This window comes from Pseudomonas sp. S31 (genome assembly GCF_016648105.1).
Lineage (GTDB): Bacteria > Pseudomonadota > Gammaproteobacteria > Pseudomonadales > Pseudomonadaceae > Aquipseudomonas.
The window spans coordinates 1-57671 of record NZ_JACVVE010000035.1 but is presented as its reverse complement, the minus strand read 5'-3'; the positions used below and the strand labels follow the sequence as shown (position 1 = coordinate 57671).

45 protein-coding genes (1 of these 45 running past the window's edge) are annotated in these 57671 nt (G+C 63.4%); 30 read left to right on the top strand and 15 right to left on the bottom strand.

The genetic code is table 11. The features are described 5' to 3' along the window. Positions 1-617, top strand: partial view of a DNA-binding transcriptional regulator CsiR gene (gene csiR, locus IAE37_RS22220; protein WP_201177030.1) — the 3' portion only. 76 nt of this gene lie to the left of the window's left edge; the window shows 617 of its 693 coding nt (coding positions 77-693); the start codon falls outside the window, past its left edge; it ends in the stop codon at positions 615-617. An 18-nt stretch (positions 618-635) separates the two neighbouring features. Here csiR and accC read toward each other — a convergent pair whose 3' ends face one another. From accC to IAE37_RS22185, 7 genes are all read right to left on the bottom strand, one after another. Further along, positions 636-1985, bottom strand: a complete 1350-nt coding sequence (accC, locus tag IAE37_RS22215; RefSeq protein WP_201177036.1) for an acetyl-CoA carboxylase biotin carboxylase subunit — start codon at positions 1983-1985, stop codon at positions 636-638. A 21-nt stretch (positions 1986-2006) separates the two neighbouring features. After that, positions 2007-2444, bottom strand: coding sequence for an acetyl-CoA carboxylase biotin carboxyl carrier protein (gene accB / locus IAE37_RS22210; protein WP_201177028.1), 438 nt, complete (start codon positions 2442-2444; stop codon positions 2007-2009). A 33-nt stretch (positions 2445-2477) separates the two neighbouring features. After that, a complete protein-coding gene (locus IAE37_RS22205) occupies positions 2478-3242 on the bottom strand; it encodes a LamB/YcsF family protein (RefSeq protein ID WP_201177026.1) in 765 nt (254 codons plus the stop codon). Then, on the bottom strand, positions 3235-4179 hold the full coding sequence (locus IAE37_RS22200; protein WP_201177024.1) for a biotin-dependent carboxyltransferase family protein: 945 nt from the start codon (positions 4177-4179) through the stop codon (positions 3235-3237). Before IAE37_RS22200 ends, IAE37_RS22205 begins: the two co-directional genes overlap by 8 nt. After that, positions 4179-4940, bottom strand: a complete 762-nt coding sequence (gene pxpB / locus IAE37_RS22195) for a 5-oxoprolinase subunit PxpB (RefSeq protein WP_236410095.1) — start codon at positions 4938-4940, stop codon at positions 4179-4181. The genes IAE37_RS22200 and pxpB overlap by 1 nt, the downstream gene beginning before the upstream one ends. A gap of 28 nt (positions 4941-4968) precedes the next feature. After that, complete coding sequence (locus IAE37_RS22190) at positions 4969-6279, bottom strand: MFS transporter (protein ID WP_328822767.1); 1311 nt, start codon at positions 6277-6279, stop codon at positions 4969-4971. Positions 6280-6501: 222 nt separating this feature from the next. Further along, positions 6502-6927, bottom strand: a complete 426-nt coding sequence (locus tag IAE37_RS22185; RefSeq protein ID WP_201177018.1) for a VOC family protein — start codon at positions 6925-6927, stop codon at positions 6502-6504. Positions 6928-7074: 147 nt separating this feature from the next. On the opposite strand from IAE37_RS22185, the gene IAE37_RS22180 reads away from it, so the two are divergent. Next, on the top strand, positions 7075-7962 hold the full coding sequence (locus IAE37_RS22180) for a LysR family transcriptional regulator (RefSeq protein WP_201177016.1): 888 nt from the start codon (positions 7075-7077) through the stop codon (positions 7960-7962). 7 nt (positions 7963-7969) lie between these two features. On the opposite strand, the gene IAE37_RS22175 is transcribed toward IAE37_RS22180, so the two are convergent. Then, positions 7970-9049 carry an endonuclease/exonuclease/phosphatase family protein gene (locus IAE37_RS22175; protein WP_201177014.1) on the bottom strand — a complete coding sequence of 360 codons (1080 nt, stop codon included), beginning with the start codon at positions 9047-9049 and terminating at the stop codon, positions 7970-7972. A 62-nt stretch (positions 9050-9111) separates the two neighbouring features. Then, the gene (locus IAE37_RS22170; RefSeq protein ID WP_201177012.1) at positions 9112-9768 is read right to left on the bottom strand and encodes a YciC family protein; all 657 of its coding nucleotides are present in this window, start codon (positions 9766-9768) and stop codon (positions 9112-9114) included. 154 nt (positions 9769-9922) lie between these two features. On the opposite strand from IAE37_RS22170, the gene IAE37_RS22165 reads away from it, so the two are divergent. From IAE37_RS22165 to IAE37_RS22150, 4 genes are all read left to right on the top strand, one after another. After that, a complete protein-coding gene (locus IAE37_RS22165; RefSeq protein WP_201177010.1) occupies positions 9923-10699 on the top strand; it encodes a DUF2076 domain-containing protein in 777 nt (258 codons plus the stop codon). A gap of 63 nt (positions 10700-10762) precedes the next feature. Then, positions 10763-11242 carry a LabA-like NYN domain-containing protein gene (locus IAE37_RS22160; RefSeq protein WP_133330296.1) on the top strand — a complete coding sequence of 160 codons (480 nt, stop codon included), beginning with the start codon at positions 10763-10765 and terminating at the stop codon, positions 11240-11242. Positions 11243-11433: 191 nt separating this feature from the next. After that, positions 11434-12345, top strand: coding sequence for a drug/metabolite exporter YedA (yedA, locus tag IAE37_RS22155; protein ID WP_201177008.1), 912 nt, complete (start codon positions 11434-11436; stop codon positions 12343-12345). Positions 12346-12400: 55 nt separating this feature from the next. Beyond that, entirely contained in the window at positions 12401-13732 is a 1332-nt protein-coding gene (locus tag IAE37_RS22150) for a DEAD/DEAH box helicase (RefSeq protein ID WP_201177006.1), read from the top strand. 119 nt (positions 13733-13851) lie between these two features. On the opposite strand, the gene IAE37_RS22145 is transcribed toward IAE37_RS22150, so the two are convergent. Further along, positions 13852-15093, bottom strand: a complete 1242-nt coding sequence (locus tag IAE37_RS22145) for a TIGR03862 family flavoprotein (RefSeq protein ID WP_201177004.1) — start codon at positions 15091-15093, stop codon at positions 13852-13854. Between the two features lie 149 nt (positions 15094-15242). Beyond that, on the bottom strand, positions 15243-16157 hold the full coding sequence (locus IAE37_RS22140; RefSeq protein WP_201177002.1) for a histone deacetylase family protein: 915 nt from the start codon (positions 16155-16157) through the stop codon (positions 15243-15245). Between the two features lie 191 nt (positions 16158-16348). Here IAE37_RS22140 and IAE37_RS22135 point away from each other — a divergent pair, with 191 nt between their 5' ends. The 7 genes from IAE37_RS22135 to IAE37_RS22105 all read left to right on the top strand — a co-directional run bounded on the left by IAE37_RS22135 (position 16349) and on the right by IAE37_RS22105 (position 22633). Next, positions 16349-16921: a GNAT family N-acetyltransferase gene (locus IAE37_RS22135; protein WP_201177000.1), complete on the top strand. Its 573-nt coding sequence runs from the start codon at positions 16349-16351 to the stop codon at positions 16919-16921. A gap of 89 nt (positions 16922-17010) precedes the next feature. Further along, on the top strand, positions 17011-17880 hold the full coding sequence (gene tesB / locus IAE37_RS22130) for an acyl-CoA thioesterase II (RefSeq protein ID WP_201176998.1): 870 nt from the start codon (positions 17011-17013) through the stop codon (positions 17878-17880). Beyond that, positions 17877-18467, top strand: a complete 591-nt coding sequence (locus IAE37_RS22125; RefSeq protein WP_201176995.1) for an HAD family hydrolase — start codon at positions 17877-17879, stop codon at positions 18465-18467. Before tesB ends, IAE37_RS22125 begins: the two co-directional genes overlap by 4 nt. Before the next feature lie 106 nt (positions 18468-18573). Then, positions 18574-19584: a zinc-dependent alcohol dehydrogenase family protein gene (locus tag IAE37_RS22120; RefSeq protein ID WP_201176993.1), complete on the top strand. Its 1011-nt coding sequence runs from the start codon at positions 18574-18576 to the stop codon at positions 19582-19584. A 117-nt stretch (positions 19585-19701) separates the two neighbouring features. After that, positions 19702-20817, top strand: a complete 1116-nt coding sequence (locus IAE37_RS22115; protein WP_201176990.1) for an ABC transporter substrate-binding protein — start codon at positions 19702-19704, stop codon at positions 20815-20817. Then, positions 20814-21875: a FecCD family ABC transporter permease gene (locus IAE37_RS22110; protein ID WP_201176987.1), complete on the top strand. Its 1062-nt coding sequence runs from the start codon at positions 20814-20816 to the stop codon at positions 21873-21875. Before IAE37_RS22115 ends, IAE37_RS22110 begins: the two co-directional genes overlap by 4 nt. After that, complete coding sequence (locus tag IAE37_RS22105; RefSeq protein WP_201176984.1) at positions 21872-22633, top strand: ABC transporter ATP-binding protein; 762 nt, start codon at positions 21872-21874, stop codon at positions 22631-22633. The genes IAE37_RS22110 and IAE37_RS22105 overlap by 4 nt, the downstream gene beginning before the upstream one ends. Positions 22634-22755: 122 nt before the next feature. Here IAE37_RS22105 and IAE37_RS22100 read toward each other — a convergent pair whose 3' ends face one another. Beyond that, positions 22756-23454 carry a FadR/GntR family transcriptional regulator gene (locus IAE37_RS22100; protein ID WP_201176983.1) on the bottom strand — a complete coding sequence of 233 codons (699 nt, stop codon included), beginning with the start codon at positions 23452-23454 and terminating at the stop codon, positions 22756-22758. 261 nt (positions 23455-23715) lie between these two features. On the opposite strand from IAE37_RS22100, the gene IAE37_RS22095 reads away from it, so the two are divergent. Further along, positions 23716-25068 carry an MFS transporter gene (locus IAE37_RS22095; protein WP_201176982.1) on the top strand — a complete coding sequence of 451 codons (1353 nt, stop codon included), beginning with the start codon at positions 23716-23718 and terminating at the stop codon, positions 25066-25068. A gap of 19 nt (positions 25069-25087) precedes the next feature. Then, the gene (gene gudD / locus IAE37_RS22090) at positions 25088-26443 is read left to right on the top strand and encodes a glucarate dehydratase (protein WP_201176981.1); all 1356 of its coding nucleotides are present in this window, start codon (positions 25088-25090) and stop codon (positions 26441-26443) included. A 109-nt stretch (positions 26444-26552) separates the two neighbouring features. Here the strand turns inward: gudD and IAE37_RS22085 are convergent, their stop codons facing one another. Continuing rightward, positions 26553-27440, bottom strand: coding sequence for a LysR family transcriptional regulator (locus IAE37_RS22085; RefSeq protein WP_201176978.1), 888 nt, complete (start codon positions 27438-27440; stop codon positions 26553-26555). Positions 27441-27539: 99 nt separating this feature from the next. Between IAE37_RS22085 and IAE37_RS22080 the strand changes: the two genes are divergently transcribed. The 10 genes from IAE37_RS22080 (at position 27540) to IAE37_RS22035 (ending at position 38524) form a co-directional block, all read left to right on the top strand. After that, positions 27540-28490, top strand: coding sequence for a 2-hydroxyacid dehydrogenase (locus IAE37_RS22080; protein WP_201176977.1), 951 nt, complete (start codon positions 27540-27542; stop codon positions 28488-28490). A gap of 86 nt (positions 28491-28576) precedes the next feature. Beyond that, the gene (locus IAE37_RS22075; protein ID WP_328822768.1) at positions 28577-29992 is read left to right on the top strand and encodes an MFS transporter; all 1416 of its coding nucleotides are present in this window, start codon (positions 28577-28579) and stop codon (positions 29990-29992) included. 382 nt (positions 29993-30374) lie between these two features. Next, complete coding sequence (gene gabP, locus IAE37_RS22070; RefSeq protein ID WP_201176974.1) at positions 30375-31766, top strand: GABA permease; 1392 nt, start codon at positions 30375-30377, stop codon at positions 31764-31766. Positions 31767-31915: 149 nt separating this feature from the next. Next, a complete protein-coding gene (locus IAE37_RS22065) occupies positions 31916-32941 on the top strand; it encodes a PDDEXK nuclease domain-containing protein (protein WP_328822766.1) in 1026 nt (341 codons plus the stop codon). Between the two features lie 167 nt (positions 32942-33108). Beyond that, positions 33109-33960 carry an STAS domain-containing protein gene (locus IAE37_RS22060; protein WP_201176972.1) on the top strand — a complete coding sequence of 284 codons (852 nt, stop codon included), beginning with the start codon at positions 33109-33111 and terminating at the stop codon, positions 33958-33960. Positions 33961-33964: 4 nt separating this feature from the next. Next, positions 33965-34327, top strand: coding sequence for an STAS domain-containing protein (locus tag IAE37_RS22055; protein ID WP_201176971.1), 363 nt, complete (start codon positions 33965-33967; stop codon positions 34325-34327). Continuing rightward, positions 34324-34728 (top strand): anti-sigma regulatory factor, encoded by a 405-nt coding sequence (locus IAE37_RS22050; RefSeq protein ID WP_201176970.1) that lies wholly within the window; start codon positions 34324-34326, stop codon positions 34726-34728. Before IAE37_RS22055 ends, IAE37_RS22050 begins: the two co-directional genes overlap by 4 nt. Next, positions 34725-35732 (top strand): ATP-binding protein, encoded by a 1008-nt coding sequence (locus IAE37_RS22045; RefSeq protein WP_201177035.1) that lies wholly within the window; start codon positions 34725-34727, stop codon positions 35730-35732. The genes IAE37_RS22050 and IAE37_RS22045 overlap by 4 nt, the downstream gene beginning before the upstream one ends. Next, on the top strand, positions 35725-36588 hold the full coding sequence (locus tag IAE37_RS22040) for a sensor histidine kinase (protein WP_201176969.1): 864 nt from the start codon (positions 35725-35727) through the stop codon (positions 36586-36588). The genes IAE37_RS22045 and IAE37_RS22040 overlap by 8 nt, the downstream gene beginning before the upstream one ends. Next, a complete protein-coding gene (locus IAE37_RS22035; protein ID WP_201176968.1) occupies positions 36578-38524 on the top strand; it encodes a response regulator in 1947 nt (648 codons plus the stop codon). The genes IAE37_RS22040 and IAE37_RS22035 overlap by 11 nt, the downstream gene beginning before the upstream one ends. A 50-nt stretch (positions 38525-38574) precedes the next feature. On the opposite strand, the gene IAE37_RS22030 is transcribed toward IAE37_RS22035, so the two are convergent. Then, a complete protein-coding gene (locus IAE37_RS22030; protein WP_201176967.1) occupies positions 38575-40737 on the bottom strand; it encodes a methyl-accepting chemotaxis protein in 2163 nt (720 codons plus the stop codon). A 1047-nt stretch (positions 40738-41784) separates the two neighbouring features. On the opposite strand from IAE37_RS22030, the gene IAE37_RS22025 reads away from it, so the two are divergent. From IAE37_RS22025 to IAE37_RS22005, 5 genes are read left to right on the top strand one after another with little or no spacing between them, the layout of a single operon-like run. Then, complete coding sequence (locus IAE37_RS22025; RefSeq protein ID WP_201176965.1) at positions 41785-47058, top strand: DEAD/DEAH box helicase; 5274 nt, start codon at positions 41785-41787, stop codon at positions 47056-47058. Between the two features lie 6 nt (positions 47059-47064). Continuing rightward, positions 47065-49857 (top strand): helicase-related protein, encoded by a 2793-nt coding sequence (locus IAE37_RS22020; RefSeq protein ID WP_201176963.1) that lies wholly within the window; start codon positions 47065-47067, stop codon positions 49855-49857. A 24-nt stretch (positions 49858-49881) separates the two neighbouring features. Further along, positions 49882-54405 (top strand): Eco57I restriction-modification methylase domain-containing protein, encoded by a 4524-nt coding sequence (locus IAE37_RS22015; protein WP_201176961.1) that lies wholly within the window; start codon positions 49882-49884, stop codon positions 54403-54405. A gap of 6 nt (positions 54406-54411) precedes the next feature. Next, positions 54412-56355 carry a chromosome partitioning protein ParA gene (locus tag IAE37_RS22010; protein WP_201176959.1) on the top strand — a complete coding sequence of 648 codons (1944 nt, stop codon included), beginning with the start codon at positions 54412-54414 and terminating at the stop codon, positions 56353-56355. Beyond that, positions 56352-57131, top strand: a complete 780-nt coding sequence (locus tag IAE37_RS22005; protein ID WP_201176957.1) for an HNH endonuclease — start codon at positions 56352-56354, stop codon at positions 57129-57131. Before IAE37_RS22010 ends, IAE37_RS22005 begins: the two co-directional genes overlap by 4 nt. 92 nt (positions 57132-57223) lie before the next feature. Here the strand turns inward: IAE37_RS22005 and IAE37_RS28875 are convergent, their stop codons facing one another. Beyond that, complete coding sequence (locus tag IAE37_RS28875) at positions 57224-57508, bottom strand: hypothetical protein (protein WP_236410094.1); 285 nt, start codon at positions 57506-57508, stop codon at positions 57224-57226. Positions 57509-57671 lie beyond the last annotated feature (163 nt).

Genomic DNA, 57671 nt, shown 5'->3' with positions numbered 1-57671 from the left:
CCTACCGGCCGGGTGAAAAGCTGCTGATGAGCAACCTCAAGGAGCGCTACGCGCTGGGCGTGGGCCCGATGCGCGAGGTACTGGCTCGGCTGGTGGCCGAACGCCTGGTGAGCTCGGTCAACCAGAAGGGTTATCGCGTGGCGAGCATGTCGCTGGAAGAAATGCGCGATGTGTATGAAGCCCGCGCGCATCTCGAGGCGATGATAGTCGGCCTGGCGGTCGAGCGCGGCGACGAGGCCTGGGAGGCTTCGATCATCGCGCGCTCGCATACCTTGTCGAAGGTGGTGGAGCTGCACAGCCCACAGGAAATGGTCGAGATCTGGGATGCCCGGCACAAGGCGTTCCACAGCGCCATCGCCAGCGGCTGCGGCTCCAAGAGCCTGTTGCAGGCCCGTGCCTTCCTCCAGGACCAGGCCGAGCGTTACCGGCAGATCTGGCTCAAGCGCACGGTGCTGTCGGAAGATGCGCTGCGCCTCAAGCGTGCCGAGCACGCCGAACTGGTCGAGGCGATCATCGGCCGCGACGCGGACAAAGCCAGCCGGATGATGCTCGACCACCTGCTGACCCCGGTGCCGATTCTCACGCAGATCATCGAAAACGAAGAAGGCCTCTGGTAGAGGCCTTCTTCGTCAGCTTCAAGCCTGGCCTTCGGCCAGCAGGTGCTCGAGGTAGTGGATGTTCACCCCGCCCTCGGCGAACCCCAGGTCGCGGGTCAGCCTGCGGTGCAGCGGGACGTTGGTCTTGATGCCATCGACCACGATTTCTTCCAGCGCATTGCGCATGCGCGCCATCGCCGCATCGCGGTTCGGCCCGTGGCTGATCACCTTGCCGATCAACGAGTCGTAGTTGGCCGGCACCCGATAGCCGCTGTACAGATGCGAGTCGACGCGGATGCCGTTGCCTCCCGGCGCATGAAACTGCTTCACCTGGCCTGGGCAGGGCATGAAGGTGTCGGGGTCCTCGGCGTTGATCCGGCACTCGAAGGCATGGCCCTGGACCTTGACCTGATCCTGGCGGATCGACAACGGGTTGCCGGCGGCGATGCTCAGCATCTCGGCGACGATGTCCACGCCGGTGATCATCTCGGTCACCGGGTGCTCGACCTGCACCCGGGTGTTCATCTCGATGAAGTAGAAGCGCCCGTCCTCGTACAGGAACTCGAAGGTGCCGGCGCCGCGGTAGCCGATTTCGATGCAGGCCCGCACGCAGCGCTGCAGCACTTCGGCGCGGGCCTGCTCGTCGATGCCCGGGGCAGGGGCTTCCTCCAGGACCTTCTGGTGGCGACGTTGCAGCGAGCAGTCGCGGTCGTACAGGTGAATGGCGTTGCCCTGGCCGTCCGACAGCACCTGCACCTCGACGTGGCGCGGGTTGCCGAGGAATTTCTCCAGGTAGACCATCGGGTTGCCGAACGCCGCACCGGCTTCGGTGCGGGTCAGCCGGGCCGACTTGATCAGGTCTTCCTCGCGCTGCACCACGCGCATGCCACGGCCACCGCCGCCGCCTGCGGCCTTGATGATCACCGGGTAGCCGACCTCGCGGGCGATGGCCAGCGCCGCCTGTTCGTCCTCGGGCAGCGGGCCGTCGGAGCCGGGCACGGTGGGTACGCCGGCGCGTTTCATGGCGGCCTTGGCCGAGACCTTGTCGCCCATCAGGCGGATGGTCTCGGCGGTCGGCCCGATGAAGGCGAAGCCGGAGCGCTCCACCTGCTCGGCGAAGTCGGCGTTCTCGGCCAGGAAGCCATAGCCGGGGTGGATCGCCGTGGCCCCGGTGACCTCCGCCGCGGCGATGATCGCCGGCACGCTCAGGTACGACTGCGCCGACGGGGCCGGGCCGATGCACACGGTCTCGTCGGCCAGGCTCAGGTGCATCAGTTCGCTGTCGGCGGTGGAGTACACGGCCACGGTGCGGATGCCCAGTTCCTTGCAGGCCCGCAGCACGCGCAGGGCGATTTCGCCACGGTTGGCGATCAGCACCTTGTGCAGGATTTCATGTGCCATGGTCGGGCCTCAGACGATGGAGAACAGGGGCTGGTTGAACTCGACCGGCTGGCCGTCCTCGACCAGGATCGACTCGATGGTGCCGCTGGCGTGGGCCTCGACATGGTTCATCATCTTCATCGCCTCGATGATGCACAGGGTGTCGCCCTTCTGGACCACCTGGCCGACTTCGGCGAACACCGGCGCCTCGGGCGAACCCTTGCGGTAGAAGGTGCCGACCATCGGCGCGAGCAGGGTGTCGCCCTTGAGCCGAGGATGCTCGGGCGCGGCCTGTTCGGCTGGCGTGGCCAGCGGCGCGCTGCCGGCGGCGCCGCTGTGGAAGTGCTGGATCGGGGTCTTGTTGTGGCGGCTGACGCGGATGCTGTTGTCGCCTTCCTTGATTTCGAGTTCGTCCACGTCGGACTTTTCAAGGATGGCGATCAGGGTGTTGAGCTTCTGGATATCCATGGGAATTCGGTCTGCGTAATGAGGGGAGGGCGTTCAGGCGGCACGCGGGGCGCGCACGAGCACGCCCTCGCGGCTCAGGGCCTGGCGGATGGCGTGGGCGAAGGCGGCGGCACCGGGCTGGTCACCGTGGATGCACAGGGTGTCGGCGCGCACCGGCACGCGGCTGCCGTCCACGGCCACCACGTGGCCTTCGCGCAGCATGCACAGCACCTGGGCGACCGCCTGCTCGGCGTCGGTGATCATCGCGTCGGCCTGGCCACGTGGGGTGAGCGAGCCGTCGGCCTGGTAGGTGCGGTCGGCGAACACTTCATGGCGCACTGCCAGGCCAAGGGCCTCGCCGGCGTCGGTCAAGGTGCTGTTGGCCAGGCCGTACAGGTACAGGCCCGGGTCGAAGTCGCGTACCGCTTCGCAGATGGCGCGGGCCAGGGCCGGGTCGGCTGCGGCCTGGTTGTACAGCGCGCCATGCGGCTTCACGTGCTGCAGCGTCGTGCCTTGGGCCTGGGCGAAGCCACTCAGCGCGCCGACCTGGTACAGCATGCATTCGTAGGCTTCATCCGGGCTGAGGCTCATCTTGCGCCGGCCGAAACCTTGCAGGTCGGGGAAGCTGGGATGGGCACCGATCGCGACCCCGGCGGCAATCGCCGCCGCCACGGTCTGGCGCATGATGCGCGGGTCGCCGGCATGGAAACCGCAGGCGATGTTGGCCGAGGTGATCTGCGCCAGCACCGCCTGGTCGTCGCCCAGGCGGTAGAGGCCGAAGCCCTCGCCCAGGTCGCTGTTGAAGTCGATCTCAGGCATGGGCACGCTCCAGTTGGGCCAGAAGCCGCGCCCGGCTTACTGCCAGTTGCTGGGCATGGGCCAGGGTGGTGAGTTCGAAGCGCACGGTTTCGCCTGGCAAGCGCTGCGCCAGCAGCGGCAGGTCGGCGCTGATGACGTGGGCGATGCGCGGGTAGCCGCCGGTGGTCTGGCGGTCGGCCATGAGCACGATGGGCTGGCCGTTGGGCGGCACCTGCACGGTGCCGAAGGCCACCGCTTCGGAAAGCAGCTCCAGCGGCTGGCGCAGCGCCAGGGCAGGGCCTTGCAGGCGGTAGCCCATGCGCTCGGAGTCGTTGCCGATGGTGTATTCAGCGCTCAGCAGGTGCTGCTGCGCCTCATCGTCGAAGTGTTGCCACTCGCTGCCCGGAACGATGCGGATGGGTGCGAGGGCTTCGCGTTCGAGGGCGCGTGTCAGGCTCGCCGGCAGCACGATGCGCGGGGCGTTGCGAAAGCTCGAGGCAAAGCCCAGGCGGTCGCCGGCGGCCAGGGCGCGACCGAGCATGCCGTCATAGGCGCCGCGGCGGTAGGTGCTGACGCTGCCCAGCACCGGTTCGACGCTGAAACCGCCGGCCACCGCCAGGTAGGCACGGGCGCCGGCCTTGCGCTGGGCGAACGTCAGCACTGCCCCAGGTGTGACCCGCACGGCCCGGTTGGGCGGCAGGGGCTGGCCGTCGAGGCTGGCGCCCAGATCGGCCCCGGCCAGGACGATGAGCGCACGGGCATCGAAGCGCAGGGTCGGCCCTTGCAGGGTCAGTTCCAGCGTGCCAAGGCCCAGCGGGTTGCCGACCAGCAGGTTGGCCAGTTGCTGGGCGAGGGCATCCATCGGCCCGTTCACCGGTACGCCGATGTGCTGGTAGCCGGTGCGGCCGGCGTCCTGGAAGGTGGTGCACAGGCCGGGTTTGAGTACGACGAGGCTCATCACGGGTGCTCCTGTTGCGACAATGCGGCGAATTGCCCAGGCTCGATCGGCACGAAGCGCACCTTGTCGCCGCTGTGCAGCAGGCAAGGTTCGCCGCGGTAGGCGTCGAACATCTTCAGCGGGGTGCGGCCGATCAGGTTCCAGCCACCCGGCAGCTCCAGCGGGTAGATCACCGACTGGCGGTTGGCCAGGCCGATGCTGCCCGGCGCCACCTGGGTGCGTGGGCTCGCCCGCCGCTGCGGGTCGAGCCGTGGGTCGAGCACGCCAATGTAGGGGTGCCCGGGGGCGAAGCCGACCATCAGCACGTCCAGCCACTGGCCGCTGTGCAGATCGATCAGCGCTTGCGGCGTGAGGCCCAGGCCCTGTGCGACCGCGTCGAGGTCGGGGCCATGCTCGCCGCCGTAGCACACCGGGATCTCGATCAACCTGGGCGCGCTGGCCTGGCTGTCCTCGTCCTGGCGCAGCACCGCCTCGACCTGGGCCGCGAGGGCGTCGAACGGGCATTCGTCGCCCTGGCAGGCGACCTGCTCGGGGCGGTAGTGCACGCCCAGCGAGACCATGGCCGGGACGATATCGGTGATGCCCGGCAGCAGGCCTTGCCTGGCTGCTGCATCGAGTTGCCGGGCGCAACGGGCCACCTGGCGGTTGGTCTCGGCGCTGAGCACAGCGCCGAATGTGACGACCAGGCAGCTGTCCCCGGCCGGGGACAGCGTCCAGGCCTGAACCGGGTCGCTGCCCAGGGGGTGCAAGGATTTCAACATGTTCATCTCGTTTACCTCGGTGCGCGCGTCAGCGCTCGAGCTGGTGCCCTGCGGTTTCCTTGAGGAACAGCAGCGACAGCAGGCTCAGTGCCGCGGCACCGGCCAGGAAGTAGCCAGGCATCAGCAGGTTGCCGGTGGCCCCGATCAGCGCCGAGGACAGGTACGGCGCCAGGCCGCCACCCATGATCGCGCCCAGGTTGATGGCGATCGCCATGCCGGTGTAGCGCACTCGAGTGGGGAACTGCTCGGCGTAGGTGGGGTAGCCCACCGACTGGATGATCGGCATCGGCAAGGTCGCCACCAGCAGCGCCAGGGCGGCCATCCAGATCGACGCACCGTTCATCAGCATCATCATCGGCACCACCAACAGGATGTAGCCGGTAAAACCGATGGCCAGGGTACGCCGGCGTCCGAGGCGGTCCGACACGCCGCCCCAGAACGGCATCATCGCGGCTACCAGGAAGCTGATGCAGGCGATGGTCCAGTAGACGTGGGTCTTGTCGAACTTCAGGTACGTGGTCAGGTAGATGTTCATGAACACAATGCCGATGAAGTAGCCGACGTTCTGGCCGAAGGCCAGGATCACCACGCGTACCACGCTGCCCAGATGCTTGCGCATCACCTCGCGTACCGGTGCCGCAGGCGGTTTGTCCTTTTTCAGGAAGGCCTGGTACTCGGGGGTTTCCTCGACATTGTGGCGCATCTTGCAGGACAGGATCACCAGCGGCACGCAGAGAAAGAACGGGATGCGCCAGCCCCATTCCTGCAGGGCCTCGGGGCTGAGCAGCAGGGTCACCACGCCACACACGCAGGCCGCGGTGCCGCCGCCGAGGGCCACGCCGACCGGGGTGAAGGCACCGAAGAAACCACGCCGGTGTGCAGGAGAGGATTCGGCGACGAACGCTGCGGCGCCCACCACCTCGGCCCCGGCGAAGAAGCCCTGGGCAAGGCGGATCAGCACCAGCAGGATCGGCGCCAGGATGCCGGCCTGCGCCGCCGTCGGCAGGAAGCCGATCAAGGCGGTGGACAAGCCCATGCCGATCACCGTGGTGAGTAGCACGCCCCGGCGGCCGATGCGGTCACCCAGGCGGCCGAGCACGATGCCGCCCAGTGGGCGGGTGAGGAACGCACTGCCGAACACGGCCAGCGAAGCGAGCAGGGCGGCGGCGGGGTTGTCGCTGGGGAAGAACAACGGCGCGATGACCGCGGCCATGTAGCCATAGACGCCAAATTCGTAGTACTCGACGGCGGTACCGGTGGAGGCGGCGATAGCGGCCTTGCGGCTGACCGAACGGCTATCGCTGTGGACGGGGGCTGCAACGGTGGAAGGCGCAGGCACGGAGCCCGGACCCTCTGGGGCTAGTACGCAAGACATAGATCACCATTCACGGAACCAACGGATTGTTAGTAAGGCGGTCAGGGCCGCCTGTTTTTATGTGTCTGCACGGGGCAAACCGGTTGTGATGGGCAGTAAGCAAGGCAGCGCAGTGCACGGGCTGCGCGGTGTCATTTCTTTATTAGAGGTGCAGCGCCGACTACTGATTCGGCGCCGCGTGGTCCGTCACTTGGCGAACAGCTGGCTCATGTCCTTGAAGGCCTTGAACTCCAGGGCATTGCCGCACGGGTCGAAGAGGAACATGGTGGCCTGCTCGCCGACTTGGCCCTTGAAGCGCACATAGGGCTCGATGACGAACTTGGTTTCACGCGCCTGCAGGCGGTCGGCCAGGGCTTCCCACTCTTCCCAGCCGAGGATGATGCCGAAGTGCGGCACCGGCACGTCGTGGCCATCCACGGCGTTGGTGTGCGCCGATTCCTGGCTGGCGGTCTTGGGGTGTTCGTGGATGACCAGCTGGTGGCCATAGAAGTCGAAGTCGACCCAATGGTCGCTGGAGCGGCCTTCGGCCAGGCCGAACAGGTCACCGTAGAAAGCGCGGGCGGCCGGGAGGTCGTATACAGGGATTGCCAGGTGGAAAGGGGAGAGACTCATCAGGGGGCTCCAGTCTTGTCGTTTTGATGAGGCGCTCGGGGCCGGTCGAGTTCGGCCAGGTGCCCTACGCCTTGGAGCCATCTTAGGGGTAGCCGACAGACAAAAAAAACAATATATTTTTTTGAAATTCACAAAGAAAATTTATCAATGATCCGTGAACTGAAAACCCTGGTGGCCGTGGCCAGGGAGGGAACTTTCGCCGCTGCCGCGCAGAAGATTGGCCTAACCCAGGCAGCGGTGAGCGCGCAGATCGCCCGCCTGGAAGCCGAACTGGGCCTGGAGCTGTTCGACCGTACCGGGCGCAGCGCGCACCTCAATTCGGTCGGCTACCAGACCCTGCACCAGGCCCAGGAGCTGATCCGCCTGTACAACACCCTGGGCTCCCCGGTGCCTGAGACCCAGGCCCCGCAACTGCTGACCCTGGGCGCCATCGCGTCGGTCCAGCGCATGCTCCTGCCCGGTGCCCTGGCGCGCTTCCACCAGCAGTGGCCGAACCTGCGTTCGCGGGTGCTGCCAGGGTTGTCGATGGAACTGCTGGACCAGGTCGATGCCGGTGAGATCGACCTGGCGGTGATCATCCACCCGGCGTTCGCCTTGCAGAGCGACCTGAAGTGGCGGCCGCTGGCCAACGAGCCCTACCGCTTGCTGGTGCCGAAGAAGGCGCCCCAGGAGGACTGGCGCGAATTGCTCGCCAGCCAGCCGTTCATCCGCTACGACCGAGCCTCGTTCGGTGGGCGCCAGGTCGATCGCTTCTTGCGCAGGATGCACTTCACCCCGCGCGAGGTGTGTGAGCTGGATGAACTCGAGGCGATCGGCAAGCTGGTGGCCAATGGCGTCGGCGTAGCCATCGTCCCCGAGACCGTCGGGCACAAAGCCTGGCCGGCCGGAGTGCGGGCCCTGGACCTGGGCGAGCACACGTTCTATCGCGACATCGGCCTGGTGCACCACTCCAGCCGCAGTCCGAACGAGCCGGTGATGGTTCTCGCCGGGCTGCTCGAGGCCCAGGCTGGAAAGGTGGCGCCGACCGCCGGCTGATACCCGCTCAGGAGCGTGGGGGTAACTGCAGGCGGGCGAATACGGGCAGATGGTCGGATATCTGCAGGGTGTCCTGCTGCAGCACCTGGGCATCCTGGCGCAGCAGCCGCGGGCTGTGCAGCAGGTAGTCGAGGGTGCGGTCGGGCCCGCTGGCTGCCGGGTCGTTGGGGTAGTGGGTCAGCCAGGCGTCGCGCTCGGCGCCACTGGCTTCGGCATTGCTGGGGATCATCGGGTACTTGTCCCACAGCAGGTGCAGATCGCTGTCGGCGGGGTAGGCGCTGCGCAGCGCGGGTGGCAGGCGTCGGTACTGGCCCAGCGGCAACAGGTTGAAGTCGCCGCCGATCAGCCACGGCGTGCCCTGGCCTTCCAGGCGGTCGAGGACCTTGGCCACATGGCTCACCTGGCGCCGTTGCAGGTCGCTGCCGGGTTGGTAGGGAGACAACCGGGTATTGAGCACCGCCAGGCGAGCGCCACCTTCGATGGGCAGATAGCTGACCAGCAGTGCCGGCTGCGGCTGCAACAGGCGCTGCAGAGGATTGCTGGCGGCGTTGGGCAGGCTCAGGCGCTCGGCCTTGCTGATGGGGTAGCGGCTGAGGGTGGCCAGGGTCCGACCGACGCTGCCGAGGATGTGCCGGTCGGGCACCAGGCCGGCCTGCCAGTCGTAGGCCTGGGCGGCGCAGGGGTAGAGGTCGGCCAGGCGTTCGCGCAGCAGCGCCAGCTGGTCCTGGTAGTCGGTGGCCTTGGCGTTCTTGTCCAGCTCCTGCAGCAGCACCAGGTCGGGTTGCTGGGTGCGGATGACCCGGGCCACTTCATCGAGGTTGAACGCCAGGTCCTCGGCGCTGGGCCGGGTATCGTCGCCGTGGCCCTGGTCGTACCAGAACACGTAGCGCTTGCCGGCCAGGTACTGCACGTTCCAGGTCATCACCTTGAGCGCCTGGCCCGGTTGCAGTGGCGCGGGGTTGCCCTGGCAGGCCACCGGCACCGACTCGCGCGGCGCGGGCTGCCAGCCCAGGTGGTTGGCGAGCAACCACAGCAGGGCCAGCAGCAGGATGAGCAGGAGCAGGACGTTGCGCAGTAGTCGGGTCATCGGCTCGGCTTGTCGGTGCGAATGGCAGCCAGCATAACCGAGCCGTTCGTCGGCCGGCCAGCCTAGGCGCCTGCTTCGGACTCCAGCAACATGAACAGGCGATACAGCACCACGGTGATGAACAGGCTGAGGAAGCCGTTCAGGCTGTTGAGCAGTAGCTCGACGCCCGCTGCAGGTTCGGGGAACGCGGTCATCAAAAGCGCATCGATCAACCACAGCGGTGCCAGCACTGCCAGCAGGCACACCAAGATGCGCAGGAAGTTGCCGGTGGTCATGGCCGCGCTGGCCCGCATCGCCTGCATCACCGGCATGCCGCGCAGCACCAGCAGGTACTCGGCGAACACCAGGTTGATCATGATCCAGATCCCTGGAATCACCAGCAGCGCCAGGCCGGCGATGATCAACAGGAAGCTGATCACCAGCAGCAACACCAGCGGCGCCCAGAGTTGCGCGGCGCGCGCGAGCAAGTCGCGGTTGGCGATTTCCTGGCCATTGCTGCGGGTGTCGAGGTAGAGGATCAGCGCGGCGTTGTACAGCGGATACAGCACCAGGCCCACCACGGTGGCGGCGGCCATCGCCGCGCGCTCGCTGAGCTGGCTTTGCAGCAGTTGGGCAAGCAGCGACTCGAGCACGATCAATGGCAGGCACAGGGTGACGATGTTGCCCAGGTGGCGGCGGAAGAAGTAGAGGGAGTCGCGCAAAACGCTAAGCGGATTCATGGGTCGACATCACAGGACAGTCAAAACAGGGGCCTAACTTTAGCCCAGCGCAGTCATTTGCTGAAAAAACTTTCACCGTTCGGATGATTGAATCCATTGCCCGCGCGCCCCATCTTGACGGTGTCCGATGTCCCGCTTGCCCATGAGGTAGCCCATGAACACTGAAGAACAAACCCTGATCGATGGCCTGTTCGGCCGCATCAAGCAAGCCGAAGACCCGAGCCAGCCGCGTGATGCCCAGGCCCAGGCACGCATCGAGGAACACCTGCGCCAGCAGCCAGCGGCGCCGTACTACATGGCCCAGGCGATTCTCGTACAGGAAGCGGCGCTCAAGCGCCTGGACGAGCAGAACAAACAGCTCGAGGCCGAACTGCAGCAGGCCCGCGCCCAGGCCGAGGCCAGCCGTGGGCAGGCCAGCAGCGGCGGCGGTGGCTTCCTGTCCGGGCTGTTCGGCTCCGGCTCGCGTAGCCCGGCGCCGCAGCCACAGGCGCAAGCGCAGTCTCAAATTCAACCCCAGGCGCCGCGCCCAATGGCGCCCGGCGGTGGCTGGCGTGAGCCGTCCGCCCCTGGCTACGCCGCTCCCCAGGCCCAGCAGCCCGGTTTCGGCGCCGCGCCGGCCCGTGGCGGTGCCAGCAGCTTCCTCGGTGGCGCCATGCAGACGGCGGCTGGCGTGGCCGGCGGCGTGCTGCTGGCCCAAGGCATCAGCAGCCTGTTCAACCACCATTCGCAGCCCGAGGAAGTGGTCGAGGTGATCAAGGAAGAGCCGGTGCCGGCCAGCGACAGTGGCGGTTGGCAGGACCAGGGAGGTCAGCAGCAGGTCGCCGACAATGGCGGCTGGGGCGACCAGGGTGGCTATGCCGACAATGGCTACGACAGCGACTACGGCAACGATGATGGCGGCTTCTTCTCCGACGACGACTCCTACGTCTGACGGCTCTGGCATACTGCGGGCATTTTCGGGGCGCGACGCGCCCCATTCTGCCGAGGGTATGTCGTGAAGAAGATCGCGTTGTTCGCCGATGTGCAGAACCTCTACTACACCGTGCGCCAGGCGCACGGTTGCCATTTCGACTACACCGCGTTGTGGGCCGACGTCAGCCGCGAAGGGCAGATCGTCGAGGCCTTCGCCTATGCCATCGACCGCGGCGACAGCAAGCAGCAGCAATTCCAGCAGATCCTGCGCAACCTGGGCTTCGAGGTGCGGCTCAAGCCGTTCATCCAGCGCAGCGACGGCTCGGCCAAAGGCGACTGGGACGTGGGCATCACCCTGGATGTGATCGACGCCGCCAGCCGTGTCGACCAGGTGGTGCTGGCTTCCGGCGATGGCGATTTCGACCTGTTGCTCGAGCGGGTGATCCAGCGTCACGGCACCGAGGCAGTGGTGTATGGCGTGCCGGGCCTGACGGCGTTGTCGCTGATCCGCGCCGCCAGCCGCTACGTCCCAATCGAGGGCCGCTTGCTGCTGCGCCATTGACCTGCTCATACGTGCCATCCCCCGCCCTCCCTGTAGGAGCGGCTTCAGCCGCGAACACCGGCCTAGCCGGTGCCATCCCCCGCAATACAGCCAAAGTGTGCCGGTGTTTTACTCCACTTTTGTAACTAATTTTTGCACCGCCCGCGCACTAAACTGGGGCACCCGTAAACGGATTTCAGAGTACCCCTGCCATGCCTGCCTCCCGCCGCGTCCCGCTGTTGCTAATCGGCGCCTTCCTAGCCCTGTACCTCGTCTGGGGCTCCACCTACCTGTTCATCCGTATCGGCGTAGAGTCCTGGCCACCGATGCTGATGGCGGGCGTTCGCTTCATGCTCGCAGGTGGGCTGCTCTACGCGTTCCTGCGCTGGCGCGGCGTGCCCGCGCCAACCTGGCCGCAATGGCGGGCAGCGGGGGCGATCGGCTTCTTGCTGCTGAGCTGTGGCAACGGCGGTGTGACCGTTGCCGAGCATGCAGGGGTCGCTTCGGGCGTGGCGGCACTCGCAGTGGCGACCGTACCGCTGTTCACCTTGTTGTTCGGTTTGTTGTTCGGCCACCGTAACTCGCGCCTGGAATGGGCCGGCATCGCGCTTGGGCTGGTCGGCATCGGCCTGCTCAACCTGGGCTCGAACCTGCAGGCCAGCCCTGTCGGCGCGGCGCTGATCCTGTTCGCCGCAGCGTCCTGGGCCTTTGGCTCGGTGTGGAGCAAGTCGCTGCCGCTGCCCGCCGGCCCCATGGCCAGTGCCGCAGAAATGCTCGTCGGTGGCGCGGTGCTGTTGATCGGCAGCGCCGTGTCGGGCGAGCGCATGACGCAGATGCCCAGCGCTGCCGGCTGGGGCGCACTGGCCTACCTGGTGCTGTTCGGCTCCATCCTGGCGTTCAGCGCTTACATGTACCTGCTCAAGCACGTGCGCCCGGCTGCCGCCACCAGCTACGCCTACGTCAATCCGGCGGTCGCGGTGCTGCTGGGGATCGCCTTCGCCGGCGAGCGGATCGGTGCCGAGGAGTGCCTGGCCATGGCGGTGATCATCAGCGCGGTGGTGCTGATCGGCCTGCCACAGTGGCGCCGCCCGGCGCAGCCGCTGCAAGGGGAAATCTGCAAGTAGGGCAGGGCATTGCGGTAAACTTGCCGCCTTCGCTGAACCCCCTGACGGTATTGCCATGAATTTCGCCAAACTCGGCCTGATCGAACCTCTGCTGCGCACTTTGCAGCAGTTGGGCTACAACTCCCCGACCCCGGTCCAGGCCCAGGCCATCCCTGCCGTGCTGGCCGGTCGCGACCTGATGGCCGCGGCCCAGACCGGCACCGGCAAGACGGCCGGCTTCGCCCTGCCGGTGCTGCAGCGCCTGGCCCTTGAGGGCGAGAAGGTCGCCAGCAATTCGATTCGCGCCCTGGTGCTGGTGCCGACCCGCGAGTTGGCCGAGCAGGTCCATGCCAATATCCGCGAGTACGCCGAGAACCTGCCCCTGAGCACCTACGCGGTGTACGGCGGGGTCAGCATCAACCCGCAGATGATGCGCCTGCGCCGTGGTGTCGACCTGCTGGTGGCGACCCCAGGCCGGTTGCTCGACCTGTTCCGCCAGAACGCCATCAAGTTCAACCAGGTGCAGACCCTGGTGCTCGACGAAGCCGACCGCATGCTCGACCTGGGCTTCGCCGAGGAACTGCAGGCCGTGTATGCCGCCTTGCCGCGCAAGCGCCAGACCTTGCTGTTCTCGGCCACCTTCTCCGAGCAGATCCGCATGCTCGCCGGGCTGGCGCTGAACGACCCGCTGAGTATCGAAGTGAGCCCGCGCAACGCCGCCGCCACCACGGTCAAGCAATGGCTGGTGCCTGTGGACAAGAAGCGCAAGGCCGACCTGTTCTGCCACCTGCTGCGCAAGCAGCGCTGGAAACAGGTGCTGGTATTCGCCAAGACCCGCAATGGCGTCGACCAGCTGGTGGAGCGCCTGATGGGCGAGGGCGTGAATGCCGACGGCATCCATGGCGACCGTCCCCAGGCCACGCGCCAGCGCGCCCTGGACAGCTTCAAGGCGCGTGAGGTGCAAGTGCTGGTGGCCACCGATGTCGCCGCCCGCGGCCTGGACATCGACGACCTGCCGCTGGTGGTCAACCTGGATTTGCCGATCGTCGCCGAGGACTACGTGCACCGCATCGGCCGTACCGGCCGGGCGGGCAACAAGGGCGAGGCGATCTCGCTGGTGTGCGCCGATGAGGTGCAATTGCTGGCGGCCATCGAGACCCTGACTCGCCAGACCCTGCCGCGTCATGAAGAGCCGGATTTCATTCCCGATCACCGAGTGCCGATGACCGATGCCAGTGGCCAGGTGATCAAGAAGCCGAAAAAGCCCAAGAAGCCCAAGGAAAACAGCGCCAAGCGTGGCCTGGGGCGCTGGATGGACAGCGAAGAGTCTGGCGCTGCCACGCCGCCGGTCAAAGCGGTGCGCAAGGTGCCGAGCTTCAATGGCGGGCCGCGCAAGCGCAAGCCATGAACCCAAGCCTCACCCCGCCCCCCCTGTAGGAGCGGGTTTACCCGCGAACAATGCAACGCGGTGCCTGGCACCGGCTCCGCCGGTGTTCGCGGGTAAACCCGCTCCTACAGGGGGCGGCGTCAGGCTCGGTACTTCAGCCAATCGGCTGCAGCCCGCCCAGCCCGCAACCCACTGGCAAAGCACGCCGTCAGCAAATACCCGCCGGTCGGCGCTTCCCAGTCGAGCATCTCGCCGGCACAGAACACCCCCGGCATCGCCTTCAGCATCAACCCGGCATCCAGGCCCTCGAATCGCACGCCGCCGGCACTGCTGATCGCCTCGTCCAGCGGCCGCGTGCGCACCACGGTAATGGGCAACGCCTTGATCGCCTGCGCCAACGCCTGTGGGTCGGCGAAGGTCGCTGCATCGGTGAGTTCACGCAGCAACCCCGCCTTGACCCCATCAAGACCGAGCTGCCCTTGCAGGTGCTTGGCCATCGAGCGCGATCCACGCGGCCTGGCCAGCGCTTTGGCAACGTTATCCACAGGCTTGTCCGGTAGCAGGTCGAGCAGCAGTGTCGCCTGCCCATCGCGGGCGATGGCGTCGCGCAGCGGTGCCGACCAGGCATACACCAGGCTGCCTTCGACACCTTGCGCGGTGAGAATGAACTCGCCCCTGCGCGATGGCCTGCCCGGCATGCCCAAGGCGATGTTCTTCAACGGCGCGCCAGCGAACTTGTCGCGCAGCACGGCGCTCCAGCCCTCGACCTCGAACCCGCAGTTGCTCGGCCGCAACGGTGAGATATCCACAGCCTGCTCGGCCAGCACGGGCTGCCAGGCGCCATCCGAACCCAGGCGTGCCCAGCTGGCGCCGCCGAGGGCGAGCACCACGGCGTCGGCGCGCAGTTGCAGTTCGCCCTGTGGATAAGCGATCCGCAAGCTGCCGTCGCTGCTCCAGCCCAGCCAGCGATGGCGGGTGTGGATAACCACGCCGCTGTCGCGTAGGCGTTTGAGCCAGGCGCGCAGCAGTGGCGCGGCCTTCATGTCGGTGGGGAACACTCGGCCCGAGGTGCCGACGAAGGTATCGATGCCCAGGCCGTGAATCCACTGGCACAGGGCCTCGGCGTCGAAGCCGCGCAACAGGGCGTCGATCTCGCCCTGGCGCTCGGCGTAGCGCGCCACGAACTGTGGATAAGCTTCCGAGTGGGTGATGTTCATGCCACCCACCCCGGCCAGCAGGAACTTGCGCCCCACCGACGGCATGGCGTCGAACACCTGTACCGCCAGGCCCGCCTGGGCCAGGGCTTCGGCAGCCATCAGGCCGGCGGGGCCGGCGCCGATGACGACGGCGAGGGGAGGGGATGCGGGTGGCTGATCGGACATGGTGGGCGGCAGGCTGTGGAAAAGAGTCGGTATTCTAGCCCAGCGCGGCCATCGGAAGCACTGTACAAAAAACGATCAGTATTCTGCAGCCCAGGCTAGCCGAGGGTTGCAGCGGCTTTCCCGCAGGTTATCCACAAGCGGTTCCACAGTCATTGTGAACAACCTAGGACGCGGGCCGCGCTGTGGTGGAGGATGCCGTGGCGTCGTGCCAGGGCTTCGCGGTCCTTGCTGTAGCCACCGCCGATCACGCCGACCACCGGGATATCCCGCCCCAGGCAATGACGCAGCACTTGCTCGTCGCGCGCGGCCAGGCCCGCGTCGGTCAGTTGCAGGTAGCCCAGGGCATCGTCCTTATGCACGTCGACCCCGGCGTCGTACAGCACCAGGTCGGGGCGATACAGCGGCAGCAGGTAATTCAGGGCATCGTCCACCACCTTCAGGTAGGCGGCGTCGCCCATGCCCCGTGGCAGTGGAATGTCCCAATCGCTGTGGGCCTTGCGCGCCGGGAAGTTCTGCTCGCAGTGCAGCGACACGGTGATCGCCTCCGGGGTGTCGTGGAGGATGCGCGCGGTGCCGTCGCCCTGGTGCACGTCACAGTCGAAGATCAGCACCCGATGCACGCGGCCGGCTTCGAGCAGGTAGCGGCTGATGACCGCCAAGTCGTTGAAGATGCAGAACCCGGCCGGGTGGTCGTAGTGGGCGTGATGGGTGCCGCCGGCCAGGTGGCAGGCGATACCGTGTTGCAGGGCCATTTCGGCAGTGAGCAGCGAGCCGCCGACCGCGCGCACGGTGCGCCGGGCCAGGGCCTCGCTCCAGGGCAGGCCGAGGCGGCGCTGGTCTTCGCGCGATAGCTCGCCGCTCATGTAGCGTTCGATGTAGTCGCGGTCATGGGCCAGGGCGAGGATGTCGTTGGGGCAGATCTCCGGGCGCAGCAGCGCTTGGTTGCTGACCAGCCCGCTGTCGACCAGGTGGTCGCGCAGCAGGCGGAACTTGTCCATGGGGAAGCGGTGCTCGGCGGGGAACTCCGGGCTGTAGTCGTCGTGGTAGATCAGCGGCAACGGCATGGGGTATTCGCAACGGGGGCCAGCGCTGATCTTGCCAGTTGTGTCGGGTGGGTGCCATGGTGCGGCAGGGTTTTTAGGTGTGTGGGTGGGTGGCTGGTGTGGGCCAGAAGCCGCAGCACACCTCTCCCGTCGAACACCCCCAATCCCACACTCTCCACTAAACTCAGAGCACATGCCCACGGAGCCTGTCGATGAGCCCCATCCTCGAGCTGCACAGCGCCCGCCTGTTGCTGCGCCAATGGCAGGATGACGACCTGCGCGAGTTCGCCGCGATGTGCGCCGACCCACAGGTGATGCGTTACTTCCCCGCCCCCCTGACGCGGCTGGAAGCGGCCGCGCTGATCGGCCGTATTCGCGGGCATTTCAACGAATACGGTTTCGGCTTGTGGGCGCTCGAACGGTCCGACAGCGGCGCCTTCATCGGCATGACCGGGCTGCTCAACGTCAACTTCGAGGCGCCCTTCGCCCCTGCGGTGGAAATCAGCTGGCGCCTGGCGCGACGCCACTGGGGCCTGGGCTTCGCCAGCGAGGCGGCGTGGACCTGCCTGCGTTGTGCTTTCGCCCAATTGCGCCTGGAGCAGGTGGTGTCGTTCACTACCGAGGCCAACCTGCCCTCGCAGAAGGTCATGCAGGCCATCGGCATGGTCCAGGACCTCGCAGGCAGCTTCGAGCACCCGCGCCTGCCCAGTGGCCACCCGTTGCGCCCCCATGTGCTCTACCGCATGGACCGCGCCCATTGGGAGCAGACCCTGCGCACTGAATGACCTGGCATGCGCGGCGCCAATGACAAACCCTGTATCATTCGCCCCTGTGAGCGCAGTCGTGCTGTGATGCCTAGCGAGGAGAATTTCCAATGAGTCATGTGCTGGACGACTTGGTCGACCTGTTGAGCCTGGAGTCGATCGAGGAGAACCTGTTCCGTGGGCGCAGCCAGGACCTGGGCTTCCGCCAACTGTATGGTGGCCAGGTGCTGGGCCAGTCGCTGTCGGCGGCCAGCCAGACGGTGGAGGATGCGCGCCACGTGCATTCGCTGCACGGCTATTTCCTGCGCCCGGGCGATGCCACCTTGCCGGTGGTCTATTCGGTGGACCGCGTGCGCGATGGCGGCAGTTTCAGCACTCGCCGCGTGACGGCCATCCAGAAGGGCCAGACGATCTTCACCCTCAGCGCGTCGTTCCAGTACGACGAGGAGGGCTTCGAACACCAGTCGCAGATGCCCGACGTGGTCGGCCCGGAAAACCTGCCGACCGAGGTCGAGCTGGCCCAGCCCATGGCCCACCTGCTGCCTGAGCGCATCCGTGACAAGGTGCTGTGCGCCAAGCCGATCGAAATCCGCCCGGTGACCGAGCGCGATCCCTACAACCCCAAGCCGGGCGACCCGGTGAAGTACGCCTGGTTCCGCGCCGATGGCGTGCTGCCGGACGTGCCGGCGCTGCACAAGTACCTGCTGGCCTACGCCTCGGACTTCGGCCTGCTGACCACTTCGCTGCTGCCCCACGGCAAGTCGGTGTGGCACCGCGACATGCAGATCGCCAGCCTCGACCACGCGCTGTGGTTCCACGGCAACCTGCGTGCCGACGACTGGCTGCTGTACGCTACCGACAGCCCCTGGGCCGGCAATGCCCGGGGTTTCTGCCGCGGCAGCATCTACAACCGCGCCGGCAAGCTGGTGGCGTCGTCGACCCAGGAAGGCTTGATCCGTCATCGCAAGGACTGGGCATGAGCCTCGGCCAGATCCGTAACTGGGTGTTCGACATGGACGGCACCCTGACCGTGGCGGTGCATGACTTCGCCGCGATTCGCGTGGCCCTTGGCATTCCCCCTGAGGACGACATCCTGACCCACCTGGCGGCCCTGCCGGCCGAGCAGGCGGCGGCCAAGCATGCTTGGCTGCTGGAGCACGAGCGCGACCTGGCGGTGGCCTCCACCGCCGCCGATGGCGCGGTGGCATTGGTGCGCGAGCTGGCCGGGAGGGGTTGCCGCCTGGGCATCCTCACGCGCAATGCGCGGGAGCTGGCGCATGTCACGCTAGAGGCCATCGGCCTGGCGGATTGTTTCCCGGTCGAGCATATCCTCGGGCGTGACGAGGCGGCGCCGAAGCCTAGCCCGGATGGTTTGCTGAAGATCGCCGATGCCTGGGGCGTGGCAACCAGCGAGATGGTGATGGTGGGGGATTATCGTTTCGACCTGGATTGCGGGCGGGCAGCCGGGACGCGCACGGTGCTGGTGAATCTGCCGGACAATCCGTGGCCTGAGCTGGCGGATTGGCATGCGGCGGATTGCCGGGCGTTGCAGGGGATGTTGGGCTGACATTCGGGTAGCCAGTGCGGGCCTCTTCGCGGGTAAATCGCAGCGGCGAAGAGGCCCGCACTGGCTATGCTGAACCCTTGTCTTCCCCCTCAATGGAACTCCAGCCATGACCAGCAAGGCCATCTACGTGAAACCCGGCGGCGGCTACGACAAGGTCGAAGTCGGCACCTGCGAGGCCCCAGCGCCCAAGGCCGGCGAGATCACCGTGCAGCTGCACGCCAGCTCCCTCAACTACCACGACTTCGCCGTGGTCAGCGGCATGTGGGGGCCGAGCGAGCGGCGTATTCCCATGGCCGACGGTGCCGGCGAAGTGATCGCCGTCGGTGCCGGTGTGAGCGAGTTCAAGGTAGGCGATAACGTCGTCAGCACCTTCTTTCCCGATTGGCTCGACGGCCAGGCCAATGTCGAAGGCTTTGCTCGGGTGCCCGGCGACGGCATCGACGGCTATGCCCGCGAACAGGTCACCGCCCGCGCCACATCCTTCACCGTGGCGCCGCAGGGTTTCAGCCACGCCGAGGCTGCCACCCTGACCACCGCTGGCCTGACCGCCTGGCGCGCGCTGATGAGCGATGATCACCTCAAACCAGGCGATACCGTGCTGGTGCAAGGCACCGGTGGGGTGTCGATCTTCGCCTTGCAGTTCGCCAAGCTGGCCGGCGCCACGGTGATCGCCACGTCGTCCAGCGATGCCAAGCTCGAACGCCTCAAGGCCCTTGGCGCCGACCACCTGATCAACTACCGCAGTACCCCGGCCTGGGGCGAGAAGGTGCGTGAGCTCACCGGCGATCGCGGCGTCGACCATGTGATCGAAGTAGGCGGTCCGGCGACCCTGGAGCAGTCGATGACCGCCGCACGGATCGGCGGGCATGTGTCGCTGATCGGCATCCTCACCGGCGTGGCCGGGCAGTTGCCACTGGTGCAGGCGCTGGTCCGGCAGATCCGCCTGCAAGGCGTGCTGGTGGGCAGCCGCGCGCAACAGCAGGCGATGGTCCGGGCGATCGACGCCAATGGGCTGCGGCCGGTGGTGGACAAGCACTTCGAGCTGGAGCAGATCGTCGAGGCCTTCCGTTACCAGGAGAGCAACCGGCATTTCGGCAAGATCTGCCTGACGTGGTGAGGCGATTGTAACGGTTGCCCGACAAGCCAATACATTTGCGCACATCGGCAGGGAATGCCCACGACTAGAATGGCTCGCTTCAAATGCGACTGATTCTCTTCAAGGGGATTTCCCTCGATGTGCTTGCTTTCTGTTATCCGGCAGCGCCTGCTGTCTGCCCTGTTGTTGCTGGCCGCCTGCGGCAGTCTCTCCAGCAATGTCTATGCCGTGGAAGTGACCGACGTGCTCGGGCGCAAGGTCGAGGTCGACCACGCGCCGCAGCGCATCGTGCTCGGCGAGGGCCGCTTGTTCTTCGCCCTGGCGTTGCTCGACCGCGCCAACCCCTTCCAGCGGGTGGTCGGTTGGCAGAACGACATGCGCCTGCTCGACCCTCACACCTACCAGGTGTACGCCAAGCAATACCCGCAGGTGGCCAAGTTGCCGCTGATCGGCCAGGCCTCGGAGCAGAGCGTCAGTGCCGAGCAGATCCTCGCGCTCAAACCCGACCTGGCGGTCTTCAGCATCGCCGGCGAAGGGCCGACCCAGCACAGCCCGGTGGCCGACCTGCTGGAGAAGGCCGGGGTGCCGGTGCTGTTCATCGATTTTCGCGTGCACCCGATCCGCAATACCCGGGTGAGCATGCAGGCGCTGGGCAAGCTGCTCGGCCGTGAAGCCGAAGCCGAGCAATACCTGAGCCTCTACGACCGCCACCTCAAGCACATCACCGACGGGGTGGCCGGGCTCAAGGACAGCGAACGGCCCAAGGTGTTTCTCGAACTGCTGGCCGGTGTCTGGCAGGCGCCAGGGCACACCACCGGCAAGAGCGGCCTGGGCAGCGTGGTCGAGGCCGTGGGTGGGCACAACATCGGCGCCGACGTGGTGCCGGGGGCGTTGGGTGACGTCAGTGTCGAATACGTGCTGCAAGCCGACCCGGACGTGTATATCGCCACCGGCAATCGCGCGCCGGGCGTGCTGCTGGGCGCCGGGGTCTCGACCGAGACCGCCCGCCAGAGCCTGGCCAGGATCACCGCGCGGCCCGAGTTCGCCCCGCTGCGGCCGATCCAGGCCGGCCAGGCCCACGGCCTGTGGCACGACTTCTACAACTCGCCGTTCAACATCCTCGCGGTCGAAGCCATGGCCCGCTGGGTGCACCCCGAGCGCTTCAAGGATGTCGACCCACAGGCGACCATGGGCGAGATCAACCGCATGCTCAAGGTCGCTTTGGACGGCCAGTACTGGGTCGACGCCAAGTGACCGCACAGGCTCTCGATGGCGCGGAGTTCGCCGCCGGGCAGTACCGCCGCCTGCTCTGGCGGCGGACCTGGCTGGTGCTGGGCCTGGCATTGTTGCTGTTGCTGGCGGTGCTGGCCGACCTGGCCAGTGGCGCTTCGGGCATGGGCCTGGGGCGCCTGCTGCAAGGTGTCTTCGACCCGGCGACGCTGAGTGCCACCGAGCGCGTGATCATCTGGAACGTACGCCTGCCGTACTCGCTGATGGCGGTGCTGGTGGGGGCCGCGCTGGCGCTGGCTGGTGCCGAGATGCAGGCGATCCTCGACAACCCGCTGGCCAGCCCGTTCACCCTTGGGGTTTCGTCTTCGGCGGCCCTGGGCGCCTCGCTGGCCATCGCTTATCCGCTGGGCGTGGCCTGGCTGGCGCCGAGCGCACAGGTGACGGTGATGGCGTTCGTCTTCGCCTGCCTGTCGGTGGTGCTGCTGCAGGCCATGTCGCGCTTGCGCGGGGCCGGGGTGGAAAGCCTGGTGCTGTTCGGCATCGCCCTGGTGTTCAGCTGCAATGCGCTGGTGTCGTTGCTGCAGTTGCTGGCCAGCGAAGACGTGCTGCAGCAGTTGGTGTTCTGGACCCTGGGTAGCGTGGCCCGAGCCGACTGGCAGAAGCTCGGCATCCTCGCCCTGGTGTTGCTGGTGGTGCTGCCGTTCTCGCTGCGCGCCGCCCCGGCCATGACCTTGCTGCGCATGGGCGAGGACCGTGCGCGCAGTTTCGGCGTGGATACCCGTCGCCTGCGCTTTGCCTCGCTGCTGCGCATCAGCCTGATGTCGGCGACGGCAGTGGCCTTCGTCGGCACCATCGGTTTCGTCGGCCTGGTCGGGCCGCATATCGCCCGCTTGCTGGTGGGTGAGGACCAGCGTTTCCTGCTCCCGGCCAGCGCGCTGGTGGGGGCATTGATGCTGGCGCTGTCGTCGATCGCCAGCAAGCTGATCCTGCCGGGGGTGATCGTGCCGGTGGGGATCGTCACTGCCCTGGTGGGCGTGCCGGTGTTCGTGGTGCTGGTGTTCCGGCGGGGGAGAAAAGCATGAGCCTGACGCTCGATGACGTGGCCGTCGCCTATGGCGCACGGCAGATCCTCCACGGGGTGAGCCTGCCGACGTTGCCGGCGGGCAGCCTGGTGGCGCTGGTCGGGCCGAACGGGGCCGGCAAGTCGACACTGTTGCGGGCCCTGGCGGGGCTGGAGCGGATGAGCGGCACGCTCGACCTGGATGGCCAGGACGTGACGCGGCTGGGCTTCGCCGAACGCTCCCGGCGCCTGGCCTACATGCCCCAGCAGTTGCCACCGGGAATTGCCCTGGGGGTGTTGGAAAGCATCGTCGCGGCGCTGCGCGTGAGCGCCTCGGACGACTTGCTCGGGCGAGCTTACGAGGCATTGCGCCAGTTGGGTATCGAGGCGCTCGCCGATCGTGGCCTGGATAGCCTGTCGGGTGGCCAGCGGCAACTGGTGGCGCTGGCGCAGTTGCTGGCGCGCAACCCGCAGGTATTGCTGCTGGATGAACCGACCAGCGCGCTCGACCTGCATTACCAGTTGCGGGTGATGGGCGCGGTGCGTGAGCGGGTGGTGGCGCATCGGTTGCTGGCGGTGGCGGTGTTGCACGACATCAACCTGGCGGCGGCGCATGCCGATTGGCTGGTGGTGCTGCGCGAGGGTAGGGTGGTGGCGTGTGGGGCGCCGGGGGAAGTACTCCAGCCTGAGCTTTTGGCGCAGGTGTATGGCGTAGAGGCGCGGGTCGAGCGCTGTTCAAAGGGGCGGTTACAGGTGCTGGTGGATCGGGCGTTGGCCTGAGGTTTGTGCCTGCCTGTGCCGGCCTTTTCGCGGGTAAACCCGCTCCTACACCGGACTGTAGGAGCGGGTTTATCGGGGCGCCGAACCGCCGCGAATAGGCCGGCGCAGGCGAACACCGCCCCCTAATCCGGCAACAACCGATCCCGGCTGTTGGACAGGTGCAGACAGATCGCCGCCCGCGCCGCATCCGGGTCCTGGCGGCGGATGGCATTGAGGATCGCCTCATGCTCCAGGTTGGCGAGGTACGCATGCCGGGCCAGGTTGGCCCCGGCACGCTCGGCCAGGGCCATGCGGTTGCGCGGGATCAGGCCATTGCCCAACTGCGCCATCATCTCGCTGAAATACAGGTTGCCGGTGGCCTCGGCGATCAGCAGGTGGAAACGCCGGTCGGCCTCGATGCAGCTATCTCCGGCAGCGGCCAGGTCCTGGTAGTCGTCCAGGGCCTGGCGCATGCGCGCCAAATGCTGCTCGTCGCGGCGCACAGCAGCCAAGGCCGCGGCCTGGCCTTCCAAACCGATGCGCAATTCCAGCAGGTCGCGCACGCTCGCGGCGTTCTCCGCGCCTACCCGCAGGCTGCCCTGGGCCAGGCGCTCGATCACGAAGGTGCCGATGCCGTGGCGCGGCTCCACCAGCCCTGATGCCTGCAACTTCGACAGGGCCTCACGCACCACGGTGCGGCTGACCCCATGCTCGCGCACCAGGGTGTTCTCCGAGGGTAGCTTGTCGCCCGGCTTGAAGGTGCCCAGCAGGATCTGCTGGGTCAGGCGCGACACCAAATCGTGGGCACGGCTATGGCTGCGTTTGCCGAGTGGTTGGGACATGAACGGGCTCCGCGATCGAATCCATCTTGTATGACAAGTTAACGGATAAAAATATTTCGTGCTGCTTTTTTCCTCTCATCATGTCGTGGTGTTTTACCTGATTCTTGCATTATCCCTGCAAGATGGCCATTTATAAGCTTGTATTTTGCCTCTTTGGCGCTGATTGGCATCTTGTCGTACAACTTCGCGACGCATATGCTCCACCCCATTGTCCTGCCCGACAACTCGACCCGCACAAAAACAATAGTGGGAGATCCACAAGTGAACGATACCCTCGCTCCGTCTGCCCGGAATGAAGGCGACGCCCTGGCCAGCGCCGTGGCCAAGGTCAAGCGCCATGTCCTGCCGCTGTTCGTCATCATGTTCATCGTCAACTACCTCGACCGCGTCAACATCGGTTTCGTCCGACCACACCTGGAAAGCGACCTGGGCATCAGCGCCGCGGCCTTCGGTTTTGGTGCCGGCCTGTTCTTCATCGGCTATGCGTTGTTCGAAGTGCCGTCGAACATGCTCTTGCAACGCGTCGGTGCACGGCTGTGGCTGACCCGCATCATGTTCACCTGGGGCCTGGTGGCTACGGCCATGGCCTTCGTCCAGAACGAAACGCAGTTCTATGTGCTGCGCTTCCTGCTCGGCGTGGCCGAGGCGGGCTTCTTCCCTGGGGTGATCTATTACTTCACCCGCTGGCTGCCGGCCGCCGAACGCGGCAAGGCGATTGCCATCTTCCTCAGCGGCTCGGCGCTGGCGTCGTTGATTTCCGGGCCGTTGGCCGGTGCCTTGATGCAGATCCAGGGCCTGGGCCTGCACGGCTGGCAGTGGATGCTGTTCATCGAAGGCATGGCCTCGGTGACGTTGTGCTTCTTCGTGTTCTTCTGGCTCGACTCCAAGCCCCAGGACGCCAAGTGGCTGAGCCAGGCCGAGCAGGACGCGCTGGTGACGACCATCGACCGCGAGCAACGTGAGCGTGAGGCGAGCGGCGTGGTCAAGCCCTCGGCCTGGAGCCTGCTCAAGGATCGCCAGATCGTGCTGTTCTGCCTGATCTACTTTTGCATCCAGCTGACCATCTATGCCGCGACCTTCTGGCTGCCCAGCATCATCAAGCGCATGGGCGATCTGAGCGACTTGCAGGTGGGCTTCTTCAACTCGATCCCCTGGCTGATTTCGATCCTGGCCATGTATGCCTTCGCTGCCGGCTCAGCGCGCTGGAAGTTCCAGCAGGCCTGGGTGGCCGGTGCGCTGGTGGTCGCCGCCATCGGCATGTTCATGTCGACCACCGGCGGGCCGGTATTCGCCTTCGTTGCCGTTTGCTTCGCGGCCATCGGTTTCAAGTCGGCCTCGTCGCTGTTCTGGCCGATCCCGCAGGGCTACCTGGATGCGCGCATCGCCGCAGCGGTGATCGCGCTGATCAACTCGGTCGGCAACCTCGGCGGCTTCGTCGCCCCCACCACCTTCGGGCTGCTCGAGCAGCAGACCGGCTCGATCCAGGGCGGGCTGTACGGCCTGGCCGTGACCTCGGTGCTGGCGGCCATCGCCATCTTCTTCGTACGTACCCGCCCGAAGGGCGCTCCCTCTGACGATCTCAAGGCCCCTTCGGCCCTGGGCCAGACCCACTGACGACTGCGAGACGACAACCATGAACATGCAGACCAATCCCGCCGTTCATACCAGCACCCCGGTGGTCACCGACCTGCGCGTGATCCCCGTGGCTGGCCACGACAGCATGCTGCTCAACCTCAGCGGTGCCCACGGCCCGTTCTTCACCCGTAACGTCGTGGTGCTGCGCGACAGTGCCGGCAACACCGGCCTGGGCGAGGTGCCCGGTGGCGAGAAGATCCGCCAGACCCTGGAAGACGCCCGTAGCCTGGTGGTCGGCCAGCCGATCGGCCACTACCAGCGCGTGCTCAATGCCATGCGCCAGACCTTCGCCAATCGCGATGCCGCTGGCCGAGGCCTGCAGACCTTCGACCTGCGCATCACCGTGCATGCGGTCACCGCCATCGAGTCGGCCATGCTCGATCTGCTCGGCCAGCACCTGAACGTGCCGATGGCGGCGCTGCTCGGCGAAGGCCAGCAACGCGATGCGGTGAAGATGCTTGGCTACCTGTTCTACATCGGCGACCGCCAGCAGACCGACCTGGCCTACCGCAACGAAGCCGATGCTGATGACGAGTGGTTCCGCCTGCGCCACGAGAAGGCCCTGACCCCGGAAGCGGTGGTGCGCCTGGCCGAGGCGGCCAAGCAGCGTTATGGCTTCAGCGACTTCAAGCTCAAGGGTGGCGTGCTGCGTGGCGAAGAAGAGATGGAAGCGGTGACCGCCCTGGCCGAGCGTTTCCCCGAGGCACGCATCACCCTCGACCCCAACGGCGCCTGGTCGCTCAAGGAAGCGATCGCGCTGTGCCGCGACAAGCACGACGTGCTGGCCTACGCCGAAGACCCGTGCGGTGCCGAGAACGGCTATTCGGGCCGTGAGGTGATGGCCGAGTTCCGCCGTGCCACCGGCCTGCCGACCGCCACCAACATGATCGCCACCGACTGGCGGCAGATGGGCCATGCGATCCAGCTGCAGTCGGTGGACATCCCGCTGGCCGACCCGCACTTCTGGACCTTGCAGGGCTCGGTGCGGGTGGCGCAGATGTGCAACGACTGGGGCCTGACCTGGGGTTCGCACTCGAACAACCACTTCGATATCTCGCTGGCGATGTTCACTCAGGTGGCGGCAGCGGCGCCGGGCGAGATCACGGCTATCGATACTCACTGGATCTGGCAGGACGGCCAGCGCCTGACTCGCGACCCGCTGCGTATCGTCGATGGGCATGTGCGGGTGCCGGAGCGGCCGGGGCTGGGTGTGGAACTGGATGAAGACCAGTTGGCCAAGGCTCATGAGTGCTACCGCAACATGGGGTTGGGCGCGCGGGATGACAGCGTGGCGATGCAGTTCCTGATTCCGGGTTGGAGCTTCGACAACAAGCGGCCTTGCCTGGTGCGTTGAGGCATAGGGCCTCTTCGCGGGTAAACCCGCTCCTACAGATGCTCCACGTATCATGAAAACAGGTGGAGTACTGTAGGAGCGGGTTTACCCGCGAAGAGGCCGGTCCAGACTATCCCCTGTCGAAAAACGCCCGCGCCATCCCCACGAACGCCCCCAGCACCGGGTTCGGATTATCCCGGCAATACGCCAGGAAGATCTCCGCCTGCTGCTCCATCCCCTGCAACGGCCGGAACACCACCTGCTCCAGGCGCAACGCCTGGGCCGAGGCCGGCACCACCGCGCAACCCAAGCCGACATTGACCAGGCCCAGCACCGAATGAGTCTGCCCCAGCCGATGCAGGTAGCGCGGCTGTACCTCGTTGCGGGCGAACAGGTTGGCGATGCGATCGTGCAGGTAACGCCCTTCGCCCGCGCTGTACATGATGAACGGCTGCTCATGGAAGTCGTGCGGCCTGAGCCGCTCGCGGCCGCACAAAGGGTGCCCCACAGGCAACGCGGCCACGAATGGCTCGCGGTGCACCGGCACATAGTCCACGCGGGCGCTGGGCAGTACCTGGCGCACCAGGCCGAGGTCGATCAGGTTGGCTTCCAGGTCGTGCACCTGGGTGCTGGAAACGCTTTCGCTGAGCACCAGTTCGATGTCCGGCAGGGTCTTGCCGGCGTGCACCAGCAGGCGCGGGATCATGCTGTAGGCACCTACTGCGGTGAAGCCCAGGGTCAGTCGCCCGGCCTCGCCGTGGGCGATACGCCGGGCCGAGTGGCTGGCAGTTTCGGCGATATGCAGGATGCGCCGGGCATCTTCGAGAAAACTCATGCCCGCCAGCGTCAGCCGCGCCTGGCGGTTGTTGCGCTCGAGCAACAGCACCCCGAGGGAATGCTCGAGCAGCTGGATCTGCCGGCTCAGCGGCGGCTGGGTCATGTGCAGGCGGGTGGCCGCACGGCCGAAATGCAGCTCTTCGGCAACGGCGACGAAGCAGTGCAGCTGGTGCAATTCCATGATTCAAATCCTGAATTGTTCGATCCAGCATCTATATTAGACCTGTATCAAATGCCGGCCTAGCATCGAGCCATGTCTTCGAACTGCCGGATACCCACGATGAACCAGAATTCCATCGACCTGCTGCTGACCCAGCCCGTCCCAGAGGCCATCGATGCCCAATTGGTCGCGGCCTACCGGGTGCATCGGCTTTACCAGCAGGCCAATCCGCAACAGCTGCTCGATGAAGTCGGCCCGCGCATTCGTGGCGTGGTCACCGGTGGTGCCAAGGGCCTGTCCAATGCGTTGATGGACCAGCTTCCTGCCCTCGAGATCATCGCCATCAGCGGCATCGGCACCGACGCCGTGGACCTGCGCCATGCGGCCGGTCGCGGTATCCATGTCACCACCACGCCTGGCGTGCTCACTGCCGATGTCGCCGACCTGGCGCTGGGCCTGATCATCAGTGCCTTGCGCCGCCTGGGCGAGGGCGAGCGGCTGGTACGCGACGGTTTGTGGGGCACGGTCAACCTGCCATTGGCGCGCAAGGTCAGTGGCATCGACCTGGGCATCATCGGCCTGGGCGAGGTTGGCAAGGCCATCGCTCGCCGCGCCGCTGCCTTCGACATGCGTATTGCCTACAACGGGCGGCGCGAGCAGCCGCAAAGTGGGTACCGCTATGAAGCCGATCTGGTCGAACTGGCACGCTCGGTGGATGTGCTGGTGGTCGCCGCTTCCGCGGATGGCGGGGAAGTGTTGGTGACCGCCGAGGTGCTGGATGCGCTCGGTCCCGAGGGTTACTTGATCAACGTGGCGCGCGGCAAGCTGGTGGATGAACCGGCACTGGTTGAGGCGCTGCGCGAAGGCCGCATCGCCGGCGCCGGGCTGGATGTGTTCGTCGATGAGCCCCATGTGCCGCCTGCGCTGCGCGACCTTGACCAAGCCAGCCTGCAACCGCACCGGGGCAGCGCGACGCTGCAGACCCGGTTGGAAATGGGGCAGATGGTGGTGGACAACCTGGCGGCTTGTTTCCGTGGTGAGTTACCGCCGAATCGGGTCGCTGACCTCTAGGGCCTCTTCGCGGGTGAACCCGCTCCTACACACATAACGCAGGCCCCTGTAGGAGCGGGTTCACCCGCGAAGAGGCCAGCACAAGCATCACAAGGTCCACAGGCCACACCTTCTCCGCACAAGAACAATCGCTTCCACCGAGAAGCAAGAGGGTTCATATGAACAGCAAATCCGCTGCAGCCGCACCGCAGGCTCTGGCCAGGGTCGGACGTCATCGCTTCCTGATCCTGGCGCTCATCTTCATCATCACTGTCATCAACTACGCCGACCGGGCCACCTTGTCGATCACCGGCACCGAGGTGCTCAAGGACCTGGGCATGGACCCGGTGATGCTCGGCATGGTGTTCTCCGCCTTCGCCTGGGCCTATGCCCTCGGCCAGGTGCCCGGTGGCTGGCTGCTCGACCGCTTCGGCGCACGCCGGGTGTATGGCGTCAGCCTGATCCTCTGGTCGCTGTTCACCCTGATGCAGGGCACCGTGGGTTGGATGGGCCTGGCCGGTGCTTCGGCGGCGGTGGCACTGTTCTCCATGCGCTTCATGCTCGGCCTGGTGGAGTCGCCAGCGTTTCCGGCCAACTCGCGGGTGGTCAGCTGCTGGTTCCCCACCCGTGAACGCGGCACCGCATCGGCCTTGTTCAATTCGGCGCAGTACATGGCGGTGGTGGTGTTCGCCCCGCTGATGGCGTGGATGACCCATACCCTGAGCTGGGAACAGGTGTTCGTCTGGATGGGCGTGCTGGGGCTGTTGCTGAGCCTGGTGTGGTTCCGCCTCTACCATGAGCCGCACAGCGCACCGGGGCTCAGCCGCGCAGAGCTGGACTACATGCGCGAAGGCGGCGCGCTGGTCGACCTTGAAAAGGAACGCAAGGCGGCCAAGAGCAAACCGACCCGCGCCGAAGTGTTGCAACTGTTCACCAGCCGCAACCTGTGGGCAGTGTACCTGGGCCAGTACTGCATCACCGCGCTCACCTACTTCTTCATCACCTGGTTCCCGATCTACCTGATCAAGGGCCGTGGCATGACCATCATGGAGGCCGGCTGGGTCGCCGCGCTGCCGGCCATCTGCGGCTTCACGGGCGGCATCCTCGGCGGGTTCCTCTCCGACTGGCTGATCAGCCGTGGCGTGCACCCATCGAAGGCACGCAAGACGCCGTTCGTGATCGGCATGGCGCTGTCCACCAGCCTGGTGCTGGCCAACTATGTCGATGGCAATGCCGCGGTGATCGGCCTGATGACCCTGGCCTTCTTCGGCAAGGGCCTGGCCGCGGTGGGCTGGGCGGTGCTGTCGGACGTGGCGCCGAAGAAGATGGTCGGCCTGTGCGGCGGCGTGTTCAACGGCATCGGCAACATCGCCGGCATCGTCACGCCGCTGGTGATCGGTTACGTGGTGGCCTCTACCGGCTCGTTCCACAACGCACTCTGGTTCGTGGCCGCCCATGGCGTGCTGGGAATCCTCGCTTACCTGTTGCTGGCCCGGCGCTTCGAGCGTACCGGACAGGCGTAGGCAGACGCCTGAGCGACAGGGCCCCGGGAGACCGGGGCTTTTTTGTGGGCGGCTGAAAATGGCCGGGCCTGCCTCGACACATCCAAATGAAAAGCGAAACCTCCAGACGCGCCGGTGACGCATTCAGACATGCCATTCGCGACATCTGGCGCGAATGGAAAACCGGTGTCGTGATCGCGCACCTGCGGGACGTTCTCGTGTAATTTCCCCATCCCTCTCGCGGCTTAAATGGAGCCCGAATCGCTGGTGCGTTGCTCTGGAAAGCGTGCAGAAGGTCAACAACAGAGCGTGAGCGACGTGTCATTCCCCATCGTCTTCGAGGAGCTTTTTTCGCCTACGCCTGCCCGTCCTTCCTTGTGTCAGCAAAAAGAGAACAAGATCAATGAACACCGTGGGATCTGATGGCAACCTTGCACAAGGTTTCAAGCCGCGTCATGTAACGATGCTGTCCATCGCGGGCATCATCGGTGCCGGACTTTTCGTGGGCTCCGGGCACGCCATCGCGGCCGCCGGGCCTGCCACCATAATCTCTTACTTCGTGGCCGGGACCCTGGTGGTGCTGGTCATGCGCATGCTCGGCGAAATGGCCGTGGCGCACCCCGACACCGGGTCGTTCTCCACCTATGCCGACCAGGCCATCGGCCGCTGGGCTGGCTATACCATCGGCTGGCTGTACTGGTGGTTCTGGGTGCTGGTGATCCCGATCGAGGCCCTGGCCGCCGGCCACGTGCTCAACGCCTGGTTCCCCGACATCCCCAGCTGGATCTTCGCCTTGGCCTCGGTGCTGCTGCTGGCGGGCACCAACCTGTTCAGCGTGGCCAAGTACGGCGAGTTCGAGTTCTGGTTCGCCATTCTCAAGGTCACCGCGATCCTTGGTTTCATCGGCCTGGGCTTCGCCGCGCTGATGGGCTGGCTGCCCAACCGCGAAGTCAGCGGCCTCAGTGGCCTGATGGCCGAGCACGGCGGCTTCGCGCCCAAAGGCTGGTCGGCGGTGATCGGTGCCTTCATCACCGTGATGTTCAGCTTCATCGGCACCGAGGCGGTGACCATCGCCGCGTCCGAGTCCAGCGACCCGTCGCGCAACATCGCCAAGGCCACCCGTTCGGTGATCTGGCGTATCAGCACCTTCTACATCCTGTCGATCTTCGTGATCATCTCGGTAGTGCCATGGAACGACCCGCAGCTGGCCGTGGTGGGCTCGTACCAGCGTGCGCTGGAGATCATGAACATCCCCAATGCCGCGTTCATGGTCGACCTGGTGGTGCTGGTGGCGGTGACCAGCTGCATGAACTCGTCGATCTACATCGCCTCGCGGATGATGTACTCGCTGGCCAAGCGCGGCGACGCGCCGGCCTTGTTGAAGGACACCTCGAGGGTCGGTGTGCCGCGTGCCGCAGTGTTCGGCAGTACCCTGATCGGCGCTGGCATCGCGGTGCTCAACTACTTCGCACCCAAGGGCGTGTTCGAGTTCCTGCTGGCCAGTTCCGGCGCCATCGCGCTGTTGGTGTACCTGGTCATCGCCGTCTCGCAACTGCGCATGCGCCGTCGTCTGGAGCGCGAGAACACCGAACTGAAGTTCCGCATGTGGCTGTTCCCGTACCTGACCTGGGCGGTGATCCTGTTCATTGGCGGGGCGCTGGCGGTAATGATGTACACCCCCGAGCACCGGGCGGAAGTGAGTTCGACCTTGGGCCTGGCGATCGTGATTTCCTTTCTGGGGATCGTCACTTCGCGGGGCCATGCGCAGACGGTGGGGGCGCGGTCGATGGGGTGATCGAGGTCACCTTGCGGTAGGGCAGAGGGCACCTGTGGATGGGTGCCCTTTGTTTTTTGAAACACATCCACGGTGCCGCTGACACAAGTTTCAGGGCATGCCGGGCGTAGACTGCCCGCTCCATTCAGACAGGGTGTCGGAGCGTGAGCGTGAACGAGCAAGACGGGCAAGCGGTTTCGGTAAAGGACGACCGATTCGAGGAAGTGCTGGGTCTCATCCAGGGCGCCAGGCAGCGGGCGATGCAGGCGGTCAACACCCAGTTGATCGAGTTGTACTGGCAGGTGGGGGCGTATATCAGCCGCAAGTTGGAGCAAGCTGAGTGGGGGGATTCGGTGGTCGGTCAGTTGGCTGCTCACCTGGCTATCACCCAACCTGGGTTGCGAGGTTTCACTCGGCCGAACCTGTTCCGCATGCGTCAATTTTATGAGGCGTACCGCCACGACGAGAAAGTCTCAGCACTGCTGAGACAATTGCCTTGGACCCATAACCTGATCATCCTCAGCCAAAGCAAGCTGCCGGAAGAACGCGAGTTCTACCTGCGTCTCGCCATCCAGGAGAAATGGTCCAGCCGTGAACTGGAGCGGCAATTCAAGACTGCGCTGTTCGAACGCAGCGTCACCGATCCAGCCAAGGCCTCGGCAACCTTGAAAAACAACTACCCCGCGGCAATGGACGTTTTCCGCGACGCCTACATGGTCGAGTTCCTCGGCCTGCCAGGCGAACATGCCGAAGCGGACCTGCACGCCGCCCTGATGAATAGGCTGAAACAGTTCCTGGTCGAGCTAGGCCGGGATTTCTGCTTCGTCGGTTCGCAATATCCGCTGCAGGTCGGCGGTCGCGATTTCGCCCTGGACCTGCTGTTCTTCCATCGTGGCCTCAATTGCCTGGTGGCCATCGAGCTCAAGGTTGGCCGCTTCGAGCCAGAGTACCTTGGCAAGCTCGACTTCTACCTGGAAGCCCTGGATCGCAATGAGCGCAAGCCTCATGAGAATCCGGCCATCGGCGTGTTGCTGTGTGCCAGCAAGGAAGATGAGGTGGTCGAGTACGCACTCAACCGCAGCCTGTCGCCCGCCTTGATTGCCGAATACCAGACGCGCCTGCCGGACAAGGCGCTGCTGCAAGCCAAACTCCATGAATTCTATGCCCTGGGTGCCGCAGCGCAGCCCGGCGACTGAGCGTCGCAGCGGCTTACGTTCGGCCCGCCACTGCACCAGATGCCCAGCGCGCTGGCCCATTGCAATTATCTTTTCAATCTCTACAACTATTTGCAGCGCTAAATGTCATTCTTTGCAGGTCGGCTGTTCATGGGGATGCCGGCCTACCCGCATAGGAGCGAACACACATGGCAGCACTGCTCGGCAGCACGTTGGAAGCACTCAAGCACAACCAGGCACAGTTGCTGGCGCAATGGACAGCAGCGCTCGACGCCAATGGCGCTACCCGTAACATCAAAGAACAAACCGTGTTGCAGGAAACCCGCGATTTCCTGCAACTGCTGATCGATGGCTTGCAGGCAGGCAATGGCACCGACATCGCCGCCAGCGGCTGGGATGAAACCCGCCGTTTCCTGGAAAAACTCTCTTCCACACGCGCTCAGCTGGGGCACGACTCGCACCAGACGGTGTACTTCATCTTCGCCCTCAAGGGGCCGCTGTTCAGTCTGCTGCAAGCGCACTTCAGCGATGATCCCGCACGCCTGGCCGAGCAGCTGTGGGTGGTCTCCGAGCTGCTCGACACCTTCGGCATGCACACCATTCGCACCTACCAGAAAACCCGCGAGGCGGTGATCAAGCGCCAGCAGGAAGAACTGCTCGAGCTGTCCACTCCGGTGGTCAAGCTGTGGGACGGTGTGCTGGCCCTGCCGCTGATCGGCACCCTCGACTCGCAGCGTAGCCAGACCGTGATGGAGTCGCTGCTGCAGCGTATCGTCGACACCGGCTCGGAAATCGCCATCATCGACATCACCGGTGTGCCGACCGTCGATACCCTGGTCGCCCAGCACCTGCTCAAGACCGTCACTGCCATCCGCCTGATGGGCGCCGACTGCATCATCAGCGGCGTGCGGCCGCAGATCGCGCAGACCATCGTCCACCTGGGCCTGGACCTGGGCACCCTGACCACCAAGGCCAACCTGGCCGATGCCCTGAAGCTTGCGCTCAAGCGCCTGGGTGTCAGCATGGGCGAGCAGGGCTGAGGCCATGGAACGTATCCCGATTTTGCGGATGGGCGAATTCCTGCTCGTGACCATCCAGGTCGACATGCATGACAAACTGGCCATGCGCCTGCAGGACGACCTCACCGACCGCATCAGCGCCACCTCCGCCCGGGGCGTGTTGATCGACATCTCGGCGCTGGACATGGTCGACTCGTTCATTGGCCGGATGATCGCCGACATCGCCAGCCTGTCGCGGCTGATGGATGCCCAGGTGATGGTGGTGGGCATGCAGCCGGCCGTGGCCATCACCCTGGTGGAGCTGGGGCTGACCCTGCCCGGGGTGAGCACGGCGTTGGATGTGGAGCGTGGCATGCAGCGGCTCAGCCAGCACGTGAGGCACCCATGAACCGCGAGCACAGTGGCAGCCTGCCGGTGCGCATCGAGCAGGACGTGGTACTGGCTCGGCAACTCGCGCGCAAGCTGGCCAGCGACTGCGGCATGCGCCTGGTGGACCTGACCAAGCTGGTGACCGCCGTCAGCGAGCTGGCGCGCAACACCGTGGTCTATGGCGGCGGTGGCGACATGGACTGGCAGGTACTCGAGGAAGCGGGCCGCACCGGTGTACGCCTATTGTTCCGCGACGAGGGGCCGGGCATCGCCGACCTGAAGCTGGCCCTCACCGACGGCTGGACCTCCGGCAATGGCCTGGGCCTTGGCCTGACCGGCGCACGCCGGCTGGTGGACGAGTTCGAGCTGGACACCGCGCCAGGCGAGGGTACGCGGGTGACGATCACGCGATGGATATGAACATCTCCGCCAGCAGGACGCTGGTCTTGCCCCTGGAAGAGGACAGCCAGGTCGGCCATGCCCGGCGCACGGCGCAAAAGCTGGCTGAGCAGCAAGGCTTCGATAGTGAAGACACCGGGCGCGTGGCGTTGCTGGCCACCGAGCTGGCCAGCAACGTGCTCAAGCATGCTGGCGTGGGTGCCTTGCACCTGCGCGCCGTGCCCGGTGCCAATGGCCCAGGCATCGAATTGCTGGCTGTCGATCGCGCCCAGGCCGATGCCCAGGCGTGCCTGGCCGATGGCTATTCCACCGGCGGTACCCAGGGCATCGGCCTGGGCGCGGTGACGCGCCTGGCCGAGGTGTTCGACATGCACACCGACGCCCGAGGCTCGGTGATCATGGCGCGCCTGTATCGGCGCGATGCCACCGGCCAAGACCTGCGCATCGGTGTCAGCCATCATTCGCTGCATGACGACCCTGCATGTGGCGATACTTGGCACGTGGCGCTCGGCAGCGGCCGCCTCAGCGTCCTGGTGGTCGACGGCCTCGGTCATGGCGCCGATGCCGAAGAGGCAGCCCAGGCCGGTGCCCTGGCTTTCGCGGCCGATGCCTTTGTCGATCCCTTGTTGCTGATCGAACGGCTGCATGTAGCCATGAACGGCACCCGTGGCGGCGCTGTGGCGATCGCACAGCATGACGCGCGCAATAGCAGGCTGGTCTTCACCGGTGTAGGCAATATCGGCGCCAGCCTGGTCGCCGGGAATCGTTCTCGCGGCCTGGCTTCCTACCCCGGCATAGTCGGCGGGCAATACCGCAAAGCCCAGGTCTTCGACTACGCTGACGTGACGGGCAATTTGCTGATTCTCTACAGCGACGGCTTGCAGTCGCGCTGGAACCTTCAAGACTACCCTGGCCTGGTGCATCGCCACCCGGCCGTGATTGCTGCCGTGCTGCACCGCGATTTCTGCCGAGGGCGGGACGACGTGACGGTACTGGTCATCGACCTGGAGCCCGACCATGGCTGAGCCCACTATCCATGACGCCGAGCAGTTCGCGCGCCTGCAGGCCGAAAACGAAGCCCTGCGTGCCGAGCTCGAAGAAACCAACCAGGGCGTGCTGGCCCTGTATGCCGAGTTGGATATCCAGGCCGAGCAATTGCGCCAGGCATCCGACCTGAAAAGCCGCTTCCTGTCGTACATGAGCCATGAGTTCCGCACCCCGCTGGGTTCGATCCTGAGCATCACCGGCCTGTTGGCCGATGAGCTGGACGGGCCGCTGTCGGCGGAACAGCACCGCCAGGTGGCGTTCGTCAGCAACGCCACCCGCGAGCTGTCGGACATGGTCGACGACCTGCTCGACCTGGCCAAGATCGAGGCCGGGCGCATCACCATCTCGCCGGCCTGGTTCGACATGTTCGACCTGTTCGCGGCGCTGCGCGGGATGTTCCGGCCGATCGTCGATGCAACGGCGGTCGACTTGATCTTCGAGGAGCCGGTGGGCCTGCCGCGCCTCTACACGGACGACAAGAAGCTCGCGCAGATCCTGCGCAACTTCATCTCCAATGCCTTGAAATTCACCACCCGCGGTGAAGTTAGGGTGTCGGCGCAACTGCTCGACGAGCACAACATCCGCTTCGCTGTCAGCGACACCGGCATCGGTATCGCCTCTGACCTTCTGGGTACGCTGTTCGAGGATTTCGCCCAGGTCGATTCGCCGTTGCAGAAACGCCTGCGCGGCACCGGCCTGGGCTTGTCGCTGTGCAAGCGCTTCGCCATGCTGCTGGGCGGCGAGGTGGGTGTGCACAGCGAGCCAGGGGTCGGCTCCTCCTTCTTCGTGATCATTCCTCTGGCCTTGGCCCAGGAGAGCGTGGATGAAACCTGACCTGCGTCTGCTCATCGTCGACGACAACGTCGCCACCCGCTACGCCTTGCGCCGCCGCCTCGGCGCGCACGGCTACGAAGTGCTCGAGGCGGGCACTGGCGGCGAGGGCCTGGCGCTGATTCGTGACGAGCAGGTGGATGCGCTGATCCTCGACGTCAACCTGCCGGACATGAGCGGCTTCGACATCGTCCGGCTGCTGCGCGAGGACAGCCGCACGGCGCTGTTGCCGGTAATCCACGTATCGGCAGCATCGATCCAGAGCGGCGATATCATCACTGGGCTGAACGCCGGTGCCGATGCCTACCTGATCCACCCGGTAGACCCGGACGTGCTGCTCGCGACCCTGCGTACCCTGCTGCGCGTACGCGACACCGAGCGGGCCTTGCGCCAGAGCGAGGCGCGCTTCCAGGAAATCTTCCGTGGCGTGTCCGCGCCCATCGCCGTGCTCGACGGCGACTTGAAGGTGCACGAATGCAACCACGCCTTCGCCCACCTGGTGCAGGACAACCGAGACCCGCAACGCCTGCACGAGTGCTTCGCCGAAGGCCAGGCGGAGGCGCTCGACGAGTTGCGCCAGCACCTGGCAGCGGGGGAGCGCTGGAAAGGCACGCTGGGCATGCGCCTGCAGGGTCAGCCGCGCGATACCGAGTGGCAGCTGTCGCCGTACCAGGCGCCAGGCCTGTGCCTGGTGTTCGTCGAAGACATCACCGAGCACCGCCACCGGGAGCGCTCGCACCTGGCGCGCCTGGACGATGCCAACAGTCAGCTGGCCAAGGAAGTGGCCGAGCGCGTGCGCACCGAAGCGCAACTGTTGCAACTACAGAAAATGGACGCCCTGGGCAGCCTCACCGGGGGCATCGCCCACGATTTCAACAACCTGCTGACCGGCATCATTACCAGCCTCGAACTGATCCGTAAGCGGGTGGCGGAAAACCGCGTGGAAAAGGTGCCCCGGTACGCTGAGGCTGCGCTGAGCTCGGCCAACAGCGCCGCCGTGCTGACTCATCGCCTGCTGGCCTTCGCCCGCCAGCAGCCGCTCGACACCCGCCCGGTGGACGTCAACCAGCACGTGCGCTCGCTGGAAGAGCTGGTGACCCGCACCATCGGCGAGCGGGTCACCCTGACCCTGGAGCTGTCCACCCTGCCAGCCATCGCCCTGGTCGACCCGGTGCAACTGGAAAGCGCGGTGCTCAATCTGGTGATCAACGCCCGCGATGCCCTGCCCAAAGGCGGGCAGATCTGGGTCAACACCTCGGCGGCCTGGTGCCACGGCGACCCCAACCTCGCCGACGGCGCCTACGTGGCGGTGACCGTGCGCGACAACGGCAGTGGGATCGAGGCCGAGTTGCTCGACAAGGTCTTCGATCCGTTCTTCACCACCAAGCCCCTGGGCCAGGGCACTGGCCTGGGCCTGTCGACCATCTACGGCTTCGCTCGCCAGTCGGGTGGGCATGTGGAGCTACGCAGCGCGGTCGGCCGGGGCACCGAAGTGACGCTGTTGCTGCCGGCCAGCGACGAGGCGGCGGTCACCCTGGAGCGCGAAATGGGGGATGACCACCAGGGTAATGGCGAGCACGTGCTGATCGTCGAGGACATGGCCTCGGTGCGCCTGTCGGTGGCCGAAGCGCTGGGCGAGGCTGGCTATCGCTGCACCCTGGCTTCGACCATCGATGAGGCGTTGCAGTACCTGCAGGAGGAGGAAGGCATCGACCTGCTGCTGACCGATGTCGGGCTACCGACCCTGAGTGGGCGTGAGTTGGCCGATATCGCCCGGATGCACCGGCCAGGGTTGCCGGTGCTGTTCATGACCGGGTATGCCGATGCGGCGCTGGACCGCCAGGCGTTCCTGGGCACGGGGATGGACATGCTGGTGAAGCCGTTCAAATTGTCGGAGTTGCTCGACAAGGTGAAGCATGCGGTGGTGCGTTTGGGCTAAGGGGCGGCCTAGCCCGCGTGCCGTTGGACAAACGCGGGCCACCCTGGTGTTCAGGCCGCCGCCCGATCGCCGGCACTGCTCGTTTCGAACTGCCCGACCAGCTTCTCCAGCTTGCTGGCGTTGACCTTCACCGTCTCCGCGCTGCTTTGCAGCACCACTACCGTCTGGCGCATCTCGGCCGAAGACTGGTCGACTTTCTCGATGGTCTTGCCGCAGGCCAGGCTGCGGGCATTGAGTTGCTGGATGATGGCGAACATGCTTTCCACTGCCTGGTGCAGCTGGACGTTTTCCGAAGAGGCATCCTCGGCCAGGCGCAGGCTGTCGTCCACGTCCTGGACGCCTTCCTCCATGAAACCGACAGCGTGTCGGGTCTCTTTCTGCAGGCCTTCGACCATGTTGCGTATTTCGTCCGCCGCCCGTGAAGTACGCGCCGCCAGGCTGCGGACTTCTTCGGCGACCACGGCGAAGCCGCGGCCATGTTCCCCCGCCCGTGCGGCTTCGATGGCGGCGTTGAGGGCCAGCAGGTTGGTCTGGCTGGTAATATCGCTGATCAACCCGGTGATGTTGCCGATCTGAGTCATCTGGCTGTCGAGCCGTTGCACGCTCGCTGACGAACGCTGTACCACGTCGCGAATCGATTGGGTGCCAGCCTGCACTGCGGCAAACTGTTCGCGGGCACGGCTGACCACTTCATCCATGGCCTGCTTCATCTGTTCGGCACTGGCCGAAGCCTGCTGGATCTCGCCCAGTTGGTCCTCGACGATGATCATCATCTGGTGCACCGCGTCGGCCACCTCGCTGGAGGTCAGGCTGGCCTGCTGGCTGCGCCCGAGCATCATCTGGTTGGTGGCGCCGACATTGCGGCTGGCCTTGACCACCTGGCCGACCACCGAGTCGAGGCGGTCGATGAAACTGTTGATCCAGCGGCCCATGTCGCCGGTCTCATCATTGGCCATGGCAGTGATGTCCAGGCGCTGGCGCAGGTTGCCTTCACCCTCGGCGATGGTCCGCAGCACATCGGTCATGCCGTTGAGCCGCGCCGCCAGGCGCTTGGGGCCGAGGCGGCTGAACAGGGCGGCAGCGCACAGCATGCTCAGCAGCATGACCGCGTCGTTCAGCCCTTGCGACAGCCCGGCGTAATGCTGGACCAGCACATTGCAGCCCAGCAGCCCGGCCATGGTGGCGATGTAGGGTTTCATCAGACCATGGGTCAGCGAGCGCCGGCGATACACCTCTTCCAGATCCGCTTCGCACATCATGCCCCAGCGGTCGGGCGAGCCTGGCAGCTGGAAGGTGATACCCTTGCCGACCACCGGGATGTGGCGGTAGTCGGAGTAGCCGGGGTAGGTGACGAACAGGTTCGAGCCGTGGCGGATGGTTTCACGCACGCCAGGGTGCAATTGCTGGGTTGCCGGGTCGGTGAAGCGCAGCTCCAGTTCGGTGTGCTGATCGATCCGTACCGTGGACCAGGGCGTGTGCACGCCACTCTTGAGGTTTTCGCCATGGGTGAAGGTGCCGTCTTCGAAGCGTGAACGCGACAAGGCGGTGCCCGGCTGCACGGTCGGGTCGAAGTGCGATTGCGCCATGAACAGGTAGTTGTCGCCCGACTCGGCGAAAATATGCCCGGCCTCGCGCTGGATGAGATCGCCGAGCACATCGTTCGGCACCCGGGCGCAGAGGCAGCCGAGGGTTTTGCCGGCGACTTTCAGGGGCTGGTAGAACATCAAGGTCACGGCATCGTGGAAGCGTGAGGACGATGGGCCGATCTGCAAGGTCAGCGGGTCGCTGTAGGGGCCGTGCAGGAAGGGGGCTTTCAGACCCTGGGCCAGGGCCTTGGCGTGCGTGAGCGGCTGGTTGTCCCGGCGCTCCCAGGTCGAGGTGACTACGGCACCGGTGGCGTCGACGACGAACAGTTCGGAAAAATCGTCGGCCTGGGCGAGTTTGTCCGCCAGTAGTGTGCGGTCGAGTTGGCTGAGGTCGTCGCTGCAGTGTTCGGCCAGTTCATTCAGGTGTTCCCACTGCTCGCGGGCCCAGTTCTGCAGCAGGCGCACGCGGGTTTGGGCGATGGCTTCGAAGGTTTGTTCGATAACTGGGTAGGCGGCTTGGTTGAGGTGGCAGGACCAGCCCATGGAGAGCTTTCCGGTCTTGCCGAACCACGGTAGCCAATGTTTTTCGCTGGGGGACAACTGCATGGTGTGGCTTGCGAGCGTCATGGAGGCTCCCATCTTTTTTCTAGTTAGATGGCAGATTGATAGCAATTTGTACGCCAGGTCGTGGGGGGCTAATGATTTGGATGTTACGGGGGTATGCGCGTTTTCAGGCGTGCGATGGCGCCAAAGTGGTGCGTAATGCACCAAGAAGCTGCATGGGTAGGGCGCAGTTGAGCGGCTTTGGTGGCGTGGCTGGCGCAGGAGGATTGCAGATGGGGGAGTCTGGGGCACAAAAAAAGACGTCCGTGGACGTCTTTGATTGATCATTTGGGCCGGGGTAACCTGAAATGATTTGATAAGCCTATGAAAATTCTTGGTTTTGTCAGTTTTTTATTTTTCGTGGAATACCGTTTGGAATGCGCTGTACGGAATTAAGGCGGATTGTTGAATAGTGATCTTTCTCAGTCAGCTATCAGGAGTCGTTTGGCGGCGGCCAACCGTGAGGTCGTCAGCCCCTTTTTCATCCCTTGTACGGAGGAAGAGGGGATAGGTATCGCTCGTCTGGCATTAGAGGCAGATGGGTAAGAGCCAACGACTCCTTACAGGTGTGGTGACGGCCTGGTTACCGAGACCTGAGTCGAGAGTGACTTAGCGTATTCGACATGGCAGGGGTGATCACTGCCGGAGAAGAGGGACATTGTGATCAAGGTTCGTCAGACAGCGGCACCTGCGGCAAATTTTATGAGGGATTTTCGAGACAGTACGCCATTTGCCCCCTATGATTTGCACCTTTGCGTGCCTCTGCTTACGTTATCATGCAACCGCTCAGTCCCGAGTACCTCCCCACGCTTCCTCGAACCACTCAAACAACGACATCACGTCGCGGCAGAATTTGCGGCTGGTCGCCGCACATTTGACGTCATCGAAAATGCCTGTCCCGGCGTGAGCCGGTATATGGTGCGGCTTGTGCTTCGGGCCATCAAGTCAGAGAGGTTGATTGAGCCGACCGGCAAAGGGCGCGGTGCAAAATGGAAGCGCATCTCGGCAGGCATCTACCTTAGTACGGCGTTTCTGGCCACTAGCAGTAAGACGGATCAGTGAGGACTCACCATGGATAACGTTTTTCAATTCCGCGACCAGCTCATTGAACGCTATGGCAATTTTTCCCGCAGCTTCGTACGCATCGCAGCACCCGATATCCAAGCAGAGGTAGAGCATCAATACACTCAAGGTCGCTACTGGCCTGAGCCACTGGTGCAGATCAATCCTAACTACCAACGCCAAGGCACGGCGCAGCAGTTAGTGGACCAGGGCATTTTGCACTCCGCCTGTGCGGAGATATTTCAGGTTGGGAAAACCGAAGGCTCGCCGCAGCCCCTGCATCTTTACAAGCACCAGTTGGAAGCTCTGGCCAAAGGTCAAGGGCGTCAAAGCTATGTCGTCACGACAGGTACGGGGTCGGGGAAATCCCTGTCCTTCTTCATCCCGATCATTGATCGCATTCTCAAAGCGAAGCAAGCCGACAGCAAAGCACGCACCAGGGCTATCGTTATTTATCCCATGAACGCTCTGGCCAATAGTCAACTGGAAGAACTCGATAAATTTCTACATGGCTATGCGCCAGAGCTTCGTCCCTTCACCGTCAAACGCTACACCGGCCAGGAAAGCAAAGCAGAACGCACTGCGATTGCAGATAGCCCACCCGATATCCTGCTCACCAACTTCATGATGCTGGAATACATCCTCACGCGTTTCGACAAAGACGACCGACGGGTTGTAGAGCACTGCGAAGGTCTTGAATTTTTGGTGTTGGATGAACTGCACACCTATCGTGGCCGTCAGGGGGCGGATGTCGCTTTGCTAGTGCGACGCCTGCGAGAGCGCTTGAACGCTACGCAATTGGTGTGTATTGGCACATCTGCCACCATGTCCAGCACGGGCAGGCAGATCGACCGTAACCGTGTGGTGGCCGATGTGGCCAGCAAGCTTTTTGGTACCAATATCAGTGAACATGATGTCATCGGTGAGACCTTAGAGCGTGTCACCAATCCACTCAAGGACATCAATGCAATTCGTCCAGCATTGCCCGCGGCCGTCGCTCGCGAGCATCATATCTGGGCTGATTTCGAAGCTTTCCGCGACGATCCGCTGGCTGTTTGGGTCGAGTTGACTCTAGGTATCGACCTTCCGCCCGATGAGCCTCCGCGCCGAGCCCGCCCTATGCGCTTGGAAGATGCCAGCGGCCGACTTGCAAAAGACGCCGACTGCCGACCTGAAGAAGCCCGAGCCGCCCTGCAGCGCTTCCTTGTGGCCGCCCATAATATGCGTACGCCACAAGGCAAGCCGCCATTCGCGTTCAAGCTACACCAGTTCATTAGCGGCCCCGGCAAGGTGCTTACCACTTTGGAAGAGCGCGGCAGGCGTCTTGTTACGTTGGATGCACAGCGTTTCGCGCCGGGACGTCAGCAAGATAATGTGTTGCTTTACCCCGCGCACTTCTGCCGCGATTGCGGTCAGGAATACCTGCCTGTCTGGCACTCACAGCAACCTGTTAGCTTTAGCTCGCGTGAAATCGACGACATTGCGGCAGAGGACGATGCCAGCTATGGCTTTTTGTGCCCTCTAGTGCGCGGACAGCAATACGGCGGCCTATTTGAAGACTTGCCGGAAAGCTGGATCGACCTCAGCCGCAGCGAGCCCAAGGTCAAGCCAGCTTACAAAAATGCCCTTCCTTATATGGTCACTGTCGATGCTAAAGGGAAAACAGGTTCGGGGACGGAATTCTGGTTTATCCCCGGCAAATTCCGCTTCTGCCTGAACTGCGGCACAACACATGAAGCTCATGGTAAGGATGCCAACCGCCTCTCCAGTCTATCTGGTGAAGGCCGCTCTTCTGCCACCACCATGATAACCCTGGCGGCTTTGCAACAGTTGTTTGCATTTCCCGAACCATCACCAGGCCAGCCTGATCCGCGCAAGCTGCTAGGTTTCACCGACAACCGTCAGGACGCTGCTCTGCAGGCGGGGCATTTCAACGACTTCATTTTCCTGGTGACACTGCGCGCCGGCTTGGTTGGTGCCCTCCAAGGCAGCGGCGGTCAAGTCGATGAAGAGCATCTTGCCGAAAGCGTATTCAAGGCCCTAGGTTTTCAAGGAATCGATAACGCGACACTGGTGGAGTATCTGCGTACCCCAAAACTCATGGGGCTGGCACGGCAGGAAGCTCAACGCACGCTGCGCTTCATCATCGCCTATCGGTTATTGCGTGATTTGCGCCGCGGCTGGCGCTACAACAACCCGAATCTGGATCAGCTCGGTTTGTTGCAGATTCGTTATCGCGAGCTGGATGGCTTCTGCGCGGATTCGAGCATCTTTGCTGCCAACCACATCCTGGCCAGATTGACGGTCGCACAACGGGCGATTCTATACGAGCTGCTGTTCGACACCCTGCGCCGCCAACTGTGCCTAGAAAGTCGTTACCTCGACCCAGTCGAGCAGGACAAGGCGCGCACCAGTGCCCACACTTATCTGAATGAACGCTGGGCTTTTGCCCCCGACGAGAAGCTCGATACTGGCCGCTATCTCATTCTCAGCAAGCGACCGGAGTACCGGGGCAAGCCGCGTACAGATCTGGTTACAGGCGGCCCGCGCTCACGTCTGCTGCGGCAAATCAAGACCGCACCCTTCTGGCGCGAGAGCGCCTGCGCCAGTGAAGTTTTGCATTGGAGGGATATCGAATGGGCCGAACTTATCGAAGCCTTGTTGGAGTCTGCCAAGAACTACGGTTATGTGCAGAGTCAGCCCATCGATGCCCAGCTCGCGGGCTGGCGCTTGAACGCGGCTGCACTGGACTGGTGCCTAATTGCCGATCAGCCGCAAGCTGACAGCAGTCGTATTAATCAGTATTTCCGCGCTTTGTACCTCGGTATTGCCGACATGTTACAACGGCCCTCGCATCCACTGTTTGACTTCGAGGCCCAGGAACACACGGCCCAAGTGGATGCGCCACGCCGACAACTGCTGGAGCAGCGTTTCCGCTACACCGAAAAAGATAGACAGGACTGGGCACAGACTCCGACTCATGAAGCTCCCCTGGAGCGTCTGCCGGTGATGTTCTGTTCGCCCACCATGGAGCTTGGTGTGGACATCTCCGCGCTCAACACTGTGTATCTGCGCAACGTGCCACCGACACCCGCCAACTATGCCCAGCGCAGCGGTCGTGCTGGTCGCTCAGGGCAGCAGGCCCTGGTCATTACCTACTGCGCGGCGCTTAGTCCGCATGATCAGTGGTTCTTTCACAATGCAGAGCAGATGGTGCATGGCGTAGTGCGTGCTCCAACTCTAGACCTGACCAACCGCGACCTCATCGACAGCCATCTGCAAGCGGTCTGGCTGGCCAGCACCCAGGCGCCATTAGATGACAGCATCGCACCCATGCTGGATCTCGATCAGCCCGGAAAGCCACTGAAGCAGCCCCTGCACGAAGCGTTGCGGTCATCTACCGTCCAGCAGCGGGCATTGGTAAGTGCGGGACGGGTCATCGACCAACTCACGGGGGAGCTCGAGAGCAGTTCCTGGTTTTCCCAAGACTATGTGCGCCAGGTCATCGACAACGCGGCGCTGGCCTTCTCCGGGGCACTGGAGCGCTGGCGCGTGCTGTTCGATGCCACCCGTCAGCAGATGGACATGGCCGACCGCATCGTAAAGAGCCATAGTGCCTCGCATACGGAACGCCAGAACGCTCAGCGCCGCTATGGTGACGCTGCGCGCCAGTATGCCGTGCTGCTCAAGTCCGGTAACGGCCAGAACAACGACTTCTACACCTATCGTTACCTAGCTAGCCAAGGCTTCCTGCCTGGCTACAATTTTCCGCGCCTGCCGCTGATGGCGTGGATTCCCGCCCGTGGCGGGCAGACTGCCAATGGCAAAGACGACGAAGGCAGCATGGTCAGCCGACCGCGTTTTCTGGCTCTATCCGAGTTCGGCCCACGCAGCCTCATCTACCACCAGGGTCGAATGTACCGCGTGGTGCGCGCCAAGCTCAACGTCGGCAATACGGACCACATCTCCGGTAGCAGTCAACTGTCTACCATTGCCTCGCTGGTATGCAGTCAGTGTGGCTACGGTCATCTCGGTGAGCCTGGCGGCGAGCAGCCGCTGGTCAACCGCTGCGAAAACTGCGACGCCCTGCTCACCGAGCACGATTGGGTGCGCGAACTCTATCGCATTGAAACCGTGGAGACAGTAGCTACCGAGCGCATCTCCATCAACGACGAGGAGCGTCAGCGTCAAGGCTTCGAGCTGCAAACCACCTACCGGTTCTTGCCCGGCCCTGATGGCTGTATCCAGAAGCAGAAGGCCGTAATCCAACAAGGCGAGGACGTTCTGGGCGAGCTCACTTACGCACCCGCTGCACAAATCTGGCGGATCAACCGTGGCTGGCGCAGACGCAAGGACAAGGAACAACTGGGCTTCTACATCAATCCCATCACCGGCACCTGGAGCAAACAGGATGCACCAGACGCCGAAGACGAAAAGGGCGAAGGTGATGCGCTGATGGAAAAAGTGCCCAACCAGCGCATCGTTCCCTTCGTCGAGGATCACCGCAATCTATTGATCCTCGCACCTCTGCAAGTGCTATCACTGGAGGCCATGGCCACGTTGCAGGCTGCGCTCAAGCGCGGTATAGAAATGACCTTCCAGATCGAGGAGTCCGAACTGGTGGCCGAGCCTCTGCCTAAATCTGATGAGCGTCGTGCCCTGTTGTTCTATGAAGCGGCCGAAGGTGGTGCCGGCGTTCTTACCCGTTTGGCTAACAGCCCCGCCGATATGGCATTGGTGGCAGACAAGGCGTTGCAACTAATCCACTATCGCGCCCCGCAGAACGGCGTATGGACCATGGACGACTTGCCGTCACTTGAACGCAGTAATGAACTTGGCAATCATCAGTGCGAAGCTGGCTGCTACCAGTGTTTGCTGTCCTACTTCAACCAGCCCGACCATGAGCACATCAACCGCCGTAACGCCGATGCGCTTAAGTTGTTGGTGGCGCTGGCCAATGCCCAGGTAATGCCGTCAATGGAAAACCCGTCCGCTGCGGCTCCCAGTACGGCAGCCGACGAGCCTCTTGATGCCTGGCTAATAGCCCTCAAGCAGGTTGGCACATTGCAACCCGATGCGTTCAACGTGCCCGTCAACAACGGTACAGCCGTCGCCGCCGCCCAATACAAGGCATCCCGTGCCTTGGTATTTCTATCCCTAGTGGATGAGCAGACCATAAGTGTATTGCAGGACAAAGGCTGGCAGGTGCTCGATTTTTCGGACGCGTCACACTGGTCACAACAATTTGCCGCACATGCCGATGTGTTCGGTTCCAAGGAATAAAGGCGCATGACAACTCTCGAACACGACTTTTTGCCCGGCAATCTGGTGCGCGCCCGTGGTCGCGAATGGGTGGTGCAGAGTGACTCCCGCCGCGACTGGTTGCGCCTGCGCCCATTGAGCGGTGCCGATGACGAAAGCATCACCCTGATCCCCGAACTGGAACTGTGTCCCGTCGAACCCGCCACCTTCTCCTGGCCCGATCCCGCGCAAGCTGGCAACCACGCCGCCTCGCTGTTGCTGCGCGACGCGCTACGTCTGACCCTACGCGCTGGAGCCGGCCCGTTCCGCTCCTTCGGTAACATTGCCGTTGAACCGCGCGGCTACCAGCTCGTGCCGCTGTTGATGGCGCTGCGCCTATCCACCGTGCGCCTTTTAATCGCCGACGACGTGGGTATCGGCAAAACCATCGAAGCCGGCCTGATCGCCCGCGAACTGATGGATCGCGGCGAAATCAGCCGTTTGGCCATCCTCTGTCCACCGCATCTGGTCGAGCAATGGCAAAGCGAATTGGAAACTCGTTTCAACCTTCAGACCACTGCACTGACCTCATCCTCTGCAGCTCGCATCGAGCGCGAACTACCGCATGGCGTGCGCTTGTTCGACCATCATCCGGTGGTAGTGGTCAGCCTGGATTACATCAAGAGCGAACGCAACCGCGAGCAATTCCTCGCCACGGCCCCTGAGTGCATCATCGTGGATGAAGCACACACCTGTGCTAGCAGCGGTGCAGGCAAGCAATTGCGTTTTGAACTGTTACAACGCCTGGCGAGGGACGAACAGCGTCACTTGATTTTGCTCACTGCCACGCCGCACTCAGGCGATGAAGCCGCTTTCTACAACCTGCTGTCGCTGCTCGCCCCGCGCTTTGCTGCCCTGCAAGGCCGAATGACAGCCACCGACCCGCTGCGCCAAGAACTGTCCCGCCACTTTGTTCAGCGCCGCCGAAAGGACATCGCCGAATGGCAGGCCGAAACCGACGATGGATGCGGTTTCCCCCGCCGCATGAAAACCGAACTCACCTACCAACTCAGCGGTGAATGGGGCGCGTTCTTTGACGCTGTGCAGGACTACTGTCGCGAGCTTGCCGAAACTATTGAACAGCAGGATGCCCAGGGTGGTGCCGGTCTCATCTGGTACGCCACACTAGCATTGCTGCGCTGCGTAGCTTCATCGCCCGCCGCCGCTGTCAAGGCACTGACCACCCGGCTTGAAGGTGCCCTGCTGGATGATTCCCTTCTCAGCGACGAACGCTTGCATGATGGCGAAGCCGACGACCTCTCCAGCAACGACTTAGAGCCACCTGCGCAAGTACAAATCCAGGTGCGGGATGCCAGTCGCCTCCAAACCCTTATCACCGATGCACGCCGCCTCAGCGGTAAAAGGGGCGACCCCAAACTGGCCGCGCTGATCCAACATATCGGGCTGCTAGTGAAGGATGGCTACCACCCCGTAGTGTTCTGCCGCTACATCGCCACCGCCCACTACGTGGCCGAGCACCTCAAAGCTGCGTTTCCCAATACCACGATCGAAGCCATCACCGGCGAACTCACGCCCGAGCAACGCCGAGAGCGTGTGGACGACATGGCGGATGCCGACCAGCGTATTCTGGTCGCCACCGACTGCCTCTCCGAAGGCATTAACCTCCAGCACCTATTCACCGCCGTCGTACACTACGACTTGGCTTGGAACCCCACCCGCCACGAACAGCGCGAAGGCCGGGTCGACCGCTTCGGTCAACAGTCCGAAGAAGTGCGCTGCACCATGCTCTACGGCCAGGACAACCCGGTGGATGGCTTCGTGCTCAATGTCATCCTCAAGAAGGGTGAGGCCATCCAGAGGGAGCTGGGCGTGTTGGTTCCGCTACCCGAAGATGAAGCCCGCATCAACCAAGCGCTAGTCAAGGCCGCACTGATGGGCCGTGAGCGGATGGCAGCACCCTACACGCCAGATCTATTTGCCGAAGCCAATGTCGAGCTACAGCCACTACAAGCGCAATGGCAAGATGCCCTGGAAAAAGCCAAGGCCAACCGCACCGTGTTCGCCCAGCGCCGCATCAAACCCGACGAAGTGTTGCCCGAGTGGCACAAACAGCAACAAGCTCTGGGCACCCAGGCCGACGTGCAGCGCTTCTTGCAAAGCGCCTGCGTGCGTCTCGGGGCGCCGCTGGAAGCTGGCCGCAAGCAGACAGCACGCTTCCTGCCGCAGCACCTGCCTGAAGCCCTGCGCCAACGCCTGGCCGATGAAGGCATCACCACGCCCCTGCCAATCGACTTTAGAGAAATGCATCGCAGCCACCCATTGGTGGGTCTACTGGCCCAGCACCTGTTGGAAGGTGCGCTCGGGGGTGAAAATCCACTGGCCGCCCGCTGCGCCGTTACCCTGACCGAAGACGTTGAGGTAGTCACCACCCTCTATCTGCTGCGCCTGCGCCACCAGCTCAGCTACATACGCCGCCGCCAGCCCTTTCAGATGATGGCTGAGGAAACCGTGGCTCTGGCAGTGCAGGGCCGCAACGTCCCACAGTGGCTGGCCGACGACAGCGTGAGCCGCCTGCTTGAATGCACGCCCAGCGGCAACTTGCCTACTGAAGCCGTGCAACGCGAAGTACGCACCGCGCTTGACTTCCTCGCCGCGCACTCACAGCAACTGCAAGTGCTGGCCCAGCAGCGGGCCGATACCCTGCTGGCCGATCACCAGCGCGTACGCGAGGCCACCCGCGACGTTGGCCAGTACAGTGTCAGCCCCTGCCTGCCCGTCGATGTGATGGGCGTGTACGTGCTGCTGCCTGACTCGCTATAAGTTTTGGCCTAGAGAAGCACAACCATGAAACGCATCCGCAAAACCCAGGCCACGCTGAACCTGCCTACCCTCAAGCTCGAAGGTGGACTATTCCTGCCTGACCAACTAGAAAAAGCCGCCCAGGGACGTGCCAGCGCACAGCTAGAGCCCGACTACGGCACCCCCAAGGGAGTCAAACTCAAGGACGAATACAGTCGCGCCTTCCAGATCGCCTGCGCCCAGTGGCAGCACTTCGCTGCGCAGATGGAGCGCGCCGACCTCGATGCCGCACGGCTCACGACCTCCTTTATCCATGAACTGCTGCGTGACGCCTTCGGCTATACCAACCTGCAACCTTCACAAGCGCAGCAGGTAGGCGAACTGTACTACCCCGTCAGCCTTGTGGCCGGACATTTCCCTGTACTGGTCGCACCGCACAGTTTGGGACTGGATGAAGCCAACTCGCGGTTTGCCGTCATCGGCAGCGGGAGTCGCAAAAAAGCTCCCTTTCAGACTATGCAGGAGCTACTCAACGCCAGTCCCGAGTATCTCTGGGGCATCGCCAGCAATGGTAAACAACTGCGTCTGCTTCGCGACGCCGCATCGCTGACCCGCCCTAGCTATCTGGAGGTCGATCTCGCTGACCTACTCGGTGGCCAGCGTTATGCCGAATTCGCCAACATCTGGCGGCTGCTGCATGCCAGCCGCGCGCCGCGGTTACTCCCCTCTCCCTCTGAGAGAGGGGTAGGGAGTGAGGGCACCTGTATCTGGGAGCGCTGGCGCAACGAAGGCCAACAGGAAGGCACCCGCGTGCGCGACGGCCTGCGCAATGGCGTCGAACAAGCCCTGTTGACCTTCGGCGCGGGCTTCCTGCAACACCCCGCCAACCACGCCCTGCGCACTGCTCTGGACAATGGTGCGATGAGTAAGGAGGCCTACTTCCAGCAATTGCTGCGCCTGATCTACCGGCTCATCTTCGTCTTCACCGTCGAAGAACGTGGCGTGCTGCACCCTCAGGATGAAAGTGACGAGTCCCTGGCTGCCCGCCGCGCCTATGCCGAAGGCTACGCCCTGGCCCGCCTGCGCGAGCTGTGCCTCAAGCGCCGCGCTCGTACCCGGCACGACGATCAATGGCAGGCCATCCGCATCGTCTTTCGCGGCCTGGCGCAGGGAGAGCCGCTCCTGGCGTTGCCCGCGTTGGGCGGCCTGTTCTCCCTCGAACAGTGCCCCGATCTGGACAGCGCTAGCCTGGAGAATGCTCATGTGTTGGCAGCCCTAGAACACTTACGCTGGGCCAGACCCGACAAAGCCCAGAGCTTAGTTCCAGTGGATTACCGCAACATGGGGCCAGAGGAGCTGGGCAGTGTCTATGAAAGCCTGCTGGAGCTGGTGCCCGAAGTTGATTTACCGGCACGAACTTTTGCCTTCTTTGAGCCGGAACAAGGTGCTGCTAAAGGCAACGACCGTAAGAAAAGTGGCAGCTACTACACTCCCGACAGCCTTGTGCAGGAACTTATCAAGAGCGCGTTGGAGCCGGTCATCGAACAGCGCCTGGCCGCCAACCCAGCCAATCCCAGTGCAGCAATGCTCGCCATCCGCGTCATCGACCCGGCCTGCGGCAGCGGCCACTTCCTGCTCGCCGCCGCCCGCCGTCTGGCGGAAAAACTGGCCCAGTTGCGCAGCCTCGAAGGCGGGCAGGAAGGCGCCATCCAGCCGCAGGACTACCGCCATGCCCTGCGCGAAGTGGTGGCCCACTGCATCTTCGGCGTGGATCGCAACCCCATGGCTATCGAACTGGCCCGTATGGCACTGTGGCTGGAGGGCTACGAGGAGGGCCGCCCGCTGGGCTTTCTCGACCACCACCTGCAAGTCGGGGACGCCCTGTTGGGGCTGACCGATCTGAACGTGCTGGAGCAAGGCATTGCCAAGGACGCCTTCAAGCCCCTTAGCGGCGACGATCGGGAACTGTGCAAGGCATTGGCCAAAACCAATACTGCCGCGCTCAAAGACCTGGAAAAAAAGCGCACCGCGCGCGCTTTTGGCCAGACCGAACTCGTGCAGAGACACGACAAAGGCCTCGCCGCATTGCGCGCGCTGGAAGCTTTGCCCGAAGACAGCACTGAGCAGATCGCCGTCAAGGCGCAAACCTATGAGCGCTACCTGGATACCGCCCGCACCGGCCGGCTGGCCCAGGCCGCTGATCTACTGCTGGGGGCCTACCTGCTGCCCAAAACCGAAGGCAACACCCAAGCTATCCCCACCACGGCTACGCTTTACCTCACCCTGGTGGGCAGTGCACTGCCTGCCGACCAGCAGCCCGCACTGGCGGCCGCCCAGCAAGCCTGCAAAGAAGCCCGCGTGTTCCACTGGCCACTAGCTTTTCCACAGGTGTTTGCCCAAGGCGGCTTCGATTGCGTGCTGGGTAATCCACCGTGGGAGCGCATCAAGTTGCAGGAAGAAGAATTCTTCGCGACCCGTCACCGGGACGTGGCCGAAGCCCGCAACAAGGCCGAGCGCGCCCAGCGCATCCAGTGGCTTAGTAAAGGCATGCTGGCGCGCCATCTCTATCCCGAACAGGTCCATGAAGCGCATGAGGACGAAGCCGAGCAACGTCTATATCGCGAATTTATCAGTGCCCGCCGAACGGCGGAGGCCGCTAGCCTATTCGCTCACGTCAAAGGCGACGACGGTGGCCGCTATCCGCTTACCGGCGTGGGTGATGTGAATACCTATGCGCTATTTGCCGAGACCATCCTACAAATCCATGCCGACACTGGCCGTGCCGGCTTTATCGTGCCCACCGGCATTGCCACCGACGACAGCACCAAGGCGTACTTCGGTCACATCAGCCAAACTAAGCGACTAGCTAGCTTGTTGGGATTCTGGGAGATTCGTAGACTGTTTCCAAGTACGGATAGTCGTGATCCATTCTGCTTACTCACCTTGGGTGATGCGCCTCGCTCCGAGTTCTTGTTTCAAGCCAAAGTTATTGACGACCTCAAAGATGACCGCCGCCGTTTCACCCTCACGCCCGACGAATTCCGCCTTATCAATCCCAACACTCTCACCTGTCCGGTTTTCCGCAGTGAGCAAGATGCGGAACTGACTAAAAAGCTTTATCGTGCGGCCCCTGTGCTGATGCGCGATGCCGTCACCGCAGGTGCAGGCAAGCAGGCGAAGCTGCTGCAACCCTCGCAAAACCCCTGGGGCATTTCCTTCACGGCCATGCTGCACATGTCCAATGACAGTCACCTGTTCAAGGATAAACACGCCGACGATTTCCTGCCGCTATACGAAGCAAAACTCATCCACCAGTTCGACCACCGCTGGGCCAGCTATGGCAGCGACGGCAACAGCCGCGACCTGACCCTTGCCGAAAAAGCCGACCCCGACTTCACCATTACCCCGCGTTACTGGGTCAACCGCACGGAAGTGGAAGAACGCCTGTGTAAACGCAACCGTGATGGCCAAGTGACCTGGCAATGGGAGCGGGGTTGGTTGTTGGGCTGGCGTGACATTTGCCGCGCCACCGATGAGCGGACGGTGATTGCGTCGGTGCTACCTAGGGTGGGAGCCAATCACAAAACTCCACTCTGGTTCGCAAAAACGTCACCATCTGTTGAGCATTCTGCGGCATTACTGGGCAACTTTAATGCGCTGGCCTTGGATTACGTCGCTCGCCAGAAAATTGGTGGAACATCGCTGACCTACTTTTACTTGAAGCAGTTGCCCTTCCTGCCGCCCGACCGCTACACCAGAGCCGATCTCGCCTTTATCGTTCCGCGAGTGCTGGAACTCACCTACACTGCCCACGACCTAAGCGCTTGGGCGCAAGATCTGGGTTACAACGCGCGCCCCTTCGCGTTCCACCCCGACCGTCGCGCCATTCTGCGTGCCGAACTCGATGCTTACTACGCCAAACTCTACGGCCTTACCCGTGACGAACTCCGCTATATCCTTGACCCCATCGATGTCATGGGCCAAGACTACCCTAGCGAAACCTTCCGCGTGCTCAAGAACAAGGAACTGAAGGAGTTCGGTGAATATCGCACCCGAAGGCTGGTGCTGGAAGCGTGGGATGCGCTGGAAGAACAGCAGCCGATCACAAATACCAAAATCAAATTGGCTCGACGTACTATGCCGCATCCAACTTATGTCAAAAGCGGCACACCTGCTTCAGAGGCAGAGGATTGGCTGGCTGGCCTAATATGCGACGTACTCCTGGGAGCCGGGGCGTGTGAAGATAATCGCTTGCGACGCATTTTGGGAACACGTCTGCCAGAAGGCACTCCTCATGCAGAGTGGTTGCAGGATTGGCTGGCACAGGTAGACACGGAACGTTGGGCGCACATTTTCAGTTGGCTTCGTGCTTTGCTGAACGTTGCTGTGACTGCCCCCCTGTCCATTCGCAACCCGGAAGCACTGGCCGAAATCATTGGTGACCAACGCACTGAATCGCTAGCTCACGCCTTGATTGACGCTCGTGGCCAACATGAAGCCAGCCTGGCGGAAGCACTAGCAGGTGTAACATCGAGTGTGCATTCCGACGAACTACGTAAACGGAGATAGATGCCTATGGATAACGCAGCCATTCCAGCGAAAAGCCATGCCAGACCACGCCTCTGGGTGGAAACGCTGTGGCTGCTGGACTCCCTGACAGCGCAGCAGCCGTTGCGCGAAATTTCCTTGCAGTGCGGGCTGAACCTAATCGTATCTCCACCAGGATCAGGCAGCTCGGGGCATGGCGTCGGTAAAACAGCATTCTGCCAGTTGCTGCGTTTTGTACTGGATGATCCGCTCTGGTCGAGCGGCTCGACCTTACGCGATGAGTTGTTGAACAGTCGTGAATTGAAGAAAGGCGCAGTAGCAGCCCGTGTTCATATCGGAGGTGAAGTCTGGATTGTTCTGAAGCCATGGTTGCACCAGAAACACTACCGAGCATCACGTACAGCCAATTGGCGACAATTGGCCACAGGTAATGCCGAAAACGAATTCAACGCCTACCAAACTGCGCTACGCCGGCATCTAGTCGAGATTCTGCCCGTTCAACATCTACCAGCGTCGAAACAATCCATCGCGTGGCATCAGATTCTGGCTTGGTGTTCCCGTGACCAGAACACTCGTTACCACAATTATTACCAGTGGCGCGCTGATGGAGTTGGATTCAGCCTACCAGCGAAGTCCCCTGCGGCACTCATGCAAATCGTGCTGGGCCTGTTACTCAACGCTACGACAATGCGCGATCTGGATAGCGCAGCGAAGGAGATGGAGGAGCAAAAATCACAGCTGCAAGCATTGCGTGAAGAGCATTCGCGCTTGCTGAAACACGTACGCCGCCAATTGACTCGTCGCCTCAGTGCCCCTGGCGCTACTCCGTTTCGGCAGGATGGCCTGCTTGAGCATCCAAACTTGATCAATTTCGCCAGGCAACGGCATGAGGCCTATCAGCAGGAACTGCGGGCAATCGAGGCTGAAAGACAAAGTCTCGCAGCAGATCATCAGGTATGGGTGGAAGGACGCGCGCCAATAAAAAGCCTCATGGAACTACTCGCCAACGAGATTGAGCAAGTGGAGGCATTGATTGCTGGAGATATACAGCGAGTAGAAGAGTTGCAAAACGAGGCTTCGTCACTGCAACAACGGTTGTCAACACGCTGCGATGCAGGCAATCGTTTGCTCAAGGATTGCAACTATGTGATTGAGCGCATTGAACAGACGCAAATCGACCGGAAGCAGCGTATCACAGGGCATCAACGATCTAAGGAGTCTCTTGAACGCGAGCTGCCGCTTCTGCACAACAGGCTGAATGAATTAAAGGACGAGGCAGCACCTACCGACGCACGACTGGCAGCAATCAAGCAGCAGAATACCGTATTGGATGCAAAATACGCACAATCCCTGTCAGCACATCAGCTTCTCGACGAAGCCATCGAAGACTACGAATATTACGAAAGCATCGCATCTGGCAGATCACAGTCGACCGACACCGAGGCAGTGGAGCGCAAACTTGAATCGACCCAGCGTCGACATGAACAGCTTCAAATACAGCTTGAGAAAGAACGTGGGGTCGTGAAGGGGCGTCGCCGTGTCATCAGTGACACCATGCAGGCTGTTGCTAAATCGTTACCCTCGTTCCGGTGGGGCGTTTTCAACGATGAGGACAAGCACCGCAATCACCCATTTCAAATGGGGCCAGCGCATTCAACGACTTTCAAGGTTTTGGAAATCCTGGCTGGAGATGTCGCCTGCTTACTAGACAGCATGAAAGAAGAAAGCTTTCATCCTGGATTCCTTCTGCATGACTCACCTCGCGAGGCGGAAATGAGCGAGGCCATACTATGGTCTTTGCTTAGGCACGTAGCATCGAGTGGAAGTGATTCGATCCAGTACATTGTCACCACATCAACTGAGCCCACTGAGGATTTCAAGTCTTTTGAGCGTCTCAGACTTTCATCCGATAACGAGGATGGGCTTCTTCTTCGTAGACGTCTGGGTGCAGATCCTGAGTCGTTGACATGAGTGTCGTAGTGAATCCTCTACAGCGTGCCTTGATCGAGAAAGCAGGCCATGACAATGGTTTCGAGCATGTGTTGCCCGCACATGGCGATACAGTGATATTGGCTTCGGCGCGTCACCGAAGTAGTGCGACAATGGTGCCGCTGGTTGCTGGCTTTGAAGTGCGCTTCCAGCCCGCTTCACCTGCGCTGTTGCCGGAGTTATTGCGCAGTTTTAAGCCATGGGCGTTGGGGGATGGCGCGTTCTGCGTGCCCACCCTAGCCAATCTGTCGATGTTGCTCCGCCGCGCGGCCAGCCTGTCACAGGCGCTACCGAATCAGGCTGTACGCGACTACCACACGGCAGTCGCGCAGGCATTAACAGACTTGCCGAGCGAAAGCGAAAGTACGGAAGTCGAACGCCTGGTACGCCAGCGCGTAGGGCAAAATCTCTATCGAGATGCTCTAATGATCTACTGGGGCGGTGCCTGTGCGGTGACCGGCGTCACTGTAGCTGAAGCACTTCGCGCCAGTCACGCCAAGCCTTGGGCGCAATGCGCCGACGATGTCGAACGGCTGGATTCTTTCAATGGCTTTCTACTTGCGGCTCAACTTGATGCATTGTTTGATCGCTTTCTGATCAGCTTTGATGATGACGGAAATCTGCTGGTCGCTGGTCGTATATCCCCAAAAGATCTGCACCTTCTTGGTATCCACTCAGGCATGGCATTGCGCTGGGTGGCCAACGAGCATCGGCCATATTTACGGTGGCATCGCGAACGTTTCCTACTCGGCACCTGATCTAGAAACAGATCAATGCCTAGAGTTCTTGATTTAAAACTCGATACAGATTCACTCGCAATTCAGCTTACTGTAAGCCATCGTTATGCTAGTTACTGGCGCTTGCTGTGGAATACCCATGATTTCCCTAATCGAAGAACAAGTAACCGAGCAGTTAGAAAATAGTAATACCGCGTCGCGTCACTTCGCTGGCTCATGCGATTTTCTAGGTACCAAGCCAAATGCTTTCTCTGCCAAGCCCAAGGCGTCTCTCGCTGCCAGCGATTTGCGATTTCGGCTTGGATAAGCGTCGCGTGCCGCAAGTGGCGTTGCCGCGTAGCGTGCGACCCAGTCAGTACACCAGCCAAGAACAATTCCATATCGAATTGCTTGCTCATGTCCGTCCTCCAATGTAAGCCGCGACCACATCGATTCGACCGTGTCCCAGTTCGTAGCTGATTTGCGTTCGTGCCTCACGATCTAGGTTCCTGTCTGCCAGGCAACATTGGCGTAAGCGTCCGGCGAACTCACCTTCCGAACCCCAGCATTAAGGGCGATGGT

Bases quoted from the DNA above. Each gene is read 5' to 3' on its own strand.
- accB (WP_201177028.1), bottom strand. From the start codon at position 2,444: ATGGATATCCAGAAGCTCAACACCCTGATCGCCATCCTTGAAAAGTCC.
- IAE37_RS22205 (WP_201177026.1), bottom strand. From the start codon at position 3,242: ATGCCTGAGATCGACTTCAACAGCGACCTGGGCGAGGGCTTCGGCCTC.
- IAE37_RS22200 (WP_201177024.1), bottom strand. From the start codon at position 4,179: ATGAGCCTCGTCGTACTCAAACCCGGCCTGTGCACCACCTTCCAGGAC.
- pxpB (WP_236410095.1), bottom strand. From the start codon at position 4,940: ATGTTGAAATCCTTGCACCCCCTGGGCAGCGACCCGGTTCAGGCCTGG.
- IAE37_RS22185 (WP_201177018.1), bottom strand. From the start codon at position 6,927: ATGAGTCTCTCCCCTTTCCACCTGGCAATCCCTGTATACGACCTCCCG.
- IAE37_RS22180 (WP_201177016.1), top strand. From the start codon at position 7,075: ATGATCCGTGAACTGAAAACCCTGGTGGCCGTGGCCAGGGAGGGAACT.
- IAE37_RS22175 (WP_201177014.1), bottom strand. From the start codon at position 9,049: ATGACCCGACTACTGCGCAACGTCCTGCTCCTGCTCATCCTGCTGCTG.
- IAE37_RS22170 (WP_201177012.1), bottom strand. From the start codon at position 9,768: ATGAATCCGCTTAGCGTTTTGCGCGACTCCCTCTACTTCTTCCGCCGC.
- IAE37_RS22165 (WP_201177010.1), top strand. From the start codon at position 9,923: ATGAACACTGAAGAACAAACCCTGATCGATGGCCTGTTCGGCCGCATC.
- yedA (WP_201177008.1), top strand. From the start codon at position 11,434: ATGCCTGCCTCCCGCCGCGTCCCGCTGTTGCTAATCGGCGCCTTCCTA.
- IAE37_RS22150 (WP_201177006.1), top strand. From the start codon at position 12,401: ATGAATTTCGCCAAACTCGGCCTGATCGAACCTCTGCTGCGCACTTTG.
- IAE37_RS22145 (WP_201177004.1), bottom strand. From the start codon at position 15,093: ATGTCCGATCAGCCACCCGCATCCCCTCCCCTCGCCGTCGTCATCGGC.
- IAE37_RS22140 (WP_201177002.1), bottom strand. From the start codon at position 16,157: ATGCCGTTGCCGCTGATCTACCACGACGACTACAGCCCGGAGTTCCCC.
- IAE37_RS22135 (WP_201177000.1), top strand. From the start codon at position 16,349: ATGAGCCCCATCCTCGAGCTGCACAGCGCCCGCCTGTTGCTGCGCCAA.
- tesB (WP_201176998.1), top strand. From the start codon at position 17,011: ATGAGTCATGTGCTGGACGACTTGGTCGACCTGTTGAGCCTGGAGTCG.
- IAE37_RS22125 (WP_201176995.1), top strand. From the start codon at position 17,877: ATGAGCCTCGGCCAGATCCGTAACTGGGTGTTCGACATGGACGGCACC.
- IAE37_RS22120 (WP_201176993.1), top strand. From the start codon at position 18,574: ATGACCAGCAAGGCCATCTACGTGAAACCCGGCGGCGGCTACGACAAG.
- IAE37_RS22115 (WP_201176990.1), top strand. From the start codon at position 19,702: ATGTGCTTGCTTTCTGTTATCCGGCAGCGCCTGCTGTCTGCCCTGTTG.
- IAE37_RS22105 (WP_201176984.1), top strand. From the start codon at position 21,872: ATGAGCCTGACGCTCGATGACGTGGCCGTCGCCTATGGCGCACGGCAG.
- IAE37_RS22100 (WP_201176983.1), bottom strand. From the start codon at position 23,454: ATGTCCCAACCACTCGGCAAACGCAGCCATAGCCGTGCCCACGATTTG.
- gudD (WP_201176981.1), top strand. From the start codon at position 25,088: ATGAACATGCAGACCAATCCCGCCGTTCATACCAGCACCCCGGTGGTC.
- IAE37_RS22085 (WP_201176978.1), bottom strand. From the start codon at position 27,440: ATGGAATTGCACCAGCTGCACTGCTTCGTCGCCGTTGCCGAAGAGCTG.
- IAE37_RS22080 (WP_201176977.1), top strand. From the start codon at position 27,540: ATGAACCAGAATTCCATCGACCTGCTGCTGACCCAGCCCGTCCCAGAG.
- gabP (WP_201176974.1), top strand. From the start codon at position 30,375: ATGAACACCGTGGGATCTGATGGCAACCTTGCACAAGGTTTCAAGCCG.
- IAE37_RS22060 (WP_201176972.1), top strand. From the start codon at position 33,109: ATGGCAGCACTGCTCGGCAGCACGTTGGAAGCACTCAAGCACAACCAG.
- IAE37_RS22055 (WP_201176971.1), top strand. From the start codon at position 33,965: ATGGAACGTATCCCGATTTTGCGGATGGGCGAATTCCTGCTCGTGACC.
- IAE37_RS22050 (WP_201176970.1), top strand. From the start codon at position 34,324: ATGAACCGCGAGCACAGTGGCAGCCTGCCGGTGCGCATCGAGCAGGAC.
- IAE37_RS22045 (WP_201177035.1), top strand. From the start codon at position 34,725: ATGAACATCTCCGCCAGCAGGACGCTGGTCTTGCCCCTGGAAGAGGAC.
- IAE37_RS22040 (WP_201176969.1), top strand. From the start codon at position 35,725: ATGGCTGAGCCCACTATCCATGACGCCGAGCAGTTCGCGCGCCTGCAG.
- IAE37_RS22035 (WP_201176968.1), top strand. From the start codon at position 36,578: ATGAAACCTGACCTGCGTCTGCTCATCGTCGACGACAACGTCGCCACC.
- IAE37_RS22030 (WP_201176967.1), bottom strand. From the start codon at position 40,737: ATGACGCTCGCAAGCCACACCATGCAGTTGTCCCCCAGCGAAAAACAT.
- IAE37_RS22025 (WP_201176965.1), top strand. From the start codon at position 41,785: ATGGATAACGTTTTTCAATTCCGCGACCAGCTCATTGAACGCTATGGC.
- IAE37_RS22020 (WP_201176963.1), top strand. From the start codon at position 47,065: ATGACAACTCTCGAACACGACTTTTTGCCCGGCAATCTGGTGCGCGCC.
- IAE37_RS22015 (WP_201176961.1), top strand. From the start codon at position 49,882: ATGAAACGCATCCGCAAAACCCAGGCCACGCTGAACCTGCCTACCCTC.
- IAE37_RS22010 (WP_201176959.1), top strand. From the start codon at position 54,412: ATGGATAACGCAGCCATTCCAGCGAAAAGCCATGCCAGACCACGCCTC.
- IAE37_RS22005 (WP_201176957.1), top strand. From the start codon at position 56,352: ATGAGTGTCGTAGTGAATCCTCTACAGCGTGCCTTGATCGAGAAAGCA.
- IAE37_RS28875 (WP_236410094.1), bottom strand. From the start codon at position 57,508: ATGAGCAAGCAATTCGATATGGAATTGTTCTTGGCTGGTGTACTGACT.